This window comes from Enterococcus sp. AMC1252, from assembly GCF_058216515.1.
The window spans coordinates 1,960,832-2,018,502 of sequence record NZ_CM177097.1; the positions used below are offsets into that span (position 1 = coordinate 1,960,832).

Genomic DNA, 57,671 nt, shown 5'->3' on the forward strand with positions numbered 1-57,671 from the left:
TGATACTCAGTAAACAAAATGGAGTATAGCTTCCAGCAATCAATAAGAAAATCGAACTATGATCAAAAACTTGGAATACTTTCTTTGCTCTTGTAAAAATCAAACTGTGAAATAAAGTCGAAGATAGAAATAAAAGAATCAGAGTTGCCCCATAAATAGCATACGAAACAACATGCACAGCAGAGCCAAGGCGTGCGCCTTTCACTAACAATATCACTAATCCTGCAATACTTAACCCAGCCCCAATCCCATGAGTTACTGCATTAAGAACTTCATTTAAAATCATATATTTTCTGGAGAATTTTACTTTTTCCAAGAAATCAACTTCCTTCATTTTAATTTGGTGAAAAATAATTCTTTGTCTGTTATAATAAAAACAGACATTTAAGCCTCAAAAGTATTTTACCATGAATTGAGGTTGTTTTTAAAGAAAGAGTGATAAAATTATGACAAATGTTAAAATTGTGACTGATTCTTCATGCACAATGCTGAAAAGTGTACGCGATGACTTAGATATTCAAATGATGCCTTTATCTGTAATGATTGATGGTGTAGTTTATGCTGATGATGATCATTTAGAAGGTGAACATTTCATGGAATTGATGAGCAACGCTAAAGCACTACCTAAGACAAGCCAACCACCCATCGGTGAGTTCGTTGAGCTATATGACCGCTTAGGTGCTGATGGCAGTGAAGTGATTTCGATCCATATGACAAAAGGATTGAGCGGTACAGTAGAAGCAGCTAGGCAAGCTGGGAATCTTAGTTCTGCCAGTGTAACTGTGATTGATAGTGATTTCACTGATCAAGGGTTGTCATTTCAAGTAATTCAAGCAGCTAAACTTGCTAAAAACGGGGCAAGCGTTTCAGAGATTTTAGCTGAAATCAATCACGTCAAAGAAAATACCAAACTGTTTATTGGTATATCTACATTAGATAACCTAGTAAAAGGTGGCCGGATTAGTCGGGCAACTGGACTTTTATCTAGCATTTTTAACATGAAAGTAGTCATGGACTTTGAACATACAGAATTGATTCCTGTCGCTAAGGGACGAGGCATGAAGACTTTTAACAAATGGTTTGACGAACTGAAAAATGAATTAAGTCATTTGCCGAATGTCCGACAAATTGGTATTTCTCATGCAGATGGATTAGAGTTAGCTAATGGGTTTAAAGAAGGACTACAAGCACTATTTCCAGAGATGGAAATACCGGTATTACACACAAATCCTGTTATAGCAACGCATACAGGTAAAGGCGCTTTCGCTATTATGTACTATACAGACTGAGTTTTGAGCAGATCAAACTGATCTGCTTTTTTTAATAAAAATTTTACTGTACAAATTAACTTAAAATAGAGATAATTTACTTTATTAGAATTAAAAAAATCCAAACACTGTAAATCAACAAGTTTTGTAGTTTTTAGGGTTTACAGAAAAGGAAGGGATACAATGAAATTATTCTTCAAAAAAAATTGGTCAAGTTTTGCTCTTTTTTTTATAACGCTGATTGGTGTTTTTTTATTATTGATCGTAGCTATTCCAAAAGCTGGACCAATTTTAGGCACAGGTGCAAAGCAAGCCGCTAAAAGTCAAACAAAAGAAGTGATACATTATGCAGCTATTGGTGATTCGCTGACGGAAGGAATTGGTGATTTAACAAACTCTGGTGGGTTTGTTCCTTTAGTTGCCAGTGATTTACAAGAACATTATCATCTGAATGGCGTTCAGACAGATAATTTTGGTAAAAATGGCGACCGCAGTGACCAAATTCTTAAACGAATCAAAAAGCACGAAGACATCCAAACTGGTTTAGCATCAGCAGATGTCATTACACTCACTGTGGGTGGGAATGATTTAATGAAAGTAATCAAGGGTGACGTGTTTCGCTTAACTAAAAATTCGTTTGAAAAACCTTTGAAAAACTATCAAAAAGAAGTAAACAAACTATTGACAGAGATCCGTAAATACAACGCTGATGCACCAATCTACGTATTAGGGATATATAATCCTTTTTATCTATACTTTCCTGATATAACAGAAATGCAGGAGATAGTGGACAGCTGGAACAACGGAACAAAAGAAATCGTCAAAACAGAAAAAAATGCCTATTTCATTCCAATCAATGACTTACTTTATAAAGGTGCAGGAGATGAAGTCGGGATCGTCAGCAGTGAAGACACAGCTTCTGGCATGACTTCTGGTGGTGAACAAGACATCAAAAACAATGCGTTGTATGAAGAAGACCACTTCCATCCAAATAATTTAGGTTATCAAATTATGGCAAGTACAGTTCGTGACGAAATGGTTAGAACACAAAATAAATGGCTCAAAAAAGGAAGTGAGTGATCGACATGATAAATGAACCAGAAGAAAAAAAAGAAGCAAGAAAAGGGAATAAGAGAAGAAAGAAAGCGCCTGAGGTAAAGAATCCGATTAATCGTTGGAAAGTAGCGTTCATCGTTTTGATTGCGCTGATTATCGGAAGTTTAGCTTTTGCATTTGTAAGGATCACCCAAGTTCGTGAACCTAACTATAAACCTGTTCCTGAACTAGTAGAAAAAGATGGTACACCCGTTATAGCAATTCAATCTAAGAAAAAACAAGTAAATGCGTTAATTGATTTTTACCTTAGTGATTTTCAAAAAGGATCAGATATCACTTATAAATTTTATCTAGAAAATGAAGCAATGTTGAATGGAACCTTTAAAGTTTTAGGTCATCCGATTCAATTTTACCTCTATTTTGATCCTTATGTGATGGACAATGGAAATGTACAATTAAAAGCAAAAAGCTTATCGATTGGAACGTTAGGTTTACCAATGAAAGAAATCTTAAAATTCGTTCAAAGAGATTACAAATTACCTAATTGGGTAGAAGTAAATCCCGATGATAGCACAGTTTTACTACGCTTAGATCAATTCAGAATGCAAAATGGTTTATTTATACGCGCAGAAAAAATAAATTTAGTTGACGATGATATTCGTATGAATATTTACTTGCCAAAAAATAGTAACGACACGAAGGAGGAGACAAATTGAGCGAAAAAGCAATTTTTGCTGGCGGATGTTTTTGGTGTATGATCCAACCTTTCGATACACAACCTGGTATCCACTCCATAGTTTCTGGTTATACGGGTGGTCATGTTGCTAATCCGACATACGAACAAGTATTGAGCCATGCTACAGGCCATACAGAAGCTGTTGAGATTGAATTTGATCCAACGGTTATGTCATATGCAAAACTACTTGAAATATATTGGCAACAGACAGATCCAACTGATGCTTTAGGTCAATTTGAAGATCGCGGTGATAATTATCGCCCAGTCATCTTTTATACAAGTGAAGAGCAGAAAAAAATTGCAGAAAAAAGCCGACAAGAGTTGCAAGAAAGCGGAAGATTTAATGAACCGATCGTTACGACGATTGAACCTGCAAGTATCTTTTATCAGGCAGAAGAGTATCACCAAGATTTTTACCAAAAAGATCCTAAGCGATATGAAGATGCACATCTGAATAGAGCAAATTTTATAGAAGAAAATTGGTGAACATATGAGAAGAAGTTTTTATCACTATTTAATGACATTAAGAGCTCCAAAAAAGACTGATGAGAGCCAATTTGCGAATGATGCAGCAAGGGATATTCAATTTCCGAAACAATCTGAAGATTATAATGAGTTATCTTCGTATTTAGAGATGAATGCAGATTATTTAAGTAACATGCATATTTTTGATGAATTATGGGAAAAATACGTAGAAAACAATAAATAAAAAAGAAGGAAAGGCAAAGAAAGAGCTTTTCCTTCTTTTTTATTCATGGTAAACTGGAAAACATGCAATGATAATTTTACAGAAAGAGGTGACCTCATGAAAAATAAAAGACAAGTACCTTTTTATCAATATATTATCTCAATCGCTTGCGTTGCTTTTTTGGTAGGTGGCAGCAGCTATATTTATTTTGACTATCAATACAAAAAACAAGTTTCTGAAAGTCCTGATCAAAACATTGGTTTAAAAAAGGTTGATGATTTATATAATGAAATCGTTAATAACTATGTAGGTAAAGTCGATGAGAAAAAATTAGTAGACGGCGCCTTAAAAGGTATGACAGAAGCTTTGGACGATCCCTATTCAAGTTACCTAAATGAACCAGAAGCAGATGAACTAGATCAAAGTCTTTCGGGTAGTTTTGAAGGCATTGGTGCAACAATGACCATGACGGATGATCTTCCAACCGTGGCTCAGGCGCCAATTGAAGGTTCGCCAGCTGCTAAAGCAGGGCTGAAAACTAACGATATGATTTTAAAAGTTGATACTGAAGAAACACAAGGAAAAACACTTTCTCAGGTTGTCAGCAAAATTCGCGGCAAAAAAGGTACTGAAGTACGTTTAACCGTTAAGCGTGGTGAGGAAACATTTGAATTAAAGCTTACACGAGATACTATTCCAATTGAAACAGTTAAAGGTGAATTAGATAAAGAAGATAAAGCAATAGGATCAATCAAAATAACTTCTTTCGGTGAAAATACATATAAAGAGCTGAAAGAAACAATCAAAACATTAAGAAAAGATGGAGCAAAATCGTTTGTGATCGATTTACGCCAAAATCCAGGCGGATTACTTGATCAAGTAGAACAAATGGCTAGCATGTTCCTTGAAGATGGAAAAACAATTGTCAAATTTGAAGATAAAAATGGAAACACAAGTGAAGATGTTGCCTCTAGCAAATTAGATGGTGGTTTTAAAGTAAATGAACCAACTGTTGTTCTAGTTGATGAAGGAAGTGCAAGTGCCTCTGAAATCTTTGCAGCAGCATTAAAAGAGTCTGGCAATAAAAAAATTATTGGTACAAAGACTTTTGGCAAAGGGACTGTCCAAACAGTCAAAAATTTAAATGATAAGAGCGAAATCAAGCTAACTGTTTTAAAATGGTTGACACCAAATGGTGAATGGATCCACAAAAAAGGATTAAAACCAAGCATTAAAGCTGATTATCCTGACTATGCATACTTATCACCGATTTCTAGAGATAAAACTCTTAAATTAGGTGATTCTTCGCCAGTTGTCAAAAATGTCAATGCCTTACTAAAAGCGCTCGGATACGAAGTCGATGCTGACAGTAGTGATTTTTCAGAACAAACGTCAGCCGCTGTAAGTATCATGCAGACTAACAATGCACTCCCAGTTACTGGAGAGGTAGACAATGAAACTGCTGCCCAAATCGAAGTCGAAATAGGGAAAAAAATCAAAGACAATGATCAGGCTTATGACGCTGGTATCAAAGAACTTAAAAACGAAACTAAAATAGAGTAAATAAGCTGGTGTGAAAAGGGACTATTACTGGAAAAAATACCTTTTTCACACCTATTTCTTATGTTGTTTACATATAGAATAAATTTTCCTTTAAATTAGTCGCTTTTTCGAGTGTTTTTCCTTTATAATAGAATCAACAAGAAAAAGGGAGAGAACAGAGTGGAAAAACAAAAATCTTATATCGGCTATTTTATTTTTTTCATGAAATTACTCGTTCCTTCATTCGTGTTGTTATTTATATTAAGAGGGTTCATTCTAATCCCAGTTCCGGTTGATGGAAACTCAATGGAGAAAACCCTTAGTCAAGGTGACATGATTGCGATGGAAAAATTCTCCTCAATCAAACGTTTCGATGTTGTAGTTTTTAAATTACCAACTGGAGCAATTTATATTAAACGAGTGATCGGGCTACCAGGAGAATCTGTTCGGTACGACAATGATCAACTTTATATAAATGACAAACCGATTGAAGAATCTTTCCTAGAAAAAAACTTAAAAAAAGATCATGAGGCAGTTCCTTACACTACAAATTTTAATTTGAGTGATCTTATTACAGAAGAGGTTTTACCTAAAGATAGTTATTTTGTTTTGGGAGACAATCGACGTATGTCAAAAGATAGCCGTTCCTTTGGTGCTGTTGAAAGTAAATATATTTTAGGCAAAGCTCAATTTGTATACTACCCCATAACACATATGAAATTCATACCAAGATAGGTGATAAAATGACAATACAATGGTTTCCAGGACACATGGCCAAGGCCAGAAGAGAAGTATCTGAAAAAATTAAATATGTTGATATCGTTTTTGAATTGATCGATGCAAGATTGCCACTTTCATCTAGAAATCCGATGATGGATCAAATTGTGCAACAAAAACCGCGATTGATTTTACTAAATAAAGGTGACCTTGCTGATAAAGAACAGAATCAGAAATGGCAACAGTATTTTCAAGAAAAAGGTTACCATACTTTGGTCATTAATGCCCAGCAGAATAAAGGTGTCAATAAAATTATTCCTGAAGCAAAAAAAGCTCTGAAAGAAAAACTTGAACGAGAACGCTTAAAAGGATTAAAACCGCGAGCTATCCGCGCAATGTGTATTGGCATTCCAAATGTAGGAAAGTCAACTCTAATGAATCGTTTGGTAGGGAAAAAGATTGCGCAAACAGGGAACAAACCAGGGGTAACTAAAGGTCAGCAGTGGCTTCGTTCTGGGACCGAATTAGAACTGTTGGATACACCTGGAATTCTATGGCCTAAATTTGAAGATCAAGAGATTGGCAAGAAGCTAGCACTGACTGGAGCAATTAAAGATCAATTGCTTCATTTGGATGATTTAGCTATTTATGGACTAGCATTTTTTTCACGTTTTTATCCAGAGCGTTTGGTTGAACGCTATAAATTAACAAAAGAGGAGACTTTTTTATCAAGTGCTGAACTTTTGATGTTGATCAGTCAAAAACGTGGGTTTAATGATGATTATGATAGAGCAAGTGAAATGATCATTCAAGAAATCCGCAGCAGCAAATTAGGACCATATACTTTAGATCGTTGGGAAGAATTAGGAGCTACAAAAAATGAAAACTGAGTCAATTCAACAAATTAAAGCAGTATTAGCTACAATTGATAAAAGAGACGATGAGAGAATTCAGATGTGGCAAGCAGATGAGCGGAGCGGTGTCCAACAAGCTTTAGCACAATGGGGCAGAAGAATTCAGAAACACGAAGAAGAGTTAGCACTATTTGAAGAAATGCAACAATTCGAGAAAAATGCACGTGCTAAAGGACATCGCCTTATCGTAGGAATAGATGAAGTCGGACGAGGACCACTAGCTGGACCTGTTGTGGCTGCAGCCGTTATTCTACCCGAAAACTTTCAACTTCTTGGAGTAAATGATTCTAAAAAATTATCTGCGAAAAAAAGAGATGAGCTTTATAATGAAATTCAAAATCAAGCTATTTCAATTGGAATTGGAATGGTAGACCATAGCAAAATCGATGAAATCAATATCTATCAAGCCTCAAAACTGGCTATGGGAATTGCGCTGGAAGATCTTTGTTTTATTCCAGATTATCTATTGATCGACGCGATGAAGTTGGATGTTAAAATACCTCAAGAAAGTATTATTAAAGGGGATGCTCGTTCAATATCGATTGCTGCTGCAAGTATTGTAGCAAAAGTCATTCGTGACCGTTTAATGGAAGACTACGCTAAAATGTATCCAGGATATGGATTTGAAAAGAATGCAGGTTATGGGACCAAAGAACATTTATTGGGAATAGAACAGCAAGGAATCTGTACAATTCATAGAAAAACCTTCGCACCAATTAAAGATATGTTCTAAAAAAATGAAAAAAGCCTTTTTTTACGAATACTTATTATAACAAGTATTTGTGAAGGAAGGTTTTTTTATGATAGAGCAACAACGGAATTTACTTTTTAAGTTGGCGGTTTGTAATGGTATTGGAAACTTAGGTATACTGAAGGTTTTAGATTTTTCAATGAAATACAATAACTGTACGGATTTTTCAAAACAAGAAATTATTCAAATTGCTGGAATTACAACATATCAAAAATTATTCTCTGAGTCATGGGAACGTTGGACAAGTGATCCTGACAAATTAAAAGAATATCAAGAAACACACACATTCATCACAATTCTGGATGCTGTCTATCCATTCTATTTAAAGCAAATTTACAATTGTCCAGCAATATTATTCTATAAAGGAAATCTAAAGCTCTTAGAAAAGAAGTGTTTATCCTTCATTGGGGCAAGGGCTGCTTCCGTATATGGAATCAACGTTGTTCGCCAGCTGATACCTGAGATGATTAGTAATAATTTTACAATTGTTAGCGGTTTAGCGAAAGGAATTGATAGTGTTAGCCATCAAGTCACTATGAAACATGGTGGTAATACTATTGGCGTCATCGGAACAGGACTTGACATTTGTTATCCTAAAGAAACTGCCCATATTCAGCGGGAAATGATGGAAAAGCAGCTAGTTATCAGTGAATATCCTAACGGTACAGGACCTAGAAGGTATCATTTTCCAATGAGAAATAGGATCATTGCTGGAATGAGTCTAGGAACTTGTGTGATTGAAGCAAGAAAAAAGAGTGGGTCTTTGATTACAGCACAAGCGGCTTTAGAGTATGGACGTGAAGTTTTTGCGGTACCAGGTAATTTATTTGATTCTCAATCAGATGGTTGTCACGGTCTTATCCAAGAGGGCGCTAAATGTACAATTTGCCCACAAGATATTCTAGAAGAAATTCAATTTTTTTCGATTTAACTATATCAATCCTTGACAAACTTGTGATGAATAGATATGATGAAGTACGATTTGTGAGTTCTCTACATTTTGATATATATAATAGAAGAAACACAAAAACCGAAAGGAGCCACACGTTGAATGGCGTATAAATATCTAGTTATTGTAGAATCACCAGCTAAAGCCAAAACGATTGAAAAATATTTAGGAAAAAACTATAAGGTTGTTGCCAGTGTTGGACATATTCGTGATTTACCAAAAAGTAAAATGGGTATCGATATTGAAAATAACTATGAACCGCACTATATCTCTATCCGAGGTAAAGGTGATGTGATCAAAAGCTTAAAAGCTGCTGCCAAAAAAGCAGAAAAAGTTTATCTCGCAGCCGATCCGGACCGAGAAGGAGAGGCCATTGCTTGGCATTTGTCTTTTCTTCTTGGCTTGGATTTAACTGATAAAAATCGTGTTGTATTTAATGAAATTACAAAAGAAGCTGTAAAAGCAGCATTTAAAGAACCACGTACAATCAATTTGGATTTGGTTGACGCACAACAAGCGCGTCGTATTTTGGACCGACTAGTTGGTTATTCTCTCAGTCCGATACTATGGAGAAAAGTCAAAAAAGGATTGAGTGCTGGACGAGTACAATCTGTAGCACTTAAGATCATAATTGATCGTGAGAATGACATTCGCAAATTTATTCCTGAAGAATACTGGAGTATTGATGGTAATTTCCAAAAAGCGAAAAAGAAATTTAAAGCTAATTTCTGGGGCTTAGATGGTAAAAAGAAAAAATTACCAGACGCTGAAGCGGTGAAAGAAGTCACGACCCGTATCAAAGGGAAAGAATACGATGTAACAAAAGTTGAGAAAAAAGAACGCAAACGAAATCCAGCATTACCATTTACAACAAGTAGTCTACAACAAGAAGCTGCTAGAAAACTGAACTTCAGAACGCGAAAAACTATGATGGTTGCACAACAACTGTATGAAGGTATTGCGTTAGGTAAACAAGGTACAGTGGGGTTAATTACTTACATGCGTACAGATTCCACAAGAATAGCAGACTCAGCCAAAACTGAAGTGGCAGAATATATTGAAAAAACATTTGGAAGTGAATTTTCAGCTCATGGCGGACGTAAAGTCAAAAACGCTCAAGGAGCTCAAGACGCCCATGAAGCCATCCGTCCTTCTAGTGTGATGCGTACACCAAATGAAATCAAACAATACTTGGACAAAGACCAATTAAAACTTTATACATTGATTTGGTCACGCTTAGTGGCTAGCCAAATGACACCAGCTGTCTTGGACACAATGAAAGTGACATTAGAACAAAACGGTGTCATTTTCATTGCCAATGGTGCCAAAGTAAAATTTAAAGGATTCATGCAAGTTTATGTTGAAGGTCGCGATGATGGAAAAGAAGACAAAGAAAACATTTTACCTGATTTAACTGAAGGCGATAAAGTCAATGCATTGGACATCGAGCCAAAACAACATTTCACACAACCGCCTGCAAGATTTAGTGAAGCAACCTTGATTCGTGCTTTAGAAGAAAATGGTGTAGGACGTCCATCAACCTACGCACCAACTTTAGAAACAATCCAAAGACGTTATTATGTTAAATTAACGAATAAACGTTTTGAGCCAACTGAATTGGGTGAAATCGTCAATTCATTGATCGTGGAATTCTTCCCGCAAATTGTTGACGTCCATTTTACTGCCTCAATGGAGGGCGATTTAGATAAAATCGGTGTGGGTAAAGAGAAATGGGTAGAGGTTGTTGATCGTTTCTATCAACCTTTTGAAAAAGAATTGACGAATGCTGAAGAAAAAATCGAAAAAATACAAATTAAAGATGAACCAGCCGGTTTTGATTGTGATCTTTGTGGTCATCCAATGGTGATCAAGCTAGGACGCTATGGCAAGTTTTACGCATGTAGTAATTTTCCAGAGTGTCGAAATACTAAGGCAATCGTCAAAGAGATTGGGGTAACTTGTCCAGTTTGTAATGAAGGTCAAGTTATTGAACGTAAATCTAAAAAGAATCGATTATTTTATGGCTGCAGTCGTTATCCGGATTGCGACTTTACGTCTTGGGATAAACCAATTGGACGTCCCTGTCCAAAATGCGGTCAATATCTTGTTGAGAAAAAAGTTAAAGGCGGGAAACAAGTCGTTTGTATCAATGGTGATTATGAAGAGAATGTTCAAAAATAAGAAATTTAAAAACCAGCGGAAAGTCCCGTTGGTTTTTTGAAGAAAAGAGGAAATATATGTCTACTTCTGTAACAGTTATCGGTGCTGGTTTGGCTGGCAGTGAGGCAGCTTGGCAAGTTGCACAAGCTGGTGTCCCAGTGACACTTTATGAAATGCGTCCAGTTAAACAGACACCTGCGCATCAAACAGAAAATTTTGCTGAGTTAGTTTGCTCCAATTCGCTACGAGGAAATAATTTAACAAATGCTGTCGGTGTATTAAAGGAAGAAATGCGACGCTTAGATTCAATCATTATTAACAGTGCGGATAAAACTGCAGTGCCAGCAGGCGGAGCTTTGGCGGTTGATCGTGATACATTCTCACAAGAAATTACAGATAGAATCAAAAATCATCCGTTGATCACTGTAAAGAATGAAGAGATTACCTCAATACCTGAAGGAATCGTAATTGTTGCAACAGGACCATTAACGTCAGAAGCTTTAGCAGAAGAAATCAAAGAATTTAACGGCTCGGATGGATTCTACTTCTATGATGCAGCGGCTCCAATTGTTGATAAAACTACGATCGATATGGATAAAGTATACTTGAAATCTCGCTATGATAAAGGCGAAGCTGCTTATCTAAACTGTCCCATGACAGAAGAAGAGTTCAAAGCTTTTTATGAAGCCTTGATTTCAGCTGAGGTTGTCCCGTTAAAAACCTTTGAAAAAGAGAAATTCTTTGAAGGCTGTATGCCAATTGAAGTAATGGCTAAGCGTGGAATAAAAACCATGCTATTTGGTCCTTTAAAACCAGTTGGTTTGGAAGATCCTAAGACAGGTAGACGTCCATATGCAGTTATTCAGTTGCGCCAAGACAATGCAGCAGCTTCGTTGTACAATCTAGTTGGTTTCCAAACACATCTAAAGTGGGGCGAGCAAAAACGAGTTTTCCAAATGATTCCAGGTTTAGAAAATGCTGAATTTGTTCGTTACGGCGTTATGCATCGCAATAGTTTTATGAATTCACCAGAATTGTTGAAACCAACTTATCAATCTCAAAAAAGAGAAAACCTATTCTTTGCAGGGCAGATGACAGGGGTGGAAGGTTATGTTGAAAGTGCTGCTAGTGGTCTACTAGCCGGTATGAATGCTGCTCGTTTAGCAAAAGGTCAAGAACCTGTAGTCTTTCCAAGAGAAACTACTTTAGGAAGTATGGCGTATTACATTACTCATGCAGAAGGCAAACATTTCCAGCCTATGAACGCTAATTTTGGTTTATTCCCTGAAATGCCAGAAAGAATTAGAGATAAAAAAGAACGCTATGAAGCAATTGCAGATCGAGCGTTAACAACATTAGCAAAAGTGACACAAGAGCTAAATCTTGTAGAACAAACTCAATAATTAAAAGACCAAGACAAATTGAACTGTTTGTCTTGGTCTTTTAATTTTTCATTAGCAAGCGAACAAAAAATTAAATTACAGTTATAATTTATGAGCATTTAAAGTAAAATATGAATAAATTGTTACCAAATTTGAAAATATTGATTAAATTCTGACAATTCGTTTGTTTTTTCAAAATGGTTATGCTAAAGTTACTTTGTAATTTATTGGAGGAAGTATCTATGCAGGAAAGAAGATGGCCAGAATTATTTTTAAACTATTTAATTATTGAACGCGGGTATTCTGAAAAAACTAAAATTGCTTATGAAGAAGATATTCTGAACTTTTTTGATTTTTTAAAAGATTCTGGAGAGGCTGATTACTTAACTGTGGATCATTTAGATATTCGAACTTATCTAAGCTTTCTCTACGATAAAGAATACAGTAGAAATTCAATTAGCAGAAAAATTGCCAGTTTACGATCCTTCTATCAATTTTTACTTAAAAATGAAGCAATCAAAGAAAATCCATTTTCTTATGTCCATATGAAAAAAAAGCAATTACGTCTTCCTCGCTTCTTCTATGAGAAAGAAATGGATGCTTTATTCGAAAGTGCCAAGGGATCAAAACCTTTAGATTTGAGAAACCAAGCGTTATTAGAAATTCTTTATGGAACTGGTATACGAGTAAGTGAATGTACAAATCTAACATTACAGTCAATTGATTTTTCTGCAAATGTATTGTTGATTCATGGTAAAGGAAATAAAGATCGTTATGTGCCATTTGGCTCCTTTGCTGAAGATGCACTGAAAGAGTATTTGGAAAACGGACGAGCTCCTTTGATGGAAAAATATCAACAAGAACATGCCTTTGTCTTCATTAATCACCACGGCGAACAAATCACGCCAACAGGAATTGAATATGTATTAAATCAACTTATCAAAAAAAGTACACTAAATAGCGATATTCACCCCCACATGTTGCGTCATACATTTGCAACACATTTGCTGAACAATGGTGCTGACATGCGAACTGTTCAAGAACTATTGGGTCACTCAGATTTATCTACTACACAGATTTACGCACACGTAACAAAAGAAAGCTTACAAAAAAATTATCGAACATTTCATCCTCGTGCATAACGAGTGACATTTTAACTAACTTTTCCAGCTAGCTTTTCTGAAAAAAAGAATAAGTAGGCTTGTTCAGTTTTTAAATTAGGAGGAACTATAATGGTTGAATCACAATTTCATTCAACAACGATTTGTGCTGTTGAAAAAGACGGAAAATTTGCAATGGCTGGTGATGGTCAAGTAACAATGGGCGAATCAGTTGTTATGAAAGGAACTGCTAAAAAAGTTCGTAGAATCTATAATGACGAAGTTGTCGTAGGTTTTGCCGGAAGTGTAGCAGATGCTTTTACACTAGAAGAAAAATTCGAAGGTAAATTAAATGAGTATAACGGAAATCTAACTCGTGCTGCAGTTGAGTTAGCTCAAGAATGGCGTACTCAACAATCTATGCAAAAATTAGAAGCTATGTTGATCGTGATGAATGAAAAAGAAATGCTCTTAGTTTCAGGAACGGGAGAAGTAATCACTCCAGATGATGGTATCTTAGCAATCGGTTCCGGCGGTAACTTTGCCTTATCTGCAGCGCGTGCTATGAAACATTACGGAGACAAAGACATGTCTGCTAAAGATATTGCTAAAAACGCTTTGACTATTGCAGCGGACATCTGCGTCTTTACAAATCACAATATTATTGTAGAAGAATTATAAGTGGGGGACAACAACCATGAATGAATTAAATAAAACACCTAGAGAAATCGTCAAGGAATTAGATGAATATATAATTGGACAAGAAACAGCTAAAAAATCAGTCGCAGTAGCATTAAGAAACAGATACCGTCGATTACAACTTGAAGAAAAAATGCAGCAAGATGTCACACCTAAAAATATGCTGATGATTGGGCCGACAGGCGTAGGGAAGACGGAAATTGCTCGACGCTTAGCAAAAATCGTCAACGCTCCTTTTATCAAAGTTGAAGCTACAAAGTTTACAGAAGTAGGGTATGTTGGTCGAGATGTAGAATCAATGGTACGTGATTTAGTAGAACATGCGATTCAAATTGTGGAGAAACAACAATACAGCCGTGTTTACTCGCAAGCTCTAAAAAAAGCGAATAATCGATTAGTAAAAGTATTAGTTCCGGGAATCAAAAAAGAACAAAAACAAGCCTCCAATAATCAATTTGAACAAATGATGCAAATGTTCAATAATGCGCAACAACCTCAAGAAACGCAAGAAGAAATAACTGAGGAAATCAAAGTTAACCGTAAGACGATTCTTGAACAATTAGAAAAAGGATTATTAAATAATCGTGAAGTAACAATCGAAATTGAAGAGCCCAAAAAAACAATGCCTGCTATGAATGCTGGTATGGAACAGATGGGCATCGACCTAAATGAAACTTTAGGTGCTCTATCTCCTAAGAAAAAAGTCGAACGGACTGTTACCGTGAAGGAAGCCCAAGAATTATTAGTAAAAGAAGAATCTGCAAAAATCGTGAAAGAGGCAGATATTCACAGTGAAGCGATTCGTTTAGCGGAAAGCAGCGGGATTATTTTCATAGATGAGTTCGATAAAATCACTTCTAAAAGTCAGCAAAACTCTGGTGAAGTTTCCCGTGAAGGGGTTCAACGTGATATTTTACCTATCGTTGAAGGCTCACAGGTCAACACAAAATACGGTCCAATTCAAACAGATCATATTTTATTTATCGCATCAGGTGCATTTCATTTATCTAAGCCAAGTGATTTGATTCCTGAATTGCAAGGTCGTTTTCCAATCCGTGTTGAATTAGATGATCTGACAGCTGAAGATTTTGTACGAATCTTGACAGAACCAAACAATGCCTTAATTAAACAATATATTGCTTTGATCGGTACTGAAAATGTCACTGTAATCTTTACAAAAGAAGCGATTGAGCGAATTGCAAATATTGCCTTTAATGTCAACCGTGACACTGATAATATCGGAGCTCGTCGTCTTCATACGATATTAGAACGCCTATTGGAAGATTTACTATTTGAGGCGCCAGATATGCAAATGGGTGAAATTACAATAACAGAAGCTTATGTCAATGAAAAATTAAATAGTATTGTTCAAAATGAAGATTTAAGCCGCTATATTCTTTAGTATTATCTAGCTTCAAGGCTGAACAAGTTCTTTTAGCTTTTAAATTAGGAGGAGTAAAAATGACTACTTTATTAGAAAAAACTCGTCAAATCAATAAGCTTTTACAGCAAAAGAATACTTTTGATCAAAAAGCAGAGTTGCCCTATGACAAAATGGCAGTAATTTTGGGAGATGTCTTAGATAGTAATGCTTACATTATTAGTAACGAAGGGGTTTTGTTAGGGTATAACGAGAAATTAGACGTTAATAATGCACGTGTTAAGCATATGTTCGAAGAGAAACGCTTCCCCCAAAGTTATACAGACGCTGCCGATAACTTAATCAAAACAGAAGCAAATATTTCAATAACAAGTGACTTAACTGCCTTCCCTGTCGAATTGCGCGAAAAATATCCTTTTGGTCTAACAACAATCGTACCAATGTTTGGTGCTGGTGAACGTTTAGGAACGATTATTTTAGCCAGAGTAGAACAATCGTTTGATGAAGATGATTTAGTTTTAGCTGAATATAGCGCGACAGTTGTTGGCATGCAGATCCTTTACCAACAATCAAGAAACATTGAAGCTAATGTACGTAGCGCAACTGCTGTACAAATGGCGATCAATACATTATCCTACAGCGAATTGAAAGCAGTTCAAGCGATTTTTAAAGCATTAGATGGTGAAGAGGGTAGATTAACAGCTTCTAGTATAGCTGATGAAATCGGAATCACTCGTTCTGTAATCGTCAATGCTTTAAGAAAATTAGAATCTGCTGGAATCATTGAATCGAGATCCTTAGGGATGAAAGGAACATATCTGAAGGTCTTGAATAAGCAATTTATTAAAGAATTGGAAAAAGATAACAAGTAGGAGGTAGTGAAAGTGACTGTACAAATTGAAAATGAATTTCTTGTTGCCACGATTGCAGAGGATGGCGCTGAGTTAGTCAGCTTAAAATCAAAGAAAAACAACATAGAATACATCTGGCAAGGAGATCCAACTTTTTGGGGTCGTCATGCTCCAGTGTTATTTCCAGTTGTTGGTCGTCTAAAAGATGATCAATACAAATATGAAGATCAAACATATTCTATGAGTCAGCATGGATTTGCTAGAGATAGCCTGTTTGAAGTAATCGAACACGGTTCAGAACTCGTTTCACTATCATTGAAAAGCAATAAAGAGACCAAAAAAAACTATCCTTTTGACTTTGAATTAATTCTTTCTTATGCTTTAGAAGCGGATAAACTAGTCGTTAATTACCAAGTTGAAAATACAGGTAATAGTGATATGTACTTTTCAATTGGCGGTCATCCAGCTTTTAATGTTCCATTAGAACAAGGATTGACGTTTGATGACTATTATTTAAGTTTTTCACCAAAGAAATCTCGTACTCAGATTCCATTAGCTGGACCGTTTGCAGATTTCGAGCATAAAACGTTAGGTCAGACTAATACTAGTTTGGACATTCGCAGAGAATTATTCGAAAACGATGCAATTATCTTTGAAACCAAAGGGGTCAATACTTTTACTATTGAAACAGACGAAGGGCCACATAGCATCAGTTTAAGCTATTCAGATATGCCCTACGTGGGAATATGGTCTCCTTATCCACAAGAAGCACCATTCGTTTGTATTGAACCATGGTGTGGTATTGCTGACGAAGTAAATGCGACTGGAAACCTTATTGAAAAAAAAGGAATCAACAAATTAGCTGTATCGAATGTCTTTAAAACACAGTACACACTAACCGTTAAATAATAGTGAAAAAAAACTAGGACACAAAGTTTAAAGTACTTCGCGTCCTAGTTTTTATTTTTCTTTTTTGACACCCATTCCAAAAGGTACACGACTCTCAGTACCCTCTTTGATTCGTTTTATATTGTCTTTGTGACGAATAAAGATAAAAATTGTCAAAGCTAAAGCAATCGTTGTCAACAACCAGTCAAACTCAGGCAAAATAGCAGGAATAGCAACGGGCAATAAAATTGTTGAAAGAGTGATCAGCACAGCACTGATCATGCTAGTCAAACTCACCATGCTGGTAATGTATAACATAATAATAAAAATTAAAGCAGAATAAACAAAAAACGCTGGATTGTAAGCTAACAGCATTCCTGCACTTGTCGCAACAGCTTTTCCTCCTTTGAAATTTGCAAAGATTGGAAATGTATGTCCCAAAACTGCTGCAACACCAAAAACTAATGGATTAACATTTAAAGAAAATAAAAGAGGTAAACTCGTTGCTAATGTTCCTTTTAATATATCCATTAACAAAACAGCTATGCCAGCTTTTTTACCTAGAACCCTAAACGTATTGGTCGTTCCTGTATTACCACTGCCAAATTGACGAAGATCCTTTTTAAAAAAGAGTTTTCCCACCCAAACACCAGAAGGAATAGAACCAAGTAGATAAGCTATAATCAATAGCATTAAGAATTTCATTGCGCAACCTCTTTCTGTTCAAACTAGCATTTATTTTATCATGAATAGAAACAGCTAACAATAATTAAATATTCGTTGTATAATGAAATTAAGAGAAATCAGAAAGGATGACTAAAATGTCTGTAGAAAACCCCTCACAAGAACAAATATTTCAATATTTAAAAGATGCCAAACGTATTGCAATTGTTGGACTAAGTGCAAAAGAGGACCGAACAAGTTATAAAATAGCAAAATTACTTCAAGAATATGGTTATGAGATTATTCCTGTAAACCCCGTTTTAGCAGGACAAGAAATTCTTGGTGAAAAAGTCTATGAAAAATTACAAGACATCCCTGGACACATCGACATTGTTGATATATTCCGCCGAAGTGAGTTTTTAGCAGAAGTTGCAAAAGATTTCATAGAAACAGATGCAACTGTTTTCTGGGCTCAATTAGGTCTTGAAAGTCAAGAAGCTGCTGAACTGTTGAAAAAAGCGGGAAGAAATGCTATTATAATGAATCGTTGCATTAAAATTGAATTAGCTGAAATGCCAAAATAGATGCAAATGATCTTAAAAAAGAGTGGCCGTTTAGGAAAGCTCTTTTTTTTTGAGAGCTTTTAGAGTATTATTGTAATGATGTGGCCTTGAGCCCTATAATTCAAGTATAAGGAGTTTTTTCTTTGGCGAAAAAAGTAAACAATGAATACAATGACGCCTCCATCCAGGTTTTAGAAGGATTGGAAGCTGTAAGAAAAAGACCAGGAATGTATATCGGCTCCACAGACAGCCGCGGATTACATCATTTAGTCTATGAGATCGTCGACAACGCAGTTGATGAAGCGTTATCTGGTTATGGAAATGAAATCAGTGTAACGATTCAAAAAGATAATAGCATCAAAATTACCGACTCAGGACGTGGAATGCCTGTTGGAATGCATGCGTCTGGAATTCCGACTGTAGAAGTTATCTTTACGGTTCTTCATGCTGGCGGAAAATTTGGTCAAGGTGGTTATAAAACCTCAGGCGGACTGCATGGTGTAGGTGCCAGTGTCGTTAATGCCTTGTCTAGCTGGTTAGAAGTTAGAATCGTCCGTGATGGTGTAGAATATATGGAACGATTTGAAAATGGCGGAAAACCTGTCGGTACGCTTAAAAAAGTTGGGAAGACAAACAAAAAGAATGGAACATCTGTGATTTTTCTACCAGATGACACTATTTTTTCTACTATACATTTTTCATACGATACATTGGCAGAGCGTCTAAGAGAATCTGCGTTTTTATTAAAAGGTGTAAAAATCTCTCTAACAGATCTTAGAGGAGAAGAACCAAAGGAAGAAATCTTTCATTATGATGAGGGAATCAAAGAATTTGTGGCCTATCTTAATGAAGAAAAGGACACATTAACACCCGTTGTTTATTTTTCAGGTGAGAAAGACGGAATCGAAGTCGAGCTGTCTTATCAATATAATGACGGCTATTCTGAAAATGTTCTTTCATTTGTAAATAACGTCCGCACAAAAGATGGTGGTACTCATGAAGTAGGAATGAAATCTTCTATGACAAAAGCTTACAATGAGTATGCAAGAAAAGTCGGTTTGCTAAAAGAAAAAGACAAAAATCTCGAAGGTAGTGACTTCCGTGAAGGATTAGCAGCAGTTTTATCGATTCGTGTTCCAGAAAACTTACTACAATTTGAGGGGCAAACCAAAGAAAAACTTGGAACTCCAATGGCTCGAAACGCAGTGGATAACGTAGTCGGAGAACAAATGGGCTTTTACCTACAAGAAAATAGTGAAATGAGTCAACAATTGATTCGTAAAGCAATCAAAGCCCGCGAAGCTCGTGAAGCAGCCCGAAAGGCTCGTGAAGAAAGTCGTAATGGAAAAAAACGAAAAAAAGGGGAATCTCTTTTATCTGGTAAGCTGACACCAGCACAATCACGTAATCCTAAGAGAAATGAATTATATCTAGTCGAAGGAGATTCTGCCGGCGGTTCAGCAAAACAAGGACGAGACAGAAAATTCCAAGCAATTTTACCTTTACGAGGGAAAGTTTTAAATACTGAAAAAGCAAAAATGCAGGATATTCTAAAAAACGAAGAAATCAACACAATGATCTATACTATCGGTGCAGGTGTAGGACCAGAATTTTCAATTGAAGACTGTAATTACGATAAAGTCATTATCATGACCGATGCGGATACCGATGGTGCCCACATCCAAGTCTTATTATTAACATTCTTTTATCGCTACATGAAACCACTGATCGAAGCAGGCAAAATCTATATTGCTTTACCACCCCTTTATAAAGTATCAAAAGGAATCGGTAAAAAGGCAGTAACAGAATATGCTTGGACAGATGAAGAATTATCAAATGTAACAGAACAAGTTGGGAAAGGCTATATGCTCCAACGTTACAAAGGTCTAGGGGAAATGAACGCAGATCAGCTGTGGGAGACCACAATGGACCCTGAGACACGTACTTTGATCCGAGTAAGAATAGATGATGCAGCACAAGCAGAACGTCGTGTAACGACGTTGATGGGTGATAAAGTCGAACCGAGAAGGAAATGGATTGAACGCCATGTACAATTCACTTTAGAAGAAGATGGTAGTATCTTAGATAGAAAAGATGGCGAAACAGAGATTTCACCATCCATATCAAATGAAGTACTAGATGAAGAAAAAAAAGAAGAAACTGAACGTAAAAATGCAGAGATAGATGCAGCAGAAGAAATCAGTTTATTCGATTTAGAGTAGGGAGTGACGAATTTGGAAAAACGCCAAGATATTCAAGAATTAACGCTTGAAGAAGTAATGGGCGATCGTTTTGGGAGATATTCCAAATATATCATTCAAGAACGTGCCCTACCTGATATTCGTGATGGACTAAAACCTGTACAACGCAGAATTTTATTCTCCATGAACAAAGATGGAAATACTTTTGAAAAAAGTTTTAGAAAATCCGCAAAATCTGTCGGAAACATCATGGGTAATTACCACCCTCATGGGGACAGTAGTATTTATGAAGCAATGGTTCGTTTAAGCCAAGACTGGAAACTTCGGGAAGTCTTGATCGAAATGCATGGGAACAATGGTAGTATGGATGGCGACCCCCCAGCCGCAATGCGTTATACAGAAGCTCGTTTGTCTGAACTGAGTGGGGAACTTTTACGTGATATTGAAAAAGAGACGGTAGATTTTGTTTGGAACTTTGACGATACCGAAAAAGAACCAACTGTTTTACCAGCAAAATACCCTAATTTATTAGTGAATGGTTCCACTGGAATTTCAGCTGGTTATGCCACGGAAATTCCTACCCACAATTTAACAGAAATCATTGATGGTACAATTTACTTGATTGATCATCCAAACGCAACGTTAGATAAGCTGATGGAATTTATTCCAGGACCTGATTTTCCGACTGGCGGCATTTTACAAGGAAAAGAAGAAATCAAGAAAGCTTATGAAACTGGACGCGGCAAAGTGATTCTTCGATCTAAAACAAGAATTGAACCTTTAAAGGGCGGTAAACAACAAATCATTGTTACTGAAATTCCCTATGAAGTCAATAAGGCGACATTAGTCAAAAAAATGGATGAAGTCCGCTTAAATAAAAAAATTGACGGTATTGCAGAAGTTCGTGATGAAAGTGACCGAACTGGTTTACAAATTGCCATCGAACTCAAAAAAGATACAAATGCTGAAGGGATTTTAAACTATCTGTTCAAAAATACTGAATTGCAAATCAACTATAACTTCAACATGGTCGCAATTGACAATATGACACCGCAACAAGTTGGTCTAAAACGTATTTTAGATAGTTATATTGCTCACCGTAAACAAGTGATCACAAACCGCAGTCAATACGAATTGAATAAGGCAAAAAAACGTCAACACATCGTTGCAGGTTTGATCAAAGCGTTATCAATCTTAGATAAAGTAATCGAAACGATTCGCGGTAGTAAAGATAAAAAAGATGCTAAAATGAATTTAGTCAAAGCTTACGCCTTTACTGAAGAACAAGCTGAAGCAATCGTTACGTTGCAATTGTATCGTTTAACCAACACAGATATTACACAGCTTGAAAAAGAAGCAGAAGAGCTGAATCAGCTTGTTACAGAGCTAACGAAAATTCTAAGTGATGAAAAAGAATTATTCAACCTAATGAAAAAAGAATTACGCGAAGTAAAAAAACAATACGGCAATCCTCGTTTAACACAAATCGAAGATGAAATAGAAGAAATCAAGATCGACACTAAAGTTTTGATTGCTCAAGAGGATGTAGTTGTTACTGTTACACATGAAGGCTACATCAAACGCAGCAGTTTACGCTCATATAGTGCCTCTAAACCAGAAGAGGTTGGGATGAAAGATGGAGACTTCTTACTTTATACTGGCGAAGTCAATACGCTGGATCATATTTTACTGATTACAAATAAAGCCAATGTAATCTACCGACCAGTCCATGAGCTTCCAGATCTGAGATGGAAGGAAATAGGTGAACATATTTCGCAAGCTATTTTAAACCTATCGATCGACGAGTCAATCATTGCTGTTTATACCTATAAAGAGTTATCCCCGACCAAAACATTTGTCTTCATGACTAAAGAAGGCATGGTCAAACAAAGTAAAATGACTGATTTCGAACCTTGGAGAACATATAAAACTCGTCCGACAAATTGCATGAAACTGAAATCTGAAACTGATGAAATCGTAAATGTCTATTTAACGAATGAACAAAAGATTTTGGATGTCTTCCTAGTTAGTCATCGTGGATTTGGCTTACGTTATCCATTAGAAGAAGTCCCCGTTGTAGGAGCTAAAGCTGCGGGCGTTAAAGCCATGAATTTAAAAGAAAACGATTATGTGGTAAATGGTTTACTCGTTCATGAAGCTGGAGACACTCCAATCGTAGTCTTGACCCAACGAGGCAGTATCAAACGTATGTTAGCACAAGAATTACCTCAACTCGGAAGAGCAAAACGAGGCTTGATGGTTCTTAGAGAGTTGAAAAAGAATCCTCATCGAGTAACCTTTATGTCAGAAAGCAGTGCATTAGAATTGCTTGTTACCACGCAAAATGGGCAGCAGTACACGATTGATTCTGAAAAGTATCCAATAAACGACCGAACGTCTAACGGATCGTTTATGTTAGATGAGAAACAAGATGGCGAAATTTTAGAAGTCCACGAAATGCATACGGCAGTATTAGAGCAAAAATCAGAAGAAAACCCTAAATAAATGATTTTCTGTTCTATAGAATTAGAAAAAGAGAGTATCTGTACTAGTACAGATACTCTCTTTTTTATAACAGATTTCTTACTTTGTTCATTTTGTTCAAATTAGTTCGTTAAAAAAATCACAAAAAACAAATCCTTATATACAAGCATTTGTTTAAGTATTTATGTTCAAAATTACTATTTTGTTCAAATTTTATTAAGTAAAGGCTTGCATAAAAACGATGTTGTGTTATACTAATCACATAAAGCTGTTACAGTAGATTTCAGCATACTAAGGAGGCCCACAATGGAGCAATGGAAAGGCTTTAAAGGCGACAAATGGAAAACATCAGTAGACACACGTGACTTTATTCAAAGAAACTACACTGAATACACAGGTGATGATTCTTTCCTAGAACCAATCGCGCCAAGCACAGACAAATTATGGACAAAATTACAGGAATTATTTGAAGTACAACATGAAAAAAATGGTGTATACGATATGGACACAAATATTCCTGCAACAGTAACTTCTCATGAACCAGGGTATTTGATTAAAGAAGAAGAAACAATCGTTGGTTTACAAACAGACGTACCATTGAAACAAGCATTTATGCCATTTGGCGGTATCAACATGGCTAATAATTCTTTAACATCAAATGGTTATGAAGTTGATGCTGAGATGTCTAAAATTTTCACAGAGTGGAGAAAAACACATAACCAAGGTGTTTTCGATGCTTACACACCAGAAATGAGATCAGCACGTAAAAATAAAATCATTACAGGTCTTCCAGATGCTTATGGTCGTGGACGTATCATCGGTGATTATCGTCGTATTGCATTGTATGGTATGGACTTTTTAATCTCTGAAAAGAAAAAAGACCTTAGCAACACAGGTAACAAAGTCATGACAGACGATGTTATCCGTTTAAGAGAAGAAATCTCTGAACAAATCAGAGCAATGGCTGATCTAAAAGAAATGGCTTCAACTTACGGTTTTGATATTTCTAAACCCGCTGAAAACGCAAAAGAAGCAATCCAATGGTTATACTTTGGTTACCTAGGTGCTATTAAATCACAAAATGGGGCAGCTATGTCTATCGGACGTATCTCTGCATTCTTAGATATCTATATCCAACGCGATTTAGAAGCTGGATTGATCACTGAATTTGAAGCACAAGAAATGATCGATCACTTAATCATGAAATTACGTATGGTTAAATTTGCTCGTACACCAGAATACAATCAATTATTCTCTGGTTACCCAATCTGGGCAACATTATCAATCGCTGGTATGGGCTTAGACGGACGTTCATTAGTAACTAAGAGTGATTTCCGTATCTTACACACACTTACTAACATGGGACCATCTCCTGAACCTAACTTAACTGTGTTATATTCTTCACATTTACCAGTTGGATTTAGAACATTTGCATCTAAAATTGCAAAACAAAGTTCTTCTATCCAATTTGAAAATGATGATTTATTACGCGCTAACTGGGGATCAGATGACTGTGCAATTGCCTGTTGTGTATCTGCAACAGTTATGGGTAAAGATATGCAATTCTTTGGTGCTCGTGCGAACTTAGCAAAAGCTGTACTTTATGCAATCAATGGTGGGGTAGACGAAAAAACAAAAATGCAAGTTGCTCCTAAATTCCGTCCTATGACTGGTGATACTTTAGACTACAACGAATTTATCGACCGTTATAAAGACATTATGGACTGGTTAGCTGAATTATATGTAAATACTTTAAATGTAATCCATTATATGCACGATAAATATTCTTATGAAGCAGCTCAATTAGCGTTCATGGAAAGTAACTTGAATCGTACATTCGCAACAGGGATTGCAGGGATTTCACATGCTGCTGACTCAGTGATGGCAATCAAACACGGTAATGTTCAAGTAATCCGTGATGAAGATGGTTTAGCAATTGATTATGTTCCTCAAAATGAGTTCCCAACTTATGGTAACGATAATGAAGAAGCAGATGCTATGGCTAACTGGATTCTTGAGTACTTCATGACGCAAATAAGACGTCAACATACGTACCGTAATGCGAAACCAACAACTTCATTGTTAACAATCACGTCAAATGTTGTTTACGGTAAAGCAACTGGTAATACACCAGACGGACGTCGTGCAGGTAAACCATTAGCACCAGGAGCGAACCCAAGTTACCAAGATGGTAAATTCTTAGGTGAGAAAAATGGTCTTTTAGCTTCACTTAACTCAACTGCTAGATTAGAATATACAAGTGCGTTAGATGGTATTTCTAACACACAAACAATCAACCCTAATGGTTTAGGTAAAGATGACGACACAAGAATCGATAACCTACGTAACGTAATGGACGGCTACTTTGATAAAGGTGGTTACCACTTGAACGTTAACGTGTTCACAAATGAATTATTATTAGATGCACAAGCGCATCCAGAAAAATACCCTAACTTAACAATCCGTGTATCTGGGTATGCTGTGAAATTCCGTGATTTAACACCTGAGCAACAAGCTGATGTTATCTCAAGAACTTCTCACGACAGACTATAATAAACAAACAACTGAAGGGTTGACCTCGTGTCAGCCCTTTTTTTAAAAGAAATGGGGAACAAAAAAATGACAACTCCTGTTATCGGTAGAATCCACTCTACAGAGAATTTTGGGACTGTTGATGGTCCTGGTGTTCGATTCATCGTATTTACGCAAGGTTGCCGCATGCGCTGCCAATTTTGTCATAACCCAGATACGTGGAAAATCGGTTCTGGTGGACGCGAGGTCACAACTGACGAAGTTTTAGAGGAAGCCATTAAATATCGTTCATATTGGGGCGAAAAAGGCGGAATCACCGTCAGCGGAGGTGAACCTTTACTACAATTAGAGTTTTTAACTGACTTATTTAAAAAAGCCAAAGAAAAAGGAATACATACAACTATAGATACATGTGGTAAACCATTCACAAGAGAAGAACCATTTTTTAGTCAATTTCAAGAACTGATGAACTATACTGATCTATTGTTATTCGATATCAAACACATTGATAACGAACAGCATAAATTACTAACTTCATTAGGGAATGAAAATATTTTAGAAATGGCTCAATATCTTTCTGAAATCGGTAAACCAGTTTGGATTCGTCATGTTTTAGTTCCAGAACGCAGTGATTACGATGACTATTTAATTCGCTTAGATACCTTTATTAAAACATTGAAAAATGTTGATAAAGTAGAAGTATTACCGTATCATACAATGGGTAAATATAAATGGGACGAATTAGGGCTAGAATATCCACTTAATGGCATCGAGCCTCCTAAAGAAGACCGGGTAGAAAATGCTAAAAAGTTGCTTCATGTCAATGACTATCAAAGGTATGCGACAAGATAGTTTATAAAAATAGAAAAGAGCGGCAATTATTGTTGTTTCTTTTCTATTTTTTGTTATTATTAGTAATGAAGAAAAAAGAAGGAGTGAACTATTTTTATGTCAAAAATTCTTGTTTTTGGACACCAAAATCCCGATACAGACGCAATCGGAGCAGCAATCAGCTTTGCATACTTACAAAAAGAACTTGGTAAAGATACAGAAGCAGTAGCATTAGGTAAACCAAGTGAGGAAACACAATATGCACTTGATTACTTTAATGTTGATGCACCAAGAATTGTAGAAAGTGCTGCCGAAGAAACAAAACAAGTAATGTTAGTTGATCACAATGAATTTCAACAAAGCATTTCCGATATTGCAGATCTAAATATTCTTGCAGTAGTCGATCACCATCGTATTGCAAATTTTGAAACAGCCGATCCTTTGTATTACCGTGCAGAACCCGTTGGGTGTACGAGTACGATTGTCTTAAAGATGTTTAAAGAAAATAATATCACTATTCCTAAGCAAGTTGCTGGAATGATGGTCTCAGCGATTATTTCAGATACACTATTATTTAAATCACCAACATGTACACAAGAAGATATCACTGCAGCGAATGAACTAGCTGATATCGCAGAAATCAACTTAGATGGCTACGGTCTGGACATGCTAAAAGCTGGTACAAATTTGAGTGATAAATCTGCTGAAACATTATTAGACTTAGACGCTAAAAGCTTCCCAATGGGAGATAAAAACGTCCGTATCGCTCAGGTCAATACAGTTGATCTAAATGAAGTACTAGACCGCCAAACAGAACTAGAAGCTGCGATGAACAATGCAAATTCAGCAAATAATTATGATTTATTTGTATTGATCATTACGAATATTTTAAATAGCGATTCTGAACTATTAGTGATTGGTGATTCATTAGACAAAGTAGAAACGGCGTTTAAGGTTAAGCTAAATAATAACCGTGCATTTTTAAACGGAGTTGTTTCCCGTAAAAAACAAGTTGTTCCTCAATTAACTGAAGCATTTATCTGATTTAGCAACTTAATAAACTACAGGTGGCGGTTTTATTACTCCAACTGTAGTTTTTATTTTAGAAAGAGTGATTCCACCATGGAAAATGTAACCTATTATTTTACATCAAATAAAAATGAAGAAGAGTTAAAAAAAATCATCTCTGACCCATTGTTCAATAGGATTGTGGAGTATCTTTCTGAACGCAAAGAACAAGAGGTGATTTTACGACAAATAAAAGCAGCTATTTTAACTGAGGCTAATTTGGAGTTATTTTTAGATAAATTGATTAAATATGATCTTCTCGAAAGAAAAAATAGAAGATATTCTTTATCATTTCCCATTTTTTCTAATAAAAACCCCTTTCAGATTCAGATTACAGACTCCATTACTCATTTATTAAAAGAAAATATCAAACTAGAGCAAACGAGTAATTCATTTGTATTTGGAGAATGGCTTTGGTCTTTGCTGTTTAAAGCAGAACAAGAAGACTATTTCTTTGGAGTTAAAGATCGTTCAACAATCTTTAACAGAGTGGAGGTGGGGAACGAGACCTTGCGTTTTGTTTCTGTTTATGCAGACAAGATGATCCCATTAGACTTAGCCAATTATTTTGATCTACTTTCCAAAAGACGGGAATTGCCAGAACACTTTGAACCGCTACAAAAAATAATTGGAGATGTGGATATTAATTATTTTATACCGCAAATTCAAAAAGTGATCCGATCCATCAAACGGAATAGTTTGAGAGAGGGCAAAGTAAATATTTTTCAAGAAGCGTTGCTAGTAACAAAAGATTTGATAAAAACTGACGAAAATCAATTTTTTTTGGCTACACCAATACTAGAAAATCATGTATCTTCTGATGTTTTAGAAAACCTTAGAGAAGAATTGATACTATTATGGCAAGGCATAGACGATAAAAATGAACAGGTCTTTTTTAAACAACAATTATTTAGCATTTTGTTTACACATTGTCTGCCAAAAAGTGATTCTCTTAGTTACTTCAAATATTAGGGGACTGTAAATTTATTATGTAAACTAGAGTACGTAAATAAATACTGCCATCTTCATTTTTTTATAAATCAAGAGGCAGTATTTATTTACGTATTTCTTTTACGCACTTTTTTCGTCCAAAATCCTCCGGAGATAAACTTAGGTTCATAGGAAATAATGAACGCTCTAGGTTCTTTTTCGTTAATCAATTTATATAAGCTACGTTCATTTTTACGTGGAGAAAGAATTTCTAGAATCATTCGTTCGCCTTCACGTCCGGCGCCAAAGCTTTGCGTCACACCATAACCATGATCTCTCAATATTTCAGGTAAATTCAGCTGCTCTGTAGAAGAGGGGAGGATGGCCGTTACCATAATATATCCTAGAGCTAGATAATCCTCAATTTTGATCCCTACACTGATTCCCACTGCGTAACCAAGAGCATAGACAATTAAATTTAGTGGATTATCTAAACGGTTTAACACCATACTTAGTCCTAATACATAAATGGTAATTTCGGCCATACTGACTAGAGGGGCAATTAAACGGTAACCTTTCATAGTAAGCATAAAGCGTATTGTGTTCAATGTAATATAAGAAAAATTGACCACAAAAATAGTAATAAGCATTTTGATATCCATTTTCAATAATTCCTCTTTTCAATTAAATATATCAGCATATTATAGTACAAGATTATGAGAATTGACATAGTGAAAATCAAAATATACGAATTTTCTATTTAAAAATTTTAAAAGACGTTATATGTTGGATGAATCTATTGTTTTTGTTATAATCAATATATTATGTATGTTAAGGGAGAAATGAAATCAGATGAGAATTTTTATCATCATACTTTTTGGATTATTGTTATTAAATACAACTGCAGCACTTATTACCGTTTTTAGGAAACCACGTAGCATTTCAAGCGTTTTAGCTTGGATCATGACGTTATTATTTTTACCAGGAATTGGGTTTATTATTTATCTGTTTTGCGGTAGAGGAATCAATGGGCAAAAGGTGTTTAATCTGACTGCTTATGATAAAGAAAAGATTACTGAAATCAAACGAATGGTTGACGAAGACAATCTAAAATCAGATGGAAAATTGGATATCAATTTATTAACTGACGCACGTGTATTGAACAAATATTTTAGAAATATGGATTCTTCACCATTAAGCAAACGAAACAGTCTAAAAATATATACAGATGGGAAAGAGAAATTCGATGCGCTGTTTGAAGATATTCGTCAGGCTAAAGAAACAGTTCACGTTGAATATTATTCTTTTTTTAACGATCATATTGGGAATCAATTTTTGGATTTACTAGGAGAAAAAGTCAAAGAAGGGGTGTCCGTTCATTTGATTTACGATCCTTGGGGTTCTCCAGGAGCAAACAAAAAGTTCTTTGCTCGATTTATTGCCCTGGGAGGGAAAGTAGCACCTTTTATTACCTCCAAAAATATGATCAGCAAAACTCGTCTAAACTATCACTTACATCGTAAAATAGTCGTTATTGATGGAAAAATAGGGTGGACTGGCGGATTCAACGTCGGAGATCAGTATTTAGGCGATAGCAAAAAATTTGGTTATTGGCGAGACACGCATATCCGTTTAGTTGGAACTTCTGTTTTCTCGCTTCAAGAAATTTTCATTATGGATTGGAACGCTTCAGTACAGCATGATTCACAAAAAATGGACTATTTAGAAAATTATTTCCAAATTTCTGAAGATAATGAACTTGGAGATTTAGCTCTACAGGTTGTTTCAGACGGACCAGATTCTGAAGAAGAAATCTTAAAAAGTGGGTTTATCAAAATGATTTTATCTGCTGAAAAATCTGTCTGGATCCAAACGCCATATTTAATTCCTGATGATAGTATGATAAATGCATTATTGATTGCTGTTCGATCTGGTATCGATGTTCGGATCATGATTCCTTGCATGCCAGACCATCCATTTATTTATCGCGCAACTCAGTATTATGCTAATTACTTGCATAAAAGAGGCGTCAAAATCTATATGTACCAGGATGGCTTCTTACATGCTAAAACAATGATTATTGATAATGAAATCTGCATGGTAGGCACAACAAATCAAGATATTAGGAGTTATGCATTGAATTTTGAAGTAAGTACTTTTATCTATGATACTCAAATCGCATGGAAACTAACGAAAATATTCGAAACTGATATGAATCAAAGTATTTTATTGACAGACGAAATCATTCGAAATCAATCACATTGGTTACGATTTAAACAAAACTTTTCAAGATTATTGTCACCGATATTATAGTATAAGAAAAAGCAGTGGACTCCTAAGAAAGTGAATTCATTGCTTTTTTTATATAGATGAAAAGAAACGAAACCATAGAGTTATTTACATTCTTTTTCTAGTTAACATAATATACATTATACAAAGTAGTTTTCGAATGCATATTATGACTCTCTTAATCAACGACAACTCTATAGCCTTTTCAGCTAAAAGACTTTTAAATAAACTTCACTTGAATTGATTGCCAAAAAGACTTTTTGCAAAAAAATCTAATGACTTCATCACATAAAAAGTCTTTTAGTTTGTTAATATCATTACGGAATCCAACAGATACCAAACGTTTATAATCTCCACGAACCCAGGTAATCTCAAAAGGCTTTTCATCTAAAATGTCTAGTGAAATACCCCTTTATATCGTCTAACATAAAATTCTCAATCAAATCCACCTTATGAATACTAGAACCTTTCTTTATAATATCTCTACATTTGATAAATGACCAATCTGGCAAAGAACCTCTAAATCTCGGATCATTGGCATAAACAATTCCATCTATACCACTCCAAATAGCTGCTGACGAACATAATGGACAAGGCTCAAATGTAGAATATAGCCAATAGCCCGTTGGTAACTTATCGGTTTTTAATAATCTACACGCCATTCTGATTGCATTCACTTCAGCATGGGCTGTTGGATCATGATCATCCAGAACGGTTGTTTGTCCAATAGCAATGATTTCCATTTCTGTATTTATAATTGCAGCATAAATGGAGTGTGTATTCCACTGTTGATCGATTAGTTCTGTCATGATTTTAGTACTTGGATGTTTCATCATCCTTAATCCCCTCCCTCCTCTTTTTATGAACTTATTGCCTTTCCGAGCTCAGCCAATTGGGAAAGGATCGGAAACAAAAGTTGGGTTTTCTCTGTTGTATAGTATTCTACATGTGGGGGAACAGTCTTTTTATCAATTCGTTTTATAAACCTATGCTCTGCTAAACTTTTTAGGCATCTGATTAAGGTTACATTTGTAACTTCAGGAATATTTCGTTTAAGTTGGTTAAATCGAATGCCTTCATTATTCAATATTTGCCATAATATCTCTAGTTTCCATTTTCCTCCTAAAACATTCATTATATTACTAATAGCACAACTATTTTCTTCGTTCATAATGTAAAACAACTCCTTTTTAATAAAAAAACTAGGTAACAAAAATGTTAGTACTAGTATCTTTGTATCTTCTACTATATTATCAATACATATCAAATAATTCAAAGAAAGAAGTGCAAACTATGACAACAACTTTTCGTAATTTACAAATAGGAATAACTCCTACAGACTTTGAAAAAAGCAAAACATTTTATCAAGACATTATTGAGTTACCGTTCATTGGGGTTTTGGAAACAAACGGTATCTCGTTGCATCGTTTCTCAATTGACCGTGCTATTTTGAAACTGTTAGAAGTTAATCTTGATGTAGAAGAACAAAATCCTTTAGGAGGACCGACCGCAGCTTCTGGTTTACGCTGGTTAACTGTAACTGTTAGTAATTTAGATAGTATATTTAAAAAAATTTTAAATGCTGATATTCCTGTCGTAGCTCCTATTTCCACAGATGAAAATGGAACCAGATTTGCTATAATCGAAGACCCTGATGGTATTTGGGTAGAGCTTTTGGATCGTTAAACCCAAAAACGAAAAACCGATTATTTAACTATTTCCAGTTAAATAATCGGTTTTTAATATTAAGTTATTGTTCGTTCTTCATTGCTGCTAATGCAGCTGTATTGATGATATTCCAAGGCTTATCAAATGATGGTTGGAAGAAGAAATCAGCATAGGCTAAATCTTCAATTGTCATTTTAGCTTTGATTGCTAATGAAATAGCATTGATATTTGCTGTTAAATCTGCTTTTGACATTAACTGTGCGCCTAAAATTTGGGTTGTTTCAGGATCATAAACAAGTTTAAACCATGCTTTTTGTTTATCAGGATTGAAATCCATTAAATAATCTTCAACCACTAAGGCTGCTTTAGTTTTTTTGTTTAATTTCTTAGCCATTTCTTCATTGATTCCTGTAGAAGCAAACTTATAATCGAAAACAGCTAAACCTGAAGAACCTTGAATCCCTGGAAATGGTTTTACAGGACCATTTAAATTTTTAACGGCGAATCGTCCTTGTTTTCTTGCATTCGTTGCTAAAGCAATATTAACTTCTGTTTCACCTGGATTGTACTTAATTAACGTTGCATCTCCAACTGCAAAAACATCAGGAGCGCTTGTCTGCATATATTCGTCTGTTTTAATTAGGCCATTGGGATGTAACGCTAAAGTATCTTTTAACCAACCAGTATTAGGACGAACACCAACAGCTACAACAACTAAATCCGCATCATATTCTGCTTTATCTGTTATAACTTTTTGAACATTCCCTTCACCTTTGTAGCTTTGAACAGTTTCGTTTGTTACAACGTTGATGTTGTTTGCTTCCATTTCTTCTGTCAAAATATCAGTGAATTCCTTATCTAAATATACGCCTAAAGGTCGATCTAGAATATCAATAACTGTTACTTTTTTACCAGCTTTAGCAAACGATTCTGCTGCCTCGATACCAATATATCCACTACCGATCACAACAACATTATTCACATTAGGATCTACTGTTTTTGCTTTTAATTTAATTGCCCATTTTCTACCGCGCATCAAATAGATATTTTCTAAATCTTTCCCTGGAACATTCAATTCAAATGGAACAGCTCCTGGACTGATGATTAGTTTATCATAACCTTCAACACGTTCTTTTCCAGAAAGCAAATCTTTGACCACAACCTGATGATTTTCAGTTTTAATCTCAGTGATCTCTGTATTTGAAAATACGCTAACTCCTCTACTTTCCATCTTTTCACCAGTCATATAACGAACGGAATTAACGTCTTTCACTTTTCCTTCCAAATAAAGTTGCATGCCACAAGATAAAAAAGAAATAAAATCGCCTTTTTCATACCATTGGATTTCCGCATCTGGATGTAAATTTAATAATTCCTCAACTGCTTCATAGCCTCCGTGCGATGAACCTAAAACAATAACTTTCATTTCATGTACCTCCAATATTCTTTATTATATAATAAAGAATATCACATAACCATACACAATAACAAGCTTTTTAGCTTGTTATTCTCATTTGTGATTTTTAATTGAGAATAACATCCTATTTATACTAATTATAATCATTACAAAATGTCGATGTATCTACCATTAGATACATCGATTCTCATTAAGTTTCAATTTAACTAATGTCGAATGACGCCCGTTAGTTTACATAATAAAATTATATTAAACAGACTCTTTGTTTCACAAAAATAAATAGCCAACTATTGATAGTTGGCTATTCTAGATACTTTATTTAAAAATAGTTACTTCTTTTTTCACTTCAACTGTAATTTTCCCATTTTTGATAACATAATTTCTTTCTGGGATATCAATGATTGCATCAGCTTTTACCTTAGTATCTAATAAAACTAAATCAGCTTTATTCCCAATTTGAAGACCATAGTTTTCTAGCCCTAATGCTTTTGCTGGATTCTCAGTGATCATTGGCAATACAGTTGGTAAATCATCCGCTCCACCTAAATGCGCCACTGGGATTGCTAACATCGCAATTTGCATTAGATCGCCATTTCCATATGGTGTAAATGCATTACGAATGTTATTCGTAGCTAAACAAACATTGACACCTGAATCACGAAGCTTTCTAATTGGCGTTACTGCTCTTCTTACGTTGTACAAGTCATTTCTGGCACCTAGATGTAAATCTGTTGCTGGCAAAGCCATAACATTGATCTGCGCCTCAGACATTAATGTTAAAATTTCAGATAGTCGATTAGGTTCTAGAGCATGAATAGCTGTTAAATGTCCCACAGATACTCTCCCTTGATAGCCTTCTGAGATTGTCTTTTTACATAAATATTCTATTGAAATGTCCGTTGCTTCATCACTGAAATCTTGATGTAAATCAATATCTTTATCATACTTTTTAGCAATTTCAAAAACTAAATCAATGTGTTTATCAGCTGGTGCATCATTATAAGGAATTCCTCCAACAACATCTGCTCCCATTTCCATTGCCTCATACATCATTTTTTCAGTACCAGGCGCCTTAAATATTCCTTCTTGCGGAAATGCAACAATTTGCATATCAATTAAATCTCGATATTCCTCTTTTAATTTCATGATTGTTTTAAAACCAGAAAAACCTTGCGCAGGATCAAATTCTGCATGAGTTCTAACTGCTGTGACACCATGAGAGATGATCATCTCCAACGCTCTTTTGGCTCTTTGATAAATATCTTCTTCAGTAAATGTCGGTTTTAATTCAGCCGTAACACTTATCGCTTCTTGCAACGTACCTGATTTATTTGGTTTTCTATCAGCAATCAACGCTTTGTCTAAGTGGATATGACTTTCTACTAGACCAGGGATCAGAACACGTCCTTGAGCTTCAATTACAGTAACCGCATTCTCAGTAATATTTTCTGAAATAGCTACGATTTTTCCATCTTTAATACCCACATCCTGTAATTCTTCACCATCACTCAATCTTGCTTGTTTAATTAAAATATCCATTAATAACACCCTTTCTACTTAATTTAAATAAAGAATCCAATTCCGATCAATATAACGGAAGCTAAACTAATCCATTTAACATTGCCTTTTACAACATCTAAAATTGGAATTTGGAAACCAGAAGATAAAGCTTGCATTGTAATATTAACAAAACTCATTTGACTTCCTAAGCCTACTCCAACAGCAACTAACCCTAGCTCGATAGAAGAAAAACCTAAGGATACAGCTACAGGTAAAACAAGCGTTAAAACAGAACCAACATACGCACCAGCAGGCACACCAATTAAAATTCCTGTTAAAATTGCGACAGGAACCATGATTATTGCTGGTGCAGCACTAGCTATACCGGCTATAACAGCAAATGTACCTGTTTGAGCAATAATATTGATAAATGCTAGGAAAATACCCACTTGGAATAAACGCGTCAAAATATACGTAGAGCCATCTACCATTGCTTCCACTGACTGATTCAGTGTAAAATCTGAACAAATAAAAATTAATGCAAGTGTTAAAACCATATAAACTAATGGTGTCAATAATGGAAATCCGACAAGCTCATTCACTACGGGACCAAATATTACCGCAAAGAGTAAAAAGATCGCTGGTAATGTTAACTTAAATAAGGTTTTATTACTCATTGTTGCATATTCATCATCACTATTTTCTTTAAAGCCGATATTGCGTCGTTTAGTACCCCAAAAGGCTAAAACAATAGCTAAAGCACAAAAAAGCAACCAAATCGGACGCATATCTGAGACATATTTCGCAACACTAAAATCCCCTAATTTAGAAACAATACTAGATTCTAATGACGCTGGTGATGTCGTGAACGAAACAGCTGCAGCAAGTGACATTGCTGCGATCAACTCCGGAACTGCACCAACTGCTACAAACGCCAGCGGAGCAATAACCATTGCACTTCCACCGCCAATTCCAGACATATACGTTGCTGCTGCTAGCAAAATAACAATAAAAGCAGAGACATATTCAACTTTGCCTTTTGTCCCACGCTTTGCGAGTGTTAATGCTGCTGAATAGCCACCCGACTTAAACACAGCCATTGCAACTGCAGAGTTGATGATTGGTACTGTAATACCGAGCATCATCGGGATTGTTTCTAATAATTGTTTGTTTGCTTGTTCTAATCCAATTCCACCTATGATCATCGCTAAAATGCCTCCGACAAATCCAGCGATAATCATATCGACTTTCATAAACAACAGAACTAAAACTAAAATCAACGGAATAATCACTATTATAGCTTTTATTCCGGTGGGAGCAGTAATTGCATCGATTTCTTGTGCAAAAGCGGGTACAAAAGAAAACAGAAACAAGATCGAAAGCAAAAGCCCGCTCAAAAATTTTTTAGGTATTTTCATAATTATTCCTCCAACTATGATTAATTAAAACATATTCATTTTTTGGGTAAGCAATAATTGCTAACTTACAATTGGTTCACTATTGTTTGTAACCTTGGAACGTCTCCAAAAAGGATACTTTATTCAGGTTATGTATTACAAAAATCTTTCTTTTAAACTTATACTAGAGTAGCGAACTTATTTGTTCTAAATTAAAACAGGAAATAAATAACTGAATTATTTAAAAACAATGCCCAAATACCAGCAATCATTTCTAGCGCTACGCTAACACTTCACTCTCTACTACCTCCCTCCTCTTTCTTAATAATACTTTTAATTTCCTAAAAAGGGAACAAGAAAGCATTAATAAATTATCTAAGCAACAAAAAAAGTTAACGCTTGCATTTCTTTTTTTGAACGTATTTGTTAAAAAAAAACTAAAACAAAACTAAATTTCAGTCTTGTTTTAGTTTCATTCGATTAATATTTTTCTTCTTCAAGTAAGTCAGTTAGATCATATGGTGTATTTTGATAAACTGCATAATTTAACCAATTAGAAAATAACAGTGATGCAGCCATATGCCACCGTAATTGTGGCATCTCATTTGCATTATCATTGGGAAAATAGTTTTGAGGAAGTTTTGGATCGATTCCTTTTGATTTATCGCGTTCAAACTCTTGTTTTAAAGTTTCACGATCATATTCTAGGTGTCCCATAGCGTAAAACGCTCGATTGTTTTTATTTCCAACTAAAAAAAGCCCCGCTTCTTTTGATTCAATCAAAACTTCTAATTCTTCAGTCTGGTCTATATCTTCTTTCCTTACTCCTGTATAACGTGAATGCGGAGCAAAAAATATATCGTCAAATCCTTTTAAAATACTCCACATCGGTGTCAATACGACATGAGCGTAAATACCAGTTAGCTTTTGATTTAGTAAGTATTTATCTATTTTATAATGATGATATAGTCCTGCCTGCGCCCCCCAACAAATATGAAATGTTGAGAACACGTGTGACTTACTCCAGTTGAAAATTTCCTGAAGTTCATCCCAATAATCAACTTCTTCAAAAGGCAATTGTTCAATTGGTGCTCCAGTGATTATCAATCCATCATAAAATTTTTCTTTGACTTTTTTAAAATTATGGTAAAAACGTTGTAAATGATCACTAGATGTATTTTTTGCCTCATGACTACTCATATAAAGGAATTCAACATTAATCTGTAAAGGTGTATTACTTAATAATCTTAGAAGTTGAACCTCTGTCTCGTCTTTCTTAGGCATTAAATTTAAAATTAATATTTCTAAAGGGCGAATATCTTGGTGCATGGCACGGTCTTCATCCATTACAAAAATATTCTCTTTCTCTAATACTTTAATTGCTGGTAATTTTTTTGGAACGCGAATCGGCATACCTGTATCCTCCCTTTCTATTTGTCTAATTTCATTTTACGATAAAAAGAGAGAGAAAGAAAGTTTCTTTCTAAGAAAACAATAAGTAAAATTCTAATATTCATTTTTATCCTAAAAAAACATGAGACAGGATATCACCCCGCCTCATGTTTTTCCTTATAGAAAGTAAACTTGTTGACTCTTTACATTACTCTTCTTTATTTTTTCGTTTGAATGTGAAGAATGCAAATACACCGAGTAGTAAAGCTCCTACTACTCCCCAATTACTGACAATTTCTCCGTTATTAGGAAGATTTTTTTGTGCCCCACTTAAGTTTTTCAAGCCAGAATTTCCGTTATTACCTAAGTTTCCGCCATTACCAGTTCCGTTGCCGTTTCCATCGCCCGGATCGGCTGGAAGTTTAAAGTTAGCTGGTTCACTTTGATTACCATCACTATCTTTGGCAATTGCTGAAACTAGTTCTTTTGGTTCAGCGAAACCAATTGGGATCTCAATAACGAAGGAACCTGTTTCGCTTGCAGTACCACTGCCTAAAACATTTCCAGCAGTATTATAAAGTTCCACTGTGTTGCCAGGTGTTGCAATTCCTTTGATCGTATAACCAGTCATTGAGTTACCAGTTACACTGTCAATTATTGGGGTTGCCACTAACACATCTGGGTCAGCCGGTGTGTTAAACGGTGTTGCTGTACTAACGTCACCAACATTATTTTCAGCTGTGGCTGTCAAAGCTTCGTTTTCAGTTGCTGAACCTGTTGGTAAAGCAATAGCAAAGTCGCCGTCTAATGCAAGCGGTGTTCCGCCAAGAGAGAAGTCTCCGTTTAAGTTGGCTATTGCAGAACCTATAACTCTTCCAGCAGCATTGCGAATCTTCACTTTATTACCAGCAGTTGCTTTACCGATTACGATATAGCCAGATTTTGATGTTCCTGTAACACTACTGATCGTTGGTGCTGCAATGTTTGATGATGGATCCGCTGGGATTGTAAATAGTGTTGGTAAACTAGTGTTAAGCGCATCATCAATTGCGACTGCGTTTAATTGTTGTAATGGGTCTACATCCTGAGAACCCAATTCAATTGAGAAGTTACCACTGCCGTCTACATCTCCAACTCCGACTTCAGTACCAGAAAGAGTTCTAAGCGATACAGAGTCGCCTGCTGTGGCCGTTCCTGTTACTGTATAGCCTGTTGTTGAATTACCTGTCACACTTGTGATGATCGGCGCTGCTACAAATTCTGGATCTGCTGGTGTAGTAAACGATGTTGCTGGACTTTGATTACCAGCACCGTCAGAATCTATTGCTCTCAATTGCTCTAGTTGACTAGCTGAACCAGATGGGAGTACCACTGAGTAATTACCGCTACCATCTACTTGAGCTGATCCAATTACTGTTCCATTCAATTTTTTGATTGAAACTGTATCGCCAGCAACCGCAGTACCGACTACTGTATAACCTGTTGCCGAAGTTCCTGTCACTCCGGTCACGACTGGTGCCGGAATTACAACTGGATCTGCTGGTGTAGTAAATGTTGTTCCAGGACTTGTATTACCATCTGCATCTTTGGCAGTTGCAGTTAATTGTTCACTTGGCGCTGCTGAGCCTGCTGGGATCGTAACGGTGTAATTACCACTACCATCTGCTACGCCTGTTCCAATCACTGTTCCACCTGTATTTTTAATTTCTACTGTACTTCCTGCTGGTGCTGTACCTGTTACTGTATAGCCTGTTGTTGAATTCCCTGTCACGCTATCTACCGTTGGGGCTGTGACCACTACTGGATCTGCCGGTGTTGTGAATGGCGTTGCTGGACTTTGATTGTTATCGCCATCTACAGCTATAGCAGAAAGTTGTTGAAGTGGCGATGCTGAACCTACTGGAATTGTAACAGTGTAATTACCACTACCATCTGCAATGGCACTTCCAATAATTGTTCCACCTGTATTTTTCACGTCAACTCTATTCCCTGCTGTTGCAGTTCCCGTTACTGTATAACCTGTTGTTGAGGTACCTGTTACAGTATCAACTGTTGGAGCACTAACTACCACTGGATCTGCTGGTGTTGTGAATGGCGTTGCTGGACTTTGGTTGCCATCTGCATCCTTAGCTACCGCAGATAATTGTTGATTTGGTGTTGCTGCTCCAGCTGGAATCACAACTGTATAATTACCACTTGGATCCGCAATTGCTGTTCCAACCACTGTTCCACCTGTGTTTTTAACTTCAACTGTGTTGCCTGCTGTTGCAGTTCCCGTTACTGTATAACCCGTTGCCCCTGTTCCTGTTACATTATCAACTGTTGGCGCATTAACTACCACTGGATCTGCTGGTGTTGTGAATGGCGTTGCTGGACTTTGGTTGCCATCTGCATCCTTAGCAACTGCTGATAATTGTTGGTTTGGTGTTGCTTGACCAACTGGAATCACAACTGAGAAGTTGCCACTTGGATCAACAACAGCTGTTCCAATCACTGTTCCACCTGTATTTTTGATTTCCACTGTATTACCCGCAGTTGCTGTTCCTGTCACAGTATAACCTGTTGCTCCTGTTCCTGTTACATTATCAACTGACGGTGCATTAACTACCACTGGATCTGCTGGTGTTGTGAATGTTGTTCCAGGACTTGTGTTGCCATCTGCATCTTTGGCGGTTGCAGTTAATTGTTCACTTGGTGATGCTGATCCTACTGGGATCGTAACGGTGTAATTACCACTACCATCTGCTACACCTGTTCCAATCACTGTTCCACCCGTGTTTTTAATTTCTACTGTACTTCCTGCTGGTGCTGTACCTGTTACTGTATAGCCTGTTGTTGAATTCCCTGTCACGCTGTCCACCGTTGGGGCTTGAACCACCACTGGATCTGCCGGTGTTGTAAACGGTGTTGCCGGACTTTGATTGCCGTCTGCGTCTTTAGCTACCGCTGATAATTGTTGATTCGGCGTTGCTTGACCAACTGGAATCACAACTGAGAAGTTGCCACTTGGATCGACTATTGCTGTTCCAATAATTGTTCCACCTGTATTTTTAATTTCGACTGTATTGCCTGCTGTAGCCGTACCCGTTACTGTATAACCAGTCGCTGAAGTACCAGTGACATTATTTACTGTTGGAGCTGTGACCACCACTGGATCTGCCGGTGTTGTAAATGGTGTTGCCGGACTTTGGTTACCGTCTGCATCTTTAGCTACCGCTGATAATTGTTGATTTGGTGTTGCTAAGCCAACTGGAATCGTAACTGTATAATTCCCACTTGGATCTGCAATCGCTGTTCCGATTACTGTTCCACCTGTGTTTTTAACTTCAACTGTATTTCCAGCAGTTGCTGTACCCGTTACTGTATAACCAGTTGCCCCAGTTCCTGTTACATTGTCCACCGTTGGGGCTTGAACCACGATTGGGTCAGCTGGTGTAGTGAATGTTGTTCCAGGACTTGTATTACCATCTGCATCTTTGGCAGTTGCAGTTAATTGTTCACTTGGCGCTGCTGAGCCTGCTGGGATCGTAACGGTGTAATTACCACTACCATCTGCTACGCCTGTTCCAATCACTGTTCCACCTGTGTTTTTAATTTCTACTGTACTTCCTGCTGGTGCTGTACCTGTTACTGTATAGCCTGTTGTTGAATTCCCTGTCACGCTATCTACCGTTGGGGCTTGAACCACCACTGGATCTGCCGGTGTTGTGAATGGCGTTGCTGGACTTTGGTTGCCATCTGCATCCTTAGCGACTGCTGATAATTGTTGGTTTGGTGTTGCTTGACCAACTGGAATTGTAACCGTATAGTTACCGCTTGGATCTGCAATCGTTGTTCCAATCACTGTTCCACCTGTATTTTTAATTTCTACTGTATTACCAGCTGTTGCGGTTCCTGTTACAGTATAACCTGTCGCTGAAGTACCAGTGACATTATTTACTGTTGGAGCTGTGACCACCACTGGATCTGCCGGTGTTGTAAATGGTGTTGCCGGACTTTGGTTACCGTCTGCGTCTTTAGCTACCGCTGATAATTGTTGGTTTGGTGTTGCTTGACCAACTGGAATCGTAACTGTATAGTTGCCGCTTGGATCCGCAATCGCTGTTCCAATCACTGTTCCACCTGTGTTTTTAATTTCCACTGTATTACCAGCTGTTGCGGTTCCTGTCACAGTGTAACCTGTTGCCCCTGTTCCTGTTACGCTATCAACCGTTGGTGCATTAACCACCACTGGATCTGCTGGCGTTGTAAATGATGTTGCTGGACTTTGGTTGCCATCTGGATCCTTAGCTACCGCTGATAATTGTTGGTTTGGTGTTGCTTGACCAACTGGAATCGTAACCGTATAGTTACCGCTTGGATCTGCAATCGTTGTTCCAATCACTGTTCCACCTGTGTTTTTAATTTCCACTGTATTACCAGCTGTTGCGGTTCCTGTCACAGTGTAACCTGTTGCCCCTGTTCCTGTTACGCTATCAACCGTTGGTGCATTAACCACCACTGGATCTGCCGGTGTTGTAAATGGTGTTGCCGGACTTTGATTACCATCTGCGTCTTTGGCTATTGCTGATAGTTGTTCACTTGGTGTTGCTTGACCAACTGGAATCGTAACCGAGTAGTTACCGCTTGGATCAACAACAGCCGTTCCGACTACTGTTCCGCCCGTATTTTTGATGTCAATTGTATTTCCTGCGGTTGCTGTACCTGTTACTGTATAGCCTGTTGTTGAAGTACCCGTTACAGTATCAACTGTTGGAGCACTAACTACCACTGGATCTGCTGGTGTTATAAATGGAGTAGGGGTACTTTCATTTATTCCAATTTTGGCTACTGCAGTCAATGACTCACTAGCAGTCGTCAATCCTTGTGGAATCACAATAGTAAAGTTTCCACTTCCATCAGCAATACCACTTCCAATTGTGGTTCCTCCGGCATTACGAATATCCACTGTGACACCTGCTGTAGCAGTTCCAGTTACAGTGTGTCCAGTTGCTGAAGTACCGGTTGTAGCAGTTACTACTGGCGGTGCTACGACGATTGGATCTGCCGGTGTAATAAATGATGTCGGTGTACTTTCATCTGATCCAGATTTTGCAATAGCATTTAAAGTTTCGCTTGCTGTTGCTTGACCTTGAGGAATAGTAATACTGAAGTTTCCACTTCCATCCACAGTACCCGTTCCGATTGTGGTTCCACCTGTATTACGGATATCCACCGTATTTCCTGCGGTCGCTGTACCTGTAACCGTGTAACCTGTTGCTGAGGTACCAGTTGTAGCAGTTACTACTGGCGGTGCTACAGTTACTGTATCTGCTGGTGTAGTGAACGAAGTAGGGCTACTATCATTCGTACCATCAGAAGCAGTTGCTGTCAACGGTTCATTCTGTGTTGCAGCTCCTTGTGGAATAGTAATTGAGAAGTTTCCATCTGTTGCTGGCCCTGATGCAATTGTTGTGCCACCTGCATTTTTAATTGTTACAGTATTTCCTGCGGTTGCTGTACCCGTAACCGTGTAACCTGTTGCTGATGTTCCAGTTGTACTTGTTACGACTGGTGGTGCGACTACTACTGCGGTTCCAGCGTAAAAAATATCGGATACACCATTTGCGGTATTAATCAAACTAACATCAATAGTATCTGCTTTTATAACGGTTCCAACAAATCTAGCATCCAAGTTTTGCGCTAAACTTGTTGGGCTAACAACAGTTGTTGGGATACTGATTGTTGTGGATCCTAATACTGATGCGTCGGCCAACTGATTAACCCCAGCTCCTCCAAGACCTACTAGAGGTAAAGCTACATTAATTGCTGTGTCCACAGTCCCTTTGACTGGAAGTAATGCAGCGTTAATAGCTGCTGCAACTATATTACTACCAATTCCACTTCCAGTTGCGTTTAAAGCATCAACTGCCACTTTTAAATCTTGTAAAAGGGTTGAGACATTCTGCGCTAAAACTAAACCTAGTCCATCATCGATATCGGCCTGAATATATTTGCCATCCGGGGAAAGAACTGCAGTAGAACTGAATTGAGCGCTACCGAAATTTTCAAGATTATTTAAAGCATCAATCTTTTGATTCACTTCGGTTAAATTCAATGTAACACCAGTTAAACTACCTAAAGACCCCCCCACAATATCAGTTAGCAAATTAGATAGAGTGTTAACTGCATTCAATGTTCCAGTCAAAAATGTTAGGTCTCCAACTGTTAGAGTTATATTTGTATCGATTTGTGCTGCTCCGTTTGTAGAAACACGTCCATTTAATTCATTTGGAATAGACAAAACTGCCTGTTTTGTACCGCTCGTGATAACAGACCCACCAACTAGCTCACTTCCAGAAATTGTAAAATTGACATTTTTTGTAGTGCCATCTGCAGCGAAACGATTTGCAGTGGTTGTACCGCTATCGTTTGAACTAGTTATATTAGATAGAATTTCAGCATCTAATATAGCAGCGGATGCAGTGATTCCTCCTGGCAAATAGAACGTCAGGGGAACAGTCAATGGTGCAATTACTAGACTACTTGTTAACACTAATGATAATGCACGATATTTATTTTGTTTTTTCGATTTATTCGTGCTTCTCTTTTTTTGCTTATCATCTTTCATGATTATCCTCCTCTTGCAATCAAACTGATACCACATAACGAACAACTAGAAGCTTGCTAAACTAAATAGACACTCTCCTTTCATAAAACGTGAGCAACATAAAAATTATTTAAGCTTCTACCTATGGATTTTATAACCTTTATAATATTTTTGGAAATGATATGAATCGAAAAAGCTTATTATTTTTTCAAAAAAATTAAAATAATGTATCGAATATTCGGGATAATAAAAATAAAAACCATACATACCAACGTTTAGATCGCATTTAATTACTAATTTGTTTTTAATTAAAACGATACATTAAATAAACTAATTATTATTTAATTAATATGGAAAAACGCAAAATAACTAAGTAAGCGCTGTCATTTATTCAAGAAATTTTAGTCTCTTAAAACAAGCTTTTAAAGAAATAAAAAACAAAGCGCTTCAAACAATTTGTTTTTTTATTATTGATTTATTTCACCTATACTTTTTACAAAAAACTAGAGCTGAATAAAAATTCAGCTCTAGTTTTTTTATTTTTTAGCAATATCCTTTAATGCAGCTTGTGCTAGCAAATTCAAGTAATTCCACGGGCGATCAAAATGCGGTTGGAAGAAGAAATCTGATAAAGCAAGATCTTCAACTGTCATTTCATTTTGAACAGCTAATGACAGAGTATTGGCCGATTGAGTAATATCGTATTTAGACATTAGTTGACCGCCTACAATACGGTTCGTTCCTTTTTCATAAACCAATTCCATCATAACATTTTCAGTTGTCGGCATGAACTCTGGACGATAATTATCTTCAAATTGTGTCGCATCAACATCTAAATTGTTCATTTTTGCACTTTCTAAAGTAACACCTGTTGATCCAATTTTCCAACCAAATAAATAAAGCCCAGAGGTCCCTTGAGTTCCACGATAAGCCAGCTTTTGATCGGTTAAGTTATATCCAACCAGCATTCCTTGACGAACAGCATTTGTTGCTAATGGAATATAGTTTGTCGTATTACTTGGATTATAGTGTACAACTGCACTATCACCTGCAGCCAGAATATCAGGGTTACTTGATCTCATAAATTTATCTACAACGATAGCACCATTTGGCAACATATCTACCTTATCTTTAAGCAATGTTGTGTTAGGGCTGAAACCTACACACATGATTACCATGTCCGCTTCGAATTCTTGGCTAGGTGTAATTACTTTATTCACATGTCCACTTGCATCAGCTTTGAATTCTTGCACATTCTCGCCTAGCGCTAATGTTACGCCGCGATTCACAAGTTCTTTTTCTAATACATCTGTGAAAGGTTTGTCCAAATATTTGTTTAAAATACGATCTAATCCATCGATCAGCGTAACTTCTTTCCCAGATTCTACAAAGGCTTCAACTAACTCGATACCGATATATCCGCCACCTACAACGACAACTTTTTTTGCCTCTTTTGCACGTTCAATAATCACATTAGCTTGATTAAAGTTTTTACATAATAAAATATTTTCAGCTTCAATTCCTTTAATTGGTGGAATGATTGGCCATGAACCTGTTGTCATAACTAATTTATCATATGAAATAGTTTCTTCAATACCAGTGTGTAAATCTTTTGCTGTGACTGTTTTATGATTAACATCGATTGTTTCGACTTCATGTTCCATTTTAACTGTAGCACCAAGAGACGCTAGTTCTTCAGGACTTGAATAGAATAAACTGTCAGCCTCCTTTACTACTCCTCCAACATATAGAGCGATACCGCATGATAGAAACGATACATTATCATTTCGTTCATAAACGATTACCTCCGCATTTGGGTGATTTGTTAAAATACTTTTGACTGCAGCTGTTCCTGCATGCGTACATCCTACGACTACGACTTTCATTTTGTAAATCCCTTCTTTCAAGTTAAATTTTTCACCAATAAACTCATTAGAAAGCTATTGGTATACTAAAAATATAACAAAACAAGAAAGCATATTCGAGTTCTTTGCTTGTGAATCACTAACTTATTTTTTCACAAACTTTCCTTTTTCTAACCTTTTTTTCATTAGATTAGACATTTTATTAACACTAATTGCTGTTATTACAATAAAAAAAGCTGAGAAACGTTAATTTCTCAGCTTGTGAAAGTAAATTGCTATTTATTTACTGATGCTATAATTTCTATTTCAACCAGAACATCTTTAGGTAAGCGGGCTACTTCTATAGCAGAACGAGCAGGTAGTTTATTCGTAAACGCTTTTGCATAAACTTCATTGAACGCTATAAAATCATTCATATCCTTTAAAAAACATGTCGTTTTAACAACGTGATCAAAGTCACTACCTACTTCAGTTAAAATAGCTGCAATATTCTTCATCACTTGTTCTGTCTGCTCCTCTATGGTAGCACCGACTACTTCCCCAGTTTCAGGGCTTAATGGTACTTGACCAGAAGCAAACAATAACCCGTTCACGATATTGCCTTGTACATAAGGACCGATCGCTTTAGGTGCTTTATCTGTATGGATTGACTTCATTCCCTCACTCATTTCATTCTTTTTTTATTTTTTGACAATCTGGACATAAACCATATAGTTCTAATCTATGTTCATTGATCTCAAAACCAGTTAATTTACTTGCTGCCATTTCTACATCTTCCAAACCAGGATAGTGAAAATCTACGATTTTACCACAATTCTGGCAAATGGCATGATAATGTTTTTTAGAGCTGAAATCAAAACGGCTTGAGGCATCGCCATAATTCATTTCTTGAACAAAACCAATGTCAGTAAATAATCGTAAATTATTATAAACAGTTGCAACACTCATATTCGGAAAACGATCTTCTAACGAACGATAAATTTCATCTGCTGTTGGATGGTTATGATTCTCAATTAGATATTCTAAAATTGCATATCTTTGAGGAGTAATACGAATATTGGCTTCTTTTAATTCTTCAAGCGCATTCTTTACCAATACGTTATCCATTTGGTTCCCCTCCCAGTCTTCTTTCTTAAATGATACTATTTCTAATCTAACTTGACAAGAATAATTGCATAAATAGTGCTGGAAATATCAGGTTTATTCCTAATTTTTGTAATTCCTTAAACTATTACATACTTTTTGATATGTTAGGCATATAAAAAAGGAAGTCGCAAATTACGCTTCCTTCTTGAAATGAATTATTCAGAAAAATTATACAATGCTGTAGAAAGATAGCGTTCGCCATTATCCGGAATAACAGTTAGTACTTTTTTTCCAGGGCCTAATTCTTTAGCCACTTGAATTGCGGCATTTACCGCAGCACCCGCAGATATTCCAATCAACAACCCTTCTTTAGCAGCTAACTGCCTAGCGGTTTTTATTGCTTCTTCACTTGGCACAGCAATTATTCTCCCATATATTTCTGTGTCTAAAACTTTAGGAATAAAACCTGCGCCGATCCCTTGGATTTTATGAGGTCCAGCGGTCCCACCTTCTAAGACAGGTGATTCTGTTGGTTCAACAGCAACGATTGCAATTTTAGGATATACTCGTTTTAATTCTTTTCCGACACCAGTTATGGTTCCACCAGTACCGACTCCTGCAATAAAAGCATCCAATCCAGCTGGACCAAAAACATCTTGAATTTCTTTTCCGGTTGTTTTTTCATGCGTTTCAGGATTAGCAGGGTTATCAAATTGCATCGGCATAAAGTAGCCATCTTTTTCTGACAACTCAGAAGCCTTAGCGATTGCCCCTTTCATTCCATCAGCTCCTGGTGTAAGCAATAATTCAGCACCGTAAGCTTGCATCAATTTTCTACGTTCGATGCTCATTGTATCTGGCATAACAATTAGAACTTTGTAACCTTTTGCAGCACCGACCATTGCTAAACCAATACCTGTATTTCCACTAGTTGGTTCCACGATTGTATCACCAGCTTTAAGTTGTCCGTTTTTTTCAGCTTTCTCGATCATACTTAACGCAATTCGATCTTTTACACTCCCACCTGGATTAAAGAATTCCAGTTTCACAAAAATGTCAGCGGCTCCATCCGGGACAATATGTCCTAATTTTACAATAGGCGTCTTCCCTATTAATTCGGTAACAGAATTAAAAATTTGCGTCATGATCCATTCCTCCATTTTGTTATTCGTATAAGTAAAATCTTTCTTGTGTTTATAATAGCTTATATCACCTTATCTGGCTATCATTTCGCTACTATTGCCTAACTGAAATACACTCTTTAAACAAATTTAACAAAAATGGTGTATAGTAAAGAAGACTTTAAAAATAGCAAATGGGAGTTTATTCACTTATGAAAATTAAAAATATTAGCCCTCGCGGTTATTGTTATGGTGTTGTTGATGCAATGGTAATTGCTAGAAATGCATCTCTCGATGAAAACCTACCGCGTCCAATCTATATTTTAGGAATGATCGTTCATAATAAACATGTAACTGACGCTTTTGAAAGTATTGGGATCCATACGTTAGATGGAGATAACCGTGAAGAGATCCTCTCGCAAGTTGCTCAAGGAACGGTTATTTTTACGGCACACGGCACTTCACCCAAAGTAAAAAAGCTAGCGATTGAGAAAGGCTTGACCGTTATAGATGCAACTTGTCCTGACGTTACGATTACACATGAATTAATCGCTGAAAAGGTTGCAGAAGGTTATGAAATCATTTATATCGGAAAAAAAAATCATCCCGAACCTGAAGGAGCATTAGGTATTTCTCCAGACCACGTTCATTTAGTTGCGAATTTAGCTGACATTACTCATTTAAAGCTAAATTCTGATAAAATTTTTGTCACCAATCAAACAACTATGAGCCAGTGGGATGTTAGTGATTTGATGGATTCAATACAGGACAAATATCCCCATGTACTTATCCATAAAGATATTTGCAAAGCTACCCAAGTTCGTCAAGAAGCGGTCGTTGAACAAGCTAAGGGATGTGATTTGACGATTGTTGTTGGTGACCCGAAAAGTAATAACAGTAATCGTTTAGCTCAAGTTTCTATTGAACAAGCTGGAGTTCCGGCTCATCGAATCTCTGATGTTTCACAAATCAATCCTAATTGGTTGGCTAATACTGAACAAATAGCTGTCACAGCTGGTGCTTCTACCCCAACTCAAATTGTTCGTGAAGTTCTTGACTATTTAACTCAGTTTGACATCGAGGATCCAAAAACACATATTATGAATTCAACGACGAGCCCTGAAGATATTTTACCTAGACCAAGAATAAAAGACTTAACTAAAAATCGCCAGCGCCGTTTAGAAGAATTAAGATTAGGTAAACGATAAAAAATAAAGCTATCCATGAATTATCTACTAGATGACAATTCATGGATAGCTTTATTTTATGCGATTTGTAGTACTTGTCCTACAGTAATTAATTCTGCTGTGATACCATTTGATGCCATAAGCTGATCCACAGACATACCGAATCTCTCTGCAATCCCCCATAAAGTATCGCCAGAAGCTACAGTATACGATTGTCCAGTAGTAGTTGTGCTACTTTGACCGATTGTTGACTGATCGGCTACTGAATGATCATATGTGACAGAGGCTCCAGTACTCCCAGTATCGTAAGCTGTTAAGCCATACGCGGAAATCAACCAGTTCAATTTACTTGCATAATTAGGATCAGTTGCATACCGTCCAGCCAATGCCGCTGTAGCGTCCATATAACTAGATGTATTACTTTTCCATACTCCTGAGTAATGGTAATTACCACTCGAGGCTAAGGTTGTTCTTAGGACATTAGCATGGTCTTGAAATGATTCAGTATATGAAGGATAACTCCTAAATGGTTCTGTTACAGTTACCCATTCGCCGTTTAAATATTCTGAAGTAGGCATATAGACTGTTTGTCCACCATAACTTCCCTTCACACCAAATAAATTATAGTTTGGTGCTGCTGCTAAACCTGAAGTACCATAACTGCTTTCTAACAATGCTTGAGCAATCATAACAGATGCGTATAAGTCATTCGCATCTGCCACTGAAGCAGCGGAATATCCAATAGAATCAATAAATGCTTGTTGTGAAACCTCACCTTGTGTTTCAGCTTCAGTAGCTTGAACACCTAATGGTAATAAATTAGCTGCAATCGGAAGAAATACCAATGAAGTACCTACCACAGATGCAACACGTATATGATTTTTTTTATGATCTTTTTGCTGGTGTCTACTACTTCTTGTTTTCATCTCGTTCATCTATTTGTTCCTCCTCAATTAGAACATCGTACCATTATTCTACTCGGGGTTTTTCTTATAAACAATTATTTACTCTTAAAATTTGAAGTTTTAAAGTGAGCGTAACTCAGTTGAAATTTTTGTTTTATTGATTGCTCCTTTATTTGTTTTATACAGTTTACTTAGTGTATATTATTCAACCATTTTTTTTAAACAAACACCTTCTCTATGCAATTATTAAGTTTTTTTAAATATATATATAAACATTGCAATACATTTCTTTTCTATTGTATTTATTACATAATTGTTACAAAGAATATTAAATAGAGTGAACAAAATGAAATATTATCACTATGGATGAGAATACATACATTATTAGTTGGTTTAATAGTTTTACCTACTAAAATTTTCTGTATAAGCTAAAACAAAAAAACTGAAGATTCTACTGAGAGTTTTCGTGAAAAAAAAGCGAGCAAGGTCTTACTTTGACTAGTTCAAGATCCCACAATTAATTACCGAACAAGAGAAAATAAAGGCTTCAATTGCTATTTTAAATTTGCTTATCACTGTGTCAATCCTTTTTCTATATATAAGATTCTTAATTTAAAAATAAAAAAACAGAAATTCACAAAATGTGAACTTCTGTTTTTTTATTTTTTATAAGCTATTATATTTTGACACCACATTATCAACTGTAAACCCAAATTCTTTCAAGACTAAATCGCCAGGAGCTGAAGCTCCAAAGTGATCAATTGTTACAGTTGTCCCCGCAGTTCCAACATATCGCTCCCAGCCAAATGGTGAAGCTGCTTCGATTGCAACTCGTTTAGTCACATCTTTAGGTAAAACAGACTCTTTGTATTCAGCTGTTTGTTTTTCAAACAAATCAAAGCTTGGCATTGAAACAACCGAAACATCTTTCCCTTGTTCAGCTAATGCTTTTTGTGTTTCGATTGCTAAATTCACTTCTGAGCCAGTTGCAATTAAGATTCCTTGTGCTTTTTCACCTTTTTGTTTAGAAATTACATAAGCACCTTTTTGAACAAACTCACCTGCATTCTCTTTTGTACCTTCAATAACTGGTAAGTTTTGACGACTTAGAACTAACACTGTTGGAGCATTTTTTGTTGTCATAGCAATCTTCCATGCTGCAACAGTCTCGTTGCCATCGGCTGGACGAATTACTTGAACACCTGGCATACAACGAATACTTGCTAATTGTTCAACAGGCTCATGAGTAGGTCCGTCCTCACCTACAGCTACAGAATCATGTGTTAGCACATATGTTACCGGTGTATTTTGAATCGCTGCCAAACGGACTGCAGGACGTAAGTAGTCAGTAAAAACAAAGAATGTTCCGCCATAAATACGACTTCCTCCATGCAATTGGATTCCGTTCATTGCTGCGGCCATTGCAAACTCGCGAACACCAAACCAGATATTTCGACCTTCATATTGCCCAGGTTCAAAATCTTTTTCCGCTGCAACCATTGTATTATTTGAAGCAGATAAATCAGCAGAACCACCCCAGAAACCTGGTACAGCTTTAGAAATTGCTTGAATCGTTTCTTTACTTGTTACTCGACTAGCTGCACTTGAACCTACTTCATAGGTTGGTAATTCACTATCCCAATTTTCAGGAAGTTCATCAGCAAAAGATTGTTTAAATTGTTTTGCTAATTTAGGATGTTCTTTTGTATAGTTTCCAAACATTTCATTCCATTTTTCTTCAGCTTTTCCGCCTTCTTCTACCATTGTTTCTTTAAAGCGGGCAGCGACTTCATCTGGAACAGTGAAATCAGGATATTCCCAGCCATAAACAGCTTTAGCAGCAGTGATTCCATCTGCTCCAATCGGTGCCCCGTGTACAGAAGATGTTCCTTCTTTTGGTGCGCCGTAACCAATAACTGTCTTAACTTCGATTAATGTTGGTTTGTCTGATTCAGCTTTTGCGGCTTCGATAGCCTTAGAAATTTCTTCTAAATCATTACCGTCTTTGACTAAGATGTGTTGCCAACCATATGCTTCATAACGAGCACCAACATTTTCTGTAAATGCTTTTGATGTTGGTCCATCTAAAGAGATGTCATTTGAATCATATAACACGATCAGTTTACCTAATTTCATGTGTCCGGCCATTGAACTAGCTTCTTGAGAAACACCTTCCATCAAATCACCATCACCACATAGTGCATACGTATAGTGATCGATTACAGGAAAACTGTCACGATTATAAATCGCTGCAGTGTGTGCTTCTGCCATTGCCATACCAACAGCCATTGCGATTCCTTGACCTAAAGGACCAGTAGTTGCTTCAACACCGTCTGTATGATGTACTTCTGGATGCCCAGGTGTTTTGCTGTCCCATTGACGAAAACTTTTCAAATCGTCCATTGTTACACCGTATCCTGCTAAGTGAAGTAAACTATACAACATTGCAGAACCATGACCAGCAGAAAGAATGAAGCGATCTCTATCGACCCAATTTCTTGATGTTTTCGGGTTTACCTTCAAATGCTTTGTCCAAAGTGCATAAGCCATAGGTGCAGCACCCATTGGTAACCCAGGGTGTCCTGAATTTGCTTTTTGTACTGCTTCGATACTTAGTGTACGAATTGTATTGACGCCTAACTGATCAGTGTTGTCGAACAAAAAAATCATCTCCTATTTAGGTTTTTTTTACCTTTATTAACTATATTTTATCGTATTTTGGTTATGAAAGCAATTACTTTTAGTAAAAAAAACTAAAATTATTTTCTATTATGCAATCCTTTAGCTTTTTGAATCTCTTTAAGTTTCTTAGGTGTTACATCATTTCCTTTAGGATCAACCACTTTCATCCCTTCGATATGATGACGCATACCTCCCCGAAAAGCAGCCAAATATTCTTGACGAAGTACCTTTTGTTCTGCTTGTTCTTTCTCAGTCAATCCATCCTCTTTCGCCTTGTTGGCAAGTTCATTGATTCGGTTCATTTTATCAGATGATAACATTAGTTATACCTCCTTATTTTAAAAGCTAAATAGGGCTCACTCAGTTCTGAAAGAAAAATAGGTTTGTAATACTTTTTCACAAGTGTATTTCCCCTTTTTTGAAATCCTATCACTACTTGAATTTTCACCTCTTAGGAAATGGTAAAATCGAAGTAGATCATTACTTTAGCTTGTATAAATGGACAAGTTTACTTTCCATGTCTATCTTATAAGATGCACAAAGAAAATACAACTATATTCTTAATAAAAAAAAGAAAGAATATCCCTTATCTATGCAAAACTCTAGATAGTCACACTTATTTTTTACCAAAAATTATCCTAACGAGACTTTTTCAAAAAAACACGAACGCTTGTTTGATTCCTCTATGAAACTATGGTACACTAAAAATATAAATTGAAAGAAGGTGCGGGTTTTGGTGAAACGTACAGACACAAGACAAATAGAAGTATTAAAATATATATATGAGCAAGTCGAGCTTAAAGGCTATCCCCCGACCGTGAGAGAAATTGGCAAGGCTGTAGATCTTTCTTCAACCTCAACCGTTCACGGACACTTAGCGCGTTTAGAGAAAAAAGGGCTGATTTTACGTGATCCTACCAAACCAAGAGCGATTGAATTGACAGCAGACGGTTTAGATCGGATTGGTGTAAAACCAACAGTTATTCCTATGCTTGGAGTTGTTACAGCAGGGGAACCTATCTTAGCTGTAGAAGAAGCATCTGATTTTTTCCCTCTTCCACCTGATTTAAAAGCAGAGGAAAATGCTTTGTTTATGCTGACTATCAGAGGTGAAAGTATGATCAACGCTGGCATATTGGATGGCGATCAAGTGATTGTCCGTAAACAAAACGCTGCATCTAATGGTGATATCGTTATTGCTATGACTGATGAAGATGAAGCTACTTGCAAGCGATTTTTTAAAGAAACTGATCATATTCGTTTGCAACCAGAGAACGACGCCTTAGATCCCATTATTTTAAGTAATGTAAGTATTTTGGGGAAAGTTGTTGGCTTATATCGCAATCATATTTAGATAATAAAAAAACATACTTAGTAGTATGTTTTTTTTATTATCTCTTCGACTAAAAAAACGTCAACTTTTTAATCCGTAGCTACTTTACGCTGATACGTTTCAAACTGATAATCATATCTATTTTTTTCGTCCTTCGTTCCTTCGCTTAAATTAATCAATGTCCAATCTTCCCAAGTAACAGATGGAAACTTCGTATCGCCATCAAATACTTGATGAATAACCGTGCGATATAGTACATCACAATAAGGTAAAAAGTCTTCATATACTGCTGAACCACCTGCAATAAATGTAATTCCAATGAAAGTTTTAGCATAATCAAGCACTTCGTCTACAGTATGAAATACGATGACCCCGTTTGCACGGTATTCTTTATCTCTTGTTAGAACAATCGTTTGACGATTTGGCAAGGGACGTCCCCCCATTCCTTCAAAGGTCCTTCTCCCCATAACAATCGTATTGTCTTCAGTCATTTGTTTAAAAAATTTCAGATCATTTGGTAAATGCCAAGGTAACTGATTTTCTTTACCGATCGTCCCTTCTTCATCTTGTGCCCATATGGCTGCTAGCATAGGGAAACTCCTTTCAAATTAAACGGCAATTGGCGCCTTAATTGCAGGATGTGGATCATATCCTTCTATCACAATATCTTCCATGTCAAAATCAAAAACAGATTGTTTTCCTTGATTCAGTTTTAATGTAGGAAAAGATCGAATCTCTCGAGTAAGCTGTTCATTCATTTGATCAACATGGTTAGTGTATAAATGAGCATCTCCTAACGTATGGACGAAATCACCTACTTCTAAACCCGTTTCATGAGCAATTAAATGCGTCAATAACGCATAGCTAGCAATATTGAATGGAACACCGAGAAAAACATCACCACTACGTTGATACAATTGGCAACTTAGTTTCCCATCATTCACATAGAATTGAAACATTGTATGACACGGCGGTAAAGCCATTGACGGAACATCTTCAGGGTTCCAAGCGGATACGATTAGACGTCTGGAATCCGGTGTTTTCTTTATCATTTCAATAACATTTTTTAGTTGATCGATGAAACTACCATTTTTGGTCTCCCAATGACGCCATTGAGCTCCGTAAATATTACCTAGTTCACCATATTTCTCAGCAAATATATCATTTGATAAAATTTTATCACAAAAATCCTTGTGCTCTTTTTCGTAACTTTTCTTAAATTCTTCATCAACAAGAATTCGACGTCCGAAATCAGCCATATCCGGACCGTGGTAGTCATCACTTTTGATATAGCGTTCAAAAGCCCATTCATCCCAAATATGATTGTTATGTTGTAAGAGGTAGCGAATGTTCGTATCCCCATTTAAAAACCATAAAAGTTCGCTTTTTATTAAACCGAATGGAACTCGCTTAGTTGTTAACAAAGGAAACCCTTTAGACAAATCAAAACGCATTTGGTGACCAAAAATACTTCTTGTACCCGTTCCAGTGCGATCTTCTTTTAAGTGACCTTCCTCTAAAATCGTACGGCCTAATGCTAAATATGCTTCTTCCATAGTTACTGCCTCCTAATTTTCTGCAAACTCACTCAAATATTCCCAGCGCTCCATCTTATCTTCAAGCTCTTGTTCTACAGTTGACAAGTTTGATTGAAGCTCCTGCAATGTTGTGAAGTCATCCCCTTGATGATTCATCTCTTCTGTAAGTTGAGCTGAACGTTCTTCAAGTTGTGCTATGTCGTTTTCTATTGTTTCCCACTCTTTTTGTTCCATATAAGTCAATTTAGTTTTTTCTTTTTTTTCCATTTCTTTAAATGGTTTTGTTTCAACCTTAACTAACTTTTTGGATTGTTCTTTGCTTGTAGTAAGATATTCGCTCATTGAACCAAAATAGGTGGTAATTTGACCGTTTCCTTGAAAAACAAGTAACTTGTCCATTGTCTTATCAAGAAAATAACGGTCATGAGAAACTGCAATTACAGCGCCTTTAAACGTTTGAATATAGTCTTCTAATATTGTTAAAGTATCAATATCTAAATCATTTGTCGGTTCGTCCAATAATAACACATTCGGCTGGCTAATCAAAAGTTTTAATAAGTACAACCGACGTTTTTCACCGCCTGAAAGTTTACCGATAATCGTACCGTGCATAAATCGCGGAAACAGAAATCGCTCTAGTAATTCAGCAACACCGATGTTTGTCCCATCTGTTCTTTGTACTTGCTCCGCCGCATCTTGTAAGTAAGAAATCATACGTTGGTTTGGATCCATTGCTTCATTTTGCTGTGTATAATATGCAAGATTGACCGTTTCTCCAATTGAGTATACTCCACTATCCAAAGACAAACGTCCAGCAAGAATATTTAATAACGTAGATTTTCCAGCACCATTTTTCCCCGTAATTCCAATGCGATCTTTCGCTTGTATCAGAAGATCAAACTCGTTTAGGATTGTTTTATGTTCGATTTGATAGCTTCCATCCTTGACTTCTAAAACTTTTTTACCTAACCGTTGTGTTGCTACATCGATTTCCAACTGTCCTTTTTGATTGACTTGATGGAGGTTTTCTTTAAGATCGTGGAAGCGATCTTGTCGCGCTTGTTGCTTTGTTCCACGTGCTTTCACCCCAGCTCGCATCCACTCTAGTTCTTGTTTATAAAGTTGTTTTCTTTTTTCTTCTTGTTCGACACCAACACGCTCACGTTCCGCTTTAGCAATAATATAAGCTTCATAATTTCCTTTGTATTCATATAATTTGCCAAAAGATAATTCAAAAATCCGATTTGTTACTCGATCTAAAAAGTAACGATCATGAGTTACCATTAAAATAGCACCACGATATCCATTTAAAAAGCTCTCTAGCCAACTGATTGCTTCATAATCTAAA

General features: G+C 36.4%; 48 protein-coding genes (2 of these 48 running past the window's edge). 28 read left to right on the forward strand and 20 right to left on the reverse strand.

Annotation, left to right across the window (positions count from 1 at the left end; all coding sequences use genetic code 11):
- Positions 1-316, reverse strand: the 5' portion of a protein-coding gene (gene trhA / locus AC4BB5_RS09230; RefSeq protein WP_490455865.1) for a PAQR family membrane homeostasis protein TrhA. The gene continues 338 nt to the left of window position 1, outside the view; the window shows 316 of its 654 coding nt (coding positions 1-316); the start codon lies at positions 314-316; its stop codon lies beyond the left edge, outside the window.
- A 130-nt stretch (positions 317-446) separates the two neighbouring features.
- Between trhA and AC4BB5_RS09235 the strand changes: the two genes are divergently transcribed.
- The 17 genes from AC4BB5_RS09235 to AC4BB5_RS09315 all read left to right on the forward strand — a co-directional run bounded on the left by AC4BB5_RS09235 (position 447) and on the right by AC4BB5_RS09315 (position 17,103).
- Complete coding sequence (locus AC4BB5_RS09235; RefSeq protein WP_490455866.1) at positions 447-1,289, forward strand: DegV family protein; 843 nt, start codon at positions 447-449, stop codon at positions 1,287-1,289.
- Positions 1,290-1,451: 162 nt separating this feature from the next.
- A complete protein-coding gene (locus AC4BB5_RS09240; RefSeq protein ID WP_490455867.1) occupies positions 1,452-2,348 on the forward strand; it encodes an SGNH/GDSL hydrolase family protein in 897 nt (298 codons plus the stop codon).
- 5 nt (positions 2,349-2,353) lie between these two features.
- Complete coding sequence (locus AC4BB5_RS09245) at positions 2,354-3,040, forward strand: YpmS family protein (protein WP_490455868.1); 687 nt, start codon at positions 2,354-2,356, stop codon at positions 3,038-3,040.
- The gene (msrA, locus tag AC4BB5_RS09250; protein ID WP_490455869.1) at positions 3,037-3,546 is read left to right on the forward strand and encodes a peptide-methionine (S)-S-oxide reductase MsrA; all 510 of its coding nucleotides are present in this window, start codon (positions 3,037-3,039) and stop codon (positions 3,544-3,546) included. The genes AC4BB5_RS09245 and msrA overlap by 4 nt, the downstream gene beginning before the upstream one ends.
- A gap of 4 nt (positions 3,547-3,550) precedes the next feature.
- Positions 3,551-3,769, forward strand: coding sequence for a YozE family protein (locus AC4BB5_RS09255; protein WP_490455870.1), 219 nt, complete (start codon positions 3,551-3,553; stop codon positions 3,767-3,769).
- A gap of 96 nt (positions 3,770-3,865) precedes the next feature.
- Positions 3,866-5,311 carry a S41 family peptidase gene (locus tag AC4BB5_RS09260; protein ID WP_490455871.1) on the forward strand — a complete coding sequence of 482 codons (1,446 nt, stop codon included), beginning with the start codon at positions 3,866-3,868 and terminating at the stop codon, positions 5,309-5,311.
- A 159-nt stretch (positions 5,312-5,470) separates the two neighbouring features.
- Positions 5,471-6,025 carry a signal peptidase I gene (lepB, locus tag AC4BB5_RS09265; protein ID WP_490455872.1) on the forward strand — a complete coding sequence of 185 codons (555 nt, stop codon included), beginning with the start codon at positions 5,471-5,473 and terminating at the stop codon, positions 6,023-6,025.
- Positions 6,026-6,033: 8 nt separating this feature from the next.
- Complete coding sequence (gene ylqF / locus AC4BB5_RS09270; protein ID WP_490455873.1) at positions 6,034-6,897, forward strand: ribosome biogenesis GTPase YlqF; 864 nt, start codon at positions 6,034-6,036, stop codon at positions 6,895-6,897.
- Positions 6,887-7,654: a ribonuclease HII gene (gene rnhB / locus AC4BB5_RS09275; protein WP_490455874.1), complete on the forward strand. Its 768-nt coding sequence runs from the start codon at positions 6,887-6,889 to the stop codon at positions 7,652-7,654. The genes ylqF and rnhB overlap by 11 nt, the downstream gene beginning before the upstream one ends.
- A 67-nt stretch (positions 7,655-7,721) precedes the next feature.
- Positions 7,722-8,603 (forward strand): DNA-processing protein DprA, encoded by an 882-nt coding sequence (gene dprA / locus AC4BB5_RS09280; RefSeq protein ID WP_490455875.1) that lies wholly within the window; start codon positions 7,722-7,724, stop codon positions 8,601-8,603.
- A gap of 120 nt (positions 8,604-8,723) precedes the next feature.
- Entirely contained in the window at positions 8,724-10,802 is a 2,079-nt protein-coding gene (gene topA / locus AC4BB5_RS09285) for a type I DNA topoisomerase (RefSeq protein ID WP_490455876.1), read from the forward strand.
- Between the two features lie 56 nt (positions 10,803-10,858).
- Positions 10,859-12,184, forward strand: coding sequence for an FADH(2)-oxidizing methylenetetrahydrofolate--tRNA-(uracil(54)-C(5))-methyltransferase TrmFO (trmFO, locus tag AC4BB5_RS09290; protein ID WP_490455877.1), 1,326 nt, complete (start codon positions 10,859-10,861; stop codon positions 12,182-12,184).
- A 221-nt stretch (positions 12,185-12,405) separates the two neighbouring features.
- Entirely contained in the window at positions 12,406-13,305 is a 900-nt protein-coding gene (gene xerC, locus AC4BB5_RS09295) for a tyrosine recombinase XerC (RefSeq protein WP_490455878.1), read from the forward strand.
- Between the two features lie 90 nt (positions 13,306-13,395).
- Entirely contained in the window at positions 13,396-13,944 is a 549-nt protein-coding gene (gene hslV / locus AC4BB5_RS09300) for an HslVU peptidase proteolytic subunit (protein ID WP_490455879.1), read from the forward strand.
- A 16-nt stretch (positions 13,945-13,960) separates the two neighbouring features.
- Positions 13,961-15,364 (forward strand): ATP-dependent protease ATPase subunit HslU, encoded by a 1,404-nt coding sequence (hslU, locus tag AC4BB5_RS09305; RefSeq protein ID WP_490455880.1) that lies wholly within the window; start codon positions 13,961-13,963, stop codon positions 15,362-15,364.
- A gap of 59 nt (positions 15,365-15,423) precedes the next feature.
- Positions 15,424-16,215 carry a GTP-sensing pleiotropic transcriptional regulator CodY gene (gene codY, locus AC4BB5_RS09310; protein WP_010761358.1) on the forward strand — a complete coding sequence of 264 codons (792 nt, stop codon included), beginning with the start codon at positions 15,424-15,426 and terminating at the stop codon, positions 16,213-16,215.
- 12 nt (positions 16,216-16,227) lie between these two features.
- Positions 16,228-17,103 (forward strand): aldose 1-epimerase family protein, encoded by an 876-nt coding sequence (locus tag AC4BB5_RS09315; protein WP_490455881.1) that lies wholly within the window; start codon positions 16,228-16,230, stop codon positions 17,101-17,103.
- 51 nt (positions 17,104-17,154) lie between these two features.
- On the opposite strand, the gene plsY is transcribed toward AC4BB5_RS09315, so the two are convergent.
- The gene (gene plsY, locus AC4BB5_RS09320) at positions 17,155-17,787 is read right to left on the reverse strand and encodes a glycerol-3-phosphate 1-O-acyltransferase PlsY (RefSeq protein ID WP_490455882.1); all 633 of its coding nucleotides are present in this window, start codon (positions 17,785-17,787) and stop codon (positions 17,155-17,157) included.
- A 107-nt stretch (positions 17,788-17,894) separates the two neighbouring features.
- On the opposite strand from plsY, the gene AC4BB5_RS09325 reads away from it, so the two are divergent.
- The 7 genes from AC4BB5_RS09325 to AC4BB5_RS09355 all read left to right on the forward strand — a co-directional run bounded on the left by AC4BB5_RS09325 (position 17,895) and on the right by AC4BB5_RS09355 (position 28,396).
- Complete coding sequence (locus AC4BB5_RS09325) at positions 17,895-18,329, forward strand: CoA-binding protein (protein ID WP_490455883.1); 435 nt, start codon at positions 17,895-17,897, stop codon at positions 18,327-18,329.
- Positions 18,330-18,451: 122 nt separating this feature from the next.
- Positions 18,452-20,530 carry a DNA topoisomerase IV subunit B gene (parE, locus tag AC4BB5_RS09330; protein WP_490455884.1) on the forward strand — a complete coding sequence of 693 codons (2,079 nt, stop codon included), beginning with the start codon at positions 18,452-18,454 and terminating at the stop codon, positions 20,528-20,530.
- Between the two features lie 12 nt (positions 20,531-20,542).
- The gene (gene parC / locus AC4BB5_RS09335) at positions 20,543-23,014 is read left to right on the forward strand and encodes a DNA topoisomerase IV subunit A (protein ID WP_490455885.1); all 2,472 of its coding nucleotides are present in this window, start codon (positions 20,543-20,545) and stop codon (positions 23,012-23,014) included.
- 285 nt (positions 23,015-23,299) lie between these two features.
- Positions 23,300-25,546, forward strand: a complete 2,247-nt coding sequence (gene pflB, locus AC4BB5_RS09340) for a formate C-acetyltransferase (protein ID WP_490455886.1) — start codon at positions 23,300-23,302, stop codon at positions 25,544-25,546.
- Between the two features lie 66 nt (positions 25,547-25,612).
- Positions 25,613-26,377, forward strand: coding sequence for a pyruvate formate-lyase-activating protein (pflA, locus tag AC4BB5_RS09345; protein WP_490455887.1), 765 nt, complete (start codon positions 25,613-25,615; stop codon positions 26,375-26,377).
- 96 nt (positions 26,378-26,473) lie between these two features.
- Complete coding sequence (locus AC4BB5_RS09350; RefSeq protein ID WP_490455888.1) at positions 26,474-27,400, forward strand: manganese-dependent inorganic pyrophosphatase; 927 nt, start codon at positions 26,474-26,476, stop codon at positions 27,398-27,400.
- 78 nt (positions 27,401-27,478) lie between these two features.
- Positions 27,479-28,396, forward strand: coding sequence for a DUF1803 domain-containing protein (locus AC4BB5_RS09355; protein ID WP_490455889.1), 918 nt, complete (start codon positions 27,479-27,481; stop codon positions 28,394-28,396).
- Between the two features lie 86 nt (positions 28,397-28,482).
- On the opposite strand, the gene AC4BB5_RS09360 is transcribed toward AC4BB5_RS09355, so the two are convergent.
- On the reverse strand, positions 28,483-29,022 hold the full coding sequence (locus AC4BB5_RS09360) for a DUF2179 domain-containing protein (protein WP_490455890.1): 540 nt from the start codon (positions 29,020-29,022) through the stop codon (positions 28,483-28,485).
- A gap of 184 nt (positions 29,023-29,206) precedes the next feature.
- Here AC4BB5_RS09360 and cls point away from each other — a divergent pair, with 184 nt between their 5' ends.
- Complete coding sequence (cls, locus tag AC4BB5_RS09365) at positions 29,207-30,667, forward strand: cardiolipin synthase (protein WP_490455891.1); 1,461 nt, start codon at positions 29,207-29,209, stop codon at positions 30,665-30,667.
- Positions 30,668-31,026: 359 nt separating this feature from the next.
- On the opposite strand, the gene AC4BB5_RS09370 is transcribed toward cls, so the two are convergent.
- Positions 31,027-31,479, reverse strand: a complete 453-nt coding sequence (locus AC4BB5_RS09370; RefSeq protein WP_490455892.1) for a nucleoside deaminase — start codon at positions 31,477-31,479, stop codon at positions 31,027-31,029.
- Between the two features lie 23 nt (positions 31,480-31,502).
- Positions 31,503-31,814: a winged helix-turn-helix transcriptional regulator gene (locus AC4BB5_RS09375; RefSeq protein ID WP_490455893.1), complete on the reverse strand. Its 312-nt coding sequence runs from the start codon at positions 31,812-31,814 to the stop codon at positions 31,503-31,505.
- A 122-nt stretch (positions 31,815-31,936) separates the two neighbouring features.
- Here AC4BB5_RS09375 and AC4BB5_RS09380 point away from each other — a divergent pair, with 122 nt between their 5' ends.
- On the forward strand, positions 31,937-32,329 hold the full coding sequence (locus AC4BB5_RS09380; protein WP_490455894.1) for a VOC family protein: 393 nt from the start codon (positions 31,937-31,939) through the stop codon (positions 32,327-32,329).
- A gap of 64 nt (positions 32,330-32,393) precedes the next feature.
- On the opposite strand, the gene AC4BB5_RS09385 is transcribed toward AC4BB5_RS09380, so the two are convergent.
- From AC4BB5_RS09385 to cysK, 9 genes are all read right to left on the reverse strand, one after another.
- Positions 32,394-33,737 carry an FAD-dependent oxidoreductase gene (locus AC4BB5_RS09385; RefSeq protein ID WP_490455895.1) on the reverse strand — a complete coding sequence of 448 codons (1,344 nt, stop codon included), beginning with the start codon at positions 33,735-33,737 and terminating at the stop codon, positions 32,394-32,396.
- A 306-nt stretch (positions 33,738-34,043) separates the two neighbouring features.
- Positions 34,044-35,267 carry an amidohydrolase family protein gene (locus AC4BB5_RS09390; protein ID WP_490455896.1) on the reverse strand — a complete coding sequence of 408 codons (1,224 nt, stop codon included), beginning with the start codon at positions 35,265-35,267 and terminating at the stop codon, positions 34,044-34,046.
- A gap of 23 nt (positions 35,268-35,290) precedes the next feature.
- Complete coding sequence (locus AC4BB5_RS09395) at positions 35,291-36,646, reverse strand: citrate transporter (protein WP_490455897.1); 1,356 nt, start codon at positions 36,644-36,646, stop codon at positions 35,291-35,293.
- 459 nt (positions 36,647-37,105) lie between these two features.
- Positions 37,106-38,038: a homoserine O-acetyltransferase MetA gene (gene metA, locus AC4BB5_RS09400; RefSeq protein ID WP_490455898.1), complete on the reverse strand. Its 933-nt coding sequence runs from the start codon at positions 38,036-38,038 to the stop codon at positions 37,106-37,108.
- A gap of 187 nt (positions 38,039-38,225) precedes the next feature.
- Positions 38,226-44,627: an Ig-like domain-containing protein gene (locus AC4BB5_RS09405; RefSeq protein WP_490455899.1), complete on the reverse strand. Its 6,402-nt coding sequence runs from the start codon at positions 44,625-44,627 to the stop codon at positions 38,226-38,228.
- Positions 44,628-45,142: 515 nt separating this feature from the next.
- Positions 45,143-46,492 (reverse strand): NADH oxidase, encoded by a 1,350-nt coding sequence (locus AC4BB5_RS09410; RefSeq protein ID WP_490455900.1) that lies wholly within the window; start codon positions 46,490-46,492, stop codon positions 45,143-45,145.
- A gap of 254 nt (positions 46,493-46,746) precedes the next feature.
- Complete coding sequence (locus tag AC4BB5_RS09415) at positions 46,747-47,127, reverse strand: RidA family protein (protein WP_490455901.1); 381 nt, start codon at positions 47,125-47,127, stop codon at positions 46,747-46,749.
- 13 nt (positions 47,128-47,140) lie between these two features.
- Positions 47,141-47,578, reverse strand: coding sequence for a peroxide-responsive transcriptional repressor PerR (gene perR, locus AC4BB5_RS09420; RefSeq protein ID WP_490455902.1), 438 nt, complete (start codon positions 47,576-47,578; stop codon positions 47,141-47,143).
- A gap of 194 nt (positions 47,579-47,772) precedes the next feature.
- A complete protein-coding gene (gene cysK, locus AC4BB5_RS09425) occupies positions 47,773-48,702 on the reverse strand; it encodes a cysteine synthase A (protein ID WP_490455903.1) in 930 nt (309 codons plus the stop codon).
- Positions 48,703-48,890: 188 nt separating this feature from the next.
- Here cysK and AC4BB5_RS09430 point away from each other — a divergent pair, with 188 nt between their 5' ends.
- Positions 48,891-49,886: a 4-hydroxy-3-methylbut-2-enyl diphosphate reductase gene (locus tag AC4BB5_RS09430; RefSeq protein ID WP_490455904.1), complete on the forward strand. Its 996-nt coding sequence runs from the start codon at positions 48,891-48,893 to the stop codon at positions 49,884-49,886.
- Between the two features lie 56 nt (positions 49,887-49,942).
- On the opposite strand, the gene AC4BB5_RS09435 is transcribed toward AC4BB5_RS09430, so the two are convergent.
- The 3 genes from AC4BB5_RS09435 to AC4BB5_RS09445 all read right to left on the reverse strand — a co-directional run bounded on the left by AC4BB5_RS09435 (position 49,943) and on the right by AC4BB5_RS09445 (position 53,772).
- Positions 49,943-50,800, reverse strand: a complete 858-nt coding sequence (locus AC4BB5_RS09435; protein ID WP_490455905.1) for a glucosaminidase domain-containing protein — start codon at positions 50,798-50,800, stop codon at positions 49,943-49,945.
- Positions 50,801-51,436: 636 nt separating this feature from the next.
- On the reverse strand, positions 51,437-53,431 hold the full coding sequence (tkt, locus tag AC4BB5_RS09440) for a transketolase (RefSeq protein WP_490455906.1): 1,995 nt from the start codon (positions 53,429-53,431) through the stop codon (positions 51,437-51,439).
- 98 nt (positions 53,432-53,529) lie between these two features.
- Entirely contained in the window at positions 53,530-53,772 is a 243-nt protein-coding gene (locus AC4BB5_RS09445; RefSeq protein ID WP_490455907.1) for a DUF896 family protein, read from the reverse strand.
- A 413-nt stretch (positions 53,773-54,185) separates the two neighbouring features.
- On the opposite strand from AC4BB5_RS09445, the gene lexA reads away from it, so the two are divergent.
- The gene (lexA, locus tag AC4BB5_RS09450) at positions 54,186-54,806 is read left to right on the forward strand and encodes a transcriptional repressor LexA (RefSeq protein ID WP_490455908.1); all 621 of its coding nucleotides are present in this window, start codon (positions 54,186-54,188) and stop codon (positions 54,804-54,806) included.
- A gap of 68 nt (positions 54,807-54,874) precedes the next feature.
- On the opposite strand, the gene AC4BB5_RS09455 is transcribed toward lexA, so the two are convergent.
- The 3 genes in view from AC4BB5_RS09455 to AC4BB5_RS09465 are tightly spaced (at most 18 nt apart) and all read right to left on the reverse strand, a layout consistent with a single transcriptional unit that may run on beyond the window.
- On the reverse strand, positions 54,875-55,375 hold the full coding sequence (locus tag AC4BB5_RS09455; RefSeq protein ID WP_490455909.1) for a dihydrofolate reductase: 501 nt from the start codon (positions 55,373-55,375) through the stop codon (positions 54,875-54,877).
- Positions 55,376-55,393: 18 nt separating this feature from the next.
- A complete protein-coding gene (locus tag AC4BB5_RS09460; RefSeq protein ID WP_490455910.1) occupies positions 55,394-56,341 on the reverse strand; it encodes a thymidylate synthase in 948 nt (315 codons plus the stop codon).
- Between the two features lie 12 nt (positions 56,342-56,353).
- Positions 56,354-57,671, reverse strand: partial view of an ABC-F family ATP-binding cassette domain-containing protein gene (locus AC4BB5_RS09465; RefSeq protein WP_490455911.1) — the 3' portion only. 569 nt of this gene lie beyond the right edge of the window; only the last 1,318 of its 1,887 coding nucleotides appear in the window; its start codon lies beyond the right edge, outside the window; it ends in the stop codon at positions 56,354-56,356.

Bases quoted from the DNA above. Each gene is read 5' to 3' on its own strand.
- AC4BB5_RS09410 (WP_490455900.1), bottom strand. From the start codon at position 46,492: ATGAAAGTCGTAGTCGTAGGATGTACGCATGCAGGAACAGCTGCAGTC.
- AC4BB5_RS09445 (WP_490455907.1), bottom strand. From the start codon at position 53,772: ATGTTATCATCTGATAAAATGAACCGAATCAATGAACTTGCCAACAAG.
- AC4BB5_RS09235 (WP_490455866.1), top strand. From the start codon at position 447: ATGACAAATGTTAAAATTGTGACTGATTCTTCATGCACAATGCTGAAA.
- topA (WP_490455876.1), top strand. From the start codon at position 8,724: ATGGCGTATAAATATCTAGTTATTGTAGAATCACCAGCTAAAGCCAAA.
- AC4BB5_RS09405 (WP_490455899.1), bottom strand. From the start codon at position 44,627: ATGAAAGATGATAAGCAAAAAAAGAGAAGCACGAATAAATCGAAAAAA.
- AC4BB5_RS09415 (WP_490455901.1), bottom strand. From the start codon at position 47,127: ATGAAGTCAATCCATACAGATAAAGCACCTAAAGCGATCGGTCCTTAT.
- metA (WP_490455898.1), bottom strand. From the start codon at position 38,038: ATGCCGATTCGCGTTCCAAAAAAATTACCAGCAATTAAAGTATTAGAG.
- AC4BB5_RS09245 (WP_490455868.1), top strand. From the start codon at position 2,354: ATGATAAATGAACCAGAAGAAAAAAAAGAAGCAAGAAAAGGGAATAAG.
- dprA (WP_490455875.1), top strand. From the start codon at position 7,722: ATGATAGAGCAACAACGGAATTTACTTTTTAAGTTGGCGGTTTGTAAT.
- AC4BB5_RS09375 (WP_490455893.1), bottom strand. From the start codon at position 31,814: ATGAACGAAGAAAATAGTTGTGCTATTAGTAATATAATGAATGTTTTA.
- pflA (WP_490455887.1), top strand. From the start codon at position 25,613: ATGACAACTCCTGTTATCGGTAGAATCCACTCTACAGAGAATTTTGGG.
- rnhB (WP_490455874.1), top strand. From the start codon at position 6,887: ATGAAAACTGAGTCAATTCAACAAATTAAAGCAGTATTAGCTACAATT.
- trmFO (WP_490455877.1), top strand. From the start codon at position 10,859: ATGTCTACTTCTGTAACAGTTATCGGTGCTGGTTTGGCTGGCAGTGAG.
- AC4BB5_RS09325 (WP_490455883.1), top strand. From the start codon at position 17,895: ATGACTAAAATGTCTGTAGAAAACCCCTCACAAGAACAAATATTTCAA.
- xerC (WP_490455878.1), top strand. From the start codon at position 12,406: ATGCAGGAAAGAAGATGGCCAGAATTATTTTTAAACTATTTAATTATT.
- AC4BB5_RS09350 (WP_490455888.1), top strand. From the start codon at position 26,474: ATGTCAAAAATTCTTGTTTTTGGACACCAAAATCCCGATACAGACGCA.
- AC4BB5_RS09435 (WP_490455905.1), bottom strand. From the start codon at position 50,800: ATGAACGAGATGAAAACAAGAAGTAGTAGACACCAGCAAAAAGATCAT.
- AC4BB5_RS09255 (WP_490455870.1), top strand. From the start codon at position 3,551: ATGAGAAGAAGTTTTTATCACTATTTAATGACATTAAGAGCTCCAAAA.
- AC4BB5_RS09240 (WP_490455867.1), top strand. From the start codon at position 1,452: ATGAAATTATTCTTCAAAAAAAATTGGTCAAGTTTTGCTCTTTTTTTT.
- pflB (WP_490455886.1), top strand. From the start codon at position 23,300: ATGGAGCAATGGAAAGGCTTTAAAGGCGACAAATGGAAAACATCAGTA.
- AC4BB5_RS09460 (WP_490455910.1), bottom strand. From the start codon at position 56,341: ATGGAAGAAGCATATTTAGCATTAGGCCGTACGATTTTAGAGGAAGGT.
- AC4BB5_RS09390 (WP_490455896.1), bottom strand. From the start codon at position 35,267: ATGGATATTTTAATTAAACAAGCAAGATTGAGTGATGGTGAAGAATTA.
- hslU (WP_490455880.1), top strand. From the start codon at position 13,961: ATGAATGAATTAAATAAAACACCTAGAGAAATCGTCAAGGAATTAGAT.
- AC4BB5_RS09455 (WP_490455909.1), bottom strand. From the start codon at position 55,375: ATGCTAGCAGCCATATGGGCACAAGATGAAGAAGGGACGATCGGTAAA.
- cls (WP_490455891.1), top strand. From the start codon at position 29,207: ATGAGAATTTTTATCATCATACTTTTTGGATTATTGTTATTAAATACA.
- codY (WP_010761358.1), top strand. From the start codon at position 15,424: ATGACTACTTTATTAGAAAAAACTCGTCAAATCAATAAGCTTTTACAG.
- plsY (WP_490455882.1), bottom strand. From the start codon at position 17,787: ATGAAATTCTTAATGCTATTGATTATAGCTTATCTACTTGGTTCTATT.
- hslV (WP_490455879.1), top strand. From the start codon at position 13,396: ATGGTTGAATCACAATTTCATTCAACAACGATTTGTGCTGTTGAAAAA.
- AC4BB5_RS09385 (WP_490455895.1), bottom strand. From the start codon at position 33,737: ATGAAAGTTATTGTTTTAGGTTCATCGCACGGAGGCTATGAAGCAGTT.
- AC4BB5_RS09380 (WP_490455894.1), top strand. From the start codon at position 31,937: ATGACAACAACTTTTCGTAATTTACAAATAGGAATAACTCCTACAGAC.
- AC4BB5_RS09355 (WP_490455889.1), top strand. From the start codon at position 27,479: ATGGAAAATGTAACCTATTATTTTACATCAAATAAAAATGAAGAAGAG.
- AC4BB5_RS09260 (WP_490455871.1), top strand. From the start codon at position 3,866: ATGAAAAATAAAAGACAAGTACCTTTTTATCAATATATTATCTCAATC.
- ylqF (WP_490455873.1), top strand. From the start codon at position 6,034: ATGACAATACAATGGTTTCCAGGACACATGGCCAAGGCCAGAAGAGAA.
- AC4BB5_RS09430 (WP_490455904.1), top strand. From the start codon at position 48,891: ATGAAAATTAAAAATATTAGCCCTCGCGGTTATTGTTATGGTGTTGTT.
- perR (WP_490455902.1), bottom strand. From the start codon at position 47,578: ATGGATAACGTATTGGTAAAGAATGCGCTTGAAGAATTAAAAGAAGCC.
- AC4BB5_RS09370 (WP_490455892.1), bottom strand. From the start codon at position 31,479: ATGATGAAACATCCAAGTACTAAAATCATGACAGAACTAATCGATCAA.
- cysK (WP_490455903.1), bottom strand. From the start codon at position 48,702: ATGACGCAAATTTTTAATTCTGTTACCGAATTAATAGGGAAGACGCCT.
- AC4BB5_RS09395 (WP_490455897.1), bottom strand. From the start codon at position 36,646: ATGAAAATACCTAAAAAATTTTTGAGCGGGCTTTTGCTTTCGATCTTG.